Annotated in this window: 38 protein-coding genes (1 of these 38 running past the window's edge); 13 read left to right on the top strand and 25 right to left on the bottom strand. The window is 35.9% G+C overall.

The window, feature by feature from the left end:
- The 4 genes from rpoB to E0W73_RS09390 all read left to right on the top strand — a co-directional run.
- Nucleotides 1-1837, top strand: the final stretch of a protein-coding gene (rpoB, locus tag E0W73_RS09405) for a DNA-directed RNA polymerase subunit beta (RefSeq protein WP_135221831.1). 1976 nt of this gene lie to the left of the window's left edge; 1837 of the gene's 3813 nt are visible here — the last part of the coding sequence; its start codon lies off the left edge, out of view; the stop codon is at nucleotides 1835-1837.
- A 284-nt stretch (nucleotides 1838-2121) separates the two neighbouring features.
- Nucleotides 2122-6429, top strand: coding sequence for a DNA-directed RNA polymerase subunit beta' (gene rpoC, locus E0W73_RS09400; RefSeq protein ID WP_135221830.1), 4308 nt, complete (start codon nucleotides 2122-2124; stop codon nucleotides 6427-6429).
- 10 nt (nucleotides 6430-6439) lie between these two features.
- Nucleotides 6440-6751 (top strand): DUF3467 domain-containing protein, encoded by a 312-nt coding sequence (locus tag E0W73_RS09395; protein ID WP_008466913.1) that lies wholly within the window; start codon nucleotides 6440-6442, stop codon nucleotides 6749-6751.
- A 317-nt stretch (nucleotides 6752-7068) separates the two neighbouring features.
- Entirely contained in the window at nucleotides 7069-7803 is a 735-nt protein-coding gene (locus E0W73_RS09390) for a hypothetical protein (protein WP_135221829.1), read from the top strand.
- Between the two features lie 84 nt (nucleotides 7804-7887).
- Here E0W73_RS09390 and E0W73_RS09385 read toward each other — a convergent pair whose 3' ends face one another.
- On the bottom strand, nucleotides 7888-9480 hold the full coding sequence (locus tag E0W73_RS09385) for a peptide chain release factor 3 (protein WP_135221828.1): 1593 nt from the start codon (nucleotides 9478-9480) through the stop codon (nucleotides 7888-7890).
- Between the two features lie 353 nt (nucleotides 9481-9833).
- Between E0W73_RS09385 and E0W73_RS09380 the strand changes: the two genes are divergently transcribed.
- Together E0W73_RS09380 and E0W73_RS09375 are read left to right on the top strand one after the other, a co-directional pair.
- Complete coding sequence (locus E0W73_RS09380) at nucleotides 9834-11264, top strand: peptidylprolyl isomerase (RefSeq protein ID WP_135221827.1); 1431 nt, start codon at nucleotides 9834-9836, stop codon at nucleotides 11262-11264.
- Nucleotides 11265-11342: 78 nt separating this feature from the next.
- Nucleotides 11343-12296: an AAA family ATPase gene (locus E0W73_RS09375; RefSeq protein WP_135221826.1), complete on the top strand. Its 954-nt coding sequence runs from the start codon at nucleotides 11343-11345 to the stop codon at nucleotides 12294-12296.
- A gap of 124 nt (nucleotides 12297-12420) precedes the next feature.
- On the opposite strand, the gene xrtN is transcribed toward E0W73_RS09375, so the two are convergent.
- Together xrtN and E0W73_RS09365 are read right to left on the bottom strand one after the other, a co-directional pair.
- Nucleotides 12421-13659, bottom strand: coding sequence for an exosortase N (gene xrtN / locus E0W73_RS09370; RefSeq protein ID WP_162847688.1), 1239 nt, complete (start codon nucleotides 13657-13659; stop codon nucleotides 12421-12423).
- Entirely contained in the window at nucleotides 13659-16148 is a 2490-nt protein-coding gene (locus E0W73_RS09365; RefSeq protein WP_135221824.1) for an XrtN system VIT domain-containing protein, read from the bottom strand. The genes xrtN and E0W73_RS09365 overlap by 1 nt, the downstream gene beginning before the upstream one ends.
- Before the next feature lie 447 nt (nucleotides 16149-16595).
- Here E0W73_RS09365 and E0W73_RS09360 point away from each other — a divergent pair, with 447 nt between their 5' ends.
- Nucleotides 16596-19367, top strand: coding sequence for a bifunctional aconitate hydratase 2/2-methylisocitrate dehydratase (locus tag E0W73_RS09360; protein WP_135221823.1), 2772 nt, complete (start codon nucleotides 16596-16598; stop codon nucleotides 19365-19367).
- A 120-nt stretch (nucleotides 19368-19487) separates the two neighbouring features.
- Entirely contained in the window at nucleotides 19488-21752 is a 2265-nt protein-coding gene (locus tag E0W73_RS09355) for an aconitate hydratase (RefSeq protein WP_135221822.1), read from the top strand.
- Between the two features lie 79 nt (nucleotides 21753-21831).
- Here E0W73_RS09355 and E0W73_RS09350 read toward each other — a convergent pair whose 3' ends face one another.
- Nucleotides 21832-23211 (bottom strand): Kelch repeat-containing protein, encoded by a 1380-nt coding sequence (locus E0W73_RS09350; protein WP_135221821.1) that lies wholly within the window; start codon nucleotides 23209-23211, stop codon nucleotides 21832-21834.
- A 244-nt stretch (nucleotides 23212-23455) separates the two neighbouring features.
- Between E0W73_RS09350 and E0W73_RS09345 the strand changes: the two genes are divergently transcribed.
- On the top strand, nucleotides 23456-24604 hold the full coding sequence (locus E0W73_RS09345) for a C40 family peptidase (protein WP_135221820.1): 1149 nt from the start codon (nucleotides 23456-23458) through the stop codon (nucleotides 24602-24604).
- Here the strand turns inward: E0W73_RS09345 and E0W73_RS09340 are convergent, their stop codons facing one another.
- Nucleotides 24605-24994 (bottom strand): response regulator, encoded by a 390-nt coding sequence (locus tag E0W73_RS09340; RefSeq protein WP_135221819.1) that lies wholly within the window; start codon nucleotides 24992-24994, stop codon nucleotides 24605-24607.
- On the bottom strand, nucleotides 24984-26270 hold the full coding sequence (locus tag E0W73_RS09335) for a sensor histidine kinase (RefSeq protein WP_244248460.1): 1287 nt from the start codon (nucleotides 26268-26270) through the stop codon (nucleotides 24984-24986). The genes E0W73_RS09340 and E0W73_RS09335 overlap by 11 nt, the downstream gene beginning before the upstream one ends.
- A gap of 678 nt (nucleotides 26271-26948) precedes the next feature.
- On the opposite strand from E0W73_RS09335, the gene E0W73_RS09330 reads away from it, so the two are divergent.
- The gene (locus E0W73_RS09330) at nucleotides 26949-28355 is read left to right on the top strand and encodes an APC family permease (RefSeq protein WP_135221817.1); all 1407 of its coding nucleotides are present in this window, start codon (nucleotides 26949-26951) and stop codon (nucleotides 28353-28355) included.
- A gap of 132 nt (nucleotides 28356-28487) precedes the next feature.
- Here E0W73_RS09330 and E0W73_RS09325 read toward each other — a convergent pair whose 3' ends face one another.
- The 8 genes from E0W73_RS09325 to dinB all read right to left on the bottom strand — a co-directional run bounded on the left by E0W73_RS09325 (nucleotide 28488) and on the right by dinB (nucleotide 37514).
- Nucleotides 28488-29525: an alpha/beta hydrolase gene (locus E0W73_RS09325; RefSeq protein WP_162847687.1), complete on the bottom strand. Its 1038-nt coding sequence runs from the start codon at nucleotides 29523-29525 to the stop codon at nucleotides 28488-28490.
- 16 nt (nucleotides 29526-29541) lie between these two features.
- Complete coding sequence (locus E0W73_RS09320; protein ID WP_135221816.1) at nucleotides 29542-30285, bottom strand: hypothetical protein; 744 nt, start codon at nucleotides 30283-30285, stop codon at nucleotides 29542-29544.
- Between the two features lie 245 nt (nucleotides 30286-30530).
- On the bottom strand, nucleotides 30531-30938 hold the full coding sequence (locus E0W73_RS09315; protein WP_135221815.1) for an MFS transporter: 408 nt from the start codon (nucleotides 30936-30938) through the stop codon (nucleotides 30531-30533).
- A gap of 159 nt (nucleotides 30939-31097) precedes the next feature.
- A complete protein-coding gene (locus E0W73_RS09310) occupies nucleotides 31098-31559 on the bottom strand; it encodes a DUF1810 domain-containing protein (RefSeq protein ID WP_135221814.1) in 462 nt (153 codons plus the stop codon).
- Between the two features lie 159 nt (nucleotides 31560-31718).
- On the bottom strand, nucleotides 31719-32345 hold the full coding sequence (locus E0W73_RS09305; protein ID WP_135221813.1) for an alpha-ketoglutarate-dependent dioxygenase AlkB family protein: 627 nt from the start codon (nucleotides 32343-32345) through the stop codon (nucleotides 31719-31721).
- A 9-nt stretch (nucleotides 32346-32354) separates the two neighbouring features.
- Nucleotides 32355-33131, bottom strand: a complete 777-nt coding sequence (xth, locus tag E0W73_RS09300; RefSeq protein ID WP_135221812.1) for an exodeoxyribonuclease III — start codon at nucleotides 33129-33131, stop codon at nucleotides 32355-32357.
- Between the two features lie 141 nt (nucleotides 33132-33272).
- A complete protein-coding gene (locus E0W73_RS09295) occupies nucleotides 33273-36329 on the bottom strand; it encodes a DNA polymerase III subunit alpha (protein WP_135221811.1) in 3057 nt (1018 codons plus the stop codon).
- A gap of 3 nt (nucleotides 36330-36332) precedes the next feature.
- Nucleotides 36333-37514: a DNA polymerase IV gene (dinB, locus tag E0W73_RS09290; protein WP_208730531.1), complete on the bottom strand. Its 1182-nt coding sequence runs from the start codon at nucleotides 37512-37514 to the stop codon at nucleotides 36333-36335.
- Nucleotides 37515-37604: 90 nt separating this feature from the next.
- Between dinB and E0W73_RS09285 the strand changes: the two genes are divergently transcribed.
- On the top strand, nucleotides 37605-38378 hold the full coding sequence (locus E0W73_RS09285; protein WP_135221809.1) for an XRE family transcriptional regulator: 774 nt from the start codon (nucleotides 37605-37607) through the stop codon (nucleotides 38376-38378).
- Nucleotides 38379-38869: 491 nt separating this feature from the next.
- Here E0W73_RS09285 and E0W73_RS09280 read toward each other — a convergent pair whose 3' ends face one another.
- The 10 genes from E0W73_RS09280 to E0W73_RS09235 all read right to left on the bottom strand — a co-directional run bounded on the left by E0W73_RS09280 (nucleotide 38870) and on the right by E0W73_RS09235 (nucleotide 53251).
- A complete protein-coding gene (locus E0W73_RS09280) occupies nucleotides 38870-40585 on the bottom strand; it encodes a sensor histidine kinase (RefSeq protein ID WP_135221808.1) in 1716 nt (571 codons plus the stop codon).
- A 213-nt stretch (nucleotides 40586-40798) separates the two neighbouring features.
- Nucleotides 40799-41920, bottom strand: a complete 1122-nt coding sequence (locus E0W73_RS09275; protein ID WP_135221807.1) for a sensor protein KdpD — start codon at nucleotides 41918-41920, stop codon at nucleotides 40799-40801.
- Between the two features lie 249 nt (nucleotides 41921-42169).
- A complete protein-coding gene (locus E0W73_RS09270; protein ID WP_135221806.1) occupies nucleotides 42170-43246 on the bottom strand; it encodes a porin in 1077 nt (358 codons plus the stop codon).
- Between the two features lie 415 nt (nucleotides 43247-43661).
- Nucleotides 43662-44213, bottom strand: coding sequence for a K(+)-transporting ATPase subunit C (locus E0W73_RS09265; protein WP_135221805.1), 552 nt, complete (start codon nucleotides 44211-44213; stop codon nucleotides 43662-43664).
- Nucleotides 44214-44307: 94 nt separating this feature from the next.
- Nucleotides 44308-46365 carry a potassium-transporting ATPase subunit KdpB gene (gene kdpB / locus E0W73_RS09260; protein WP_135221804.1) on the bottom strand — a complete coding sequence of 686 codons (2058 nt, stop codon included), beginning with the start codon at nucleotides 46363-46365 and terminating at the stop codon, nucleotides 44308-44310.
- 303 nt (nucleotides 46366-46668) lie between these two features.
- The gene (gene kdpA / locus E0W73_RS09255; RefSeq protein ID WP_135221803.1) at nucleotides 46669-48390 is read right to left on the bottom strand and encodes a potassium-transporting ATPase subunit KdpA; all 1722 of its coding nucleotides are present in this window, start codon (nucleotides 48388-48390) and stop codon (nucleotides 46669-46671) included.
- A gap of 100 nt (nucleotides 48391-48490) precedes the next feature.
- On the bottom strand, nucleotides 48491-48568 hold the full coding sequence (gene kdpF, locus E0W73_RS09250) for a K(+)-transporting ATPase subunit F (protein WP_081909388.1): 78 nt from the start codon (nucleotides 48566-48568) through the stop codon (nucleotides 48491-48493).
- A gap of 129 nt (nucleotides 48569-48697) precedes the next feature.
- Nucleotides 48698-48979, bottom strand: coding sequence for a DUF7674 family protein (locus E0W73_RS09245; protein WP_135221802.1), 282 nt, complete (start codon nucleotides 48977-48979; stop codon nucleotides 48698-48700).
- A 427-nt stretch (nucleotides 48980-49406) separates the two neighbouring features.
- Nucleotides 49407-50762, bottom strand: coding sequence for a sigma-54-dependent transcriptional regulator (locus E0W73_RS09240; protein ID WP_135221801.1), 1356 nt, complete (start codon nucleotides 50760-50762; stop codon nucleotides 49407-49409).
- Nucleotides 50763-50812: 50 nt separating this feature from the next.
- The gene (locus E0W73_RS09235) at nucleotides 50813-53251 is read right to left on the bottom strand and encodes a tetratricopeptide repeat-containing sensor histidine kinase (RefSeq protein WP_135221800.1); all 2439 of its coding nucleotides are present in this window, start codon (nucleotides 53249-53251) and stop codon (nucleotides 50813-50815) included.
- 196 nt (nucleotides 53252-53447) lie between these two features.
- On the opposite strand from E0W73_RS09235, the gene E0W73_RS09230 reads away from it, so the two are divergent.
- Nucleotides 53448-55430: a sigma 54-interacting response regulator gene (locus tag E0W73_RS09230; protein WP_135221799.1), complete on the top strand. Its 1983-nt coding sequence runs from the start codon at nucleotides 53448-53450 to the stop codon at nucleotides 55428-55430.
- On the opposite strand, the gene E0W73_RS09225 is transcribed toward E0W73_RS09230, so the two are convergent.
- On the bottom strand, nucleotides 55427-56209 hold the full coding sequence (locus E0W73_RS09225; RefSeq protein WP_135221798.1) for an alpha/beta hydrolase: 783 nt from the start codon (nucleotides 56207-56209) through the stop codon (nucleotides 55427-55429). The genes E0W73_RS09230 and E0W73_RS09225 overlap by 4 nt on opposite strands.
- A 276-nt stretch (nucleotides 56210-56485) precedes the next feature.
- Between E0W73_RS09225 and E0W73_RS09220 the strand changes: the two genes are divergently transcribed.
- Nucleotides 56486-57502 (top strand): LLM class flavin-dependent oxidoreductase, encoded by a 1017-nt coding sequence (locus tag E0W73_RS09220; RefSeq protein ID WP_135221797.1) that lies wholly within the window; start codon nucleotides 56486-56488, stop codon nucleotides 57500-57502.
- Nucleotides 57503-57671 lie beyond the last annotated feature (169 nt).

Below are 57671 nucleotides of genomic sequence, written 5' to 3'. Positions count from 1 at the left end.
ACCAATTGTTGGTACAGGTTTAGAGCGTCAGGTAGCTTCAGATTCAAGAGTATTGATCAATGCTGAAGGGCATGGTACTGTTGAATATGTAGATGCTAACATCATTACTATTAAATACGACCGTACGGAAGAAGAAAGAATGGTAAGTTTTGATGCTGATGAGAAAACGTATAACTTAATTAAATTTAGAAAAACCAATCAAGGTACAAGTATCAACTTGAAACCAATCGTAAGAAGAGGTGACAGAGTTGTTCCTGGACAAGTATTGTCTGAAGGATACGCTACTCAAAATGGAGAATTAGCTTTAGGTAGAAACTTAAAAGTTGCGTTCATGCCATGGAAAGGTTACAACTTCGAGGATGCGATTGTAATTTCTGAAAAAGTAGTTCGCGATGATATTTTTACTTCTATCCACGTTGATGATTATTCATTAGAGGTTAGAGATACTAAGTTAGGAAACGAAGAGTTAACAAACGATATTCCTAACGTTTCTGAAGAAGCTACTAAAGACTTAGATGAAAACGGTATGATCAGAATTGGGGCAGAGGTTAAGCCTGGCGACATTTTGATCGGAAAAATTACACCAAAAGGAGAGTCAGATCCTACTCCAGAGGAGAAATTGCTTCGTGCTATCTTCGGGGATAAAGCGGGTGATGTAAAAGATGCTTCATTAAAAGCTTCTCCATCTTTACATGGTGTAGTTCTTGACAAAAAATTATTTGCAAGAGCCGTAAAAGATAAGCGTAAACGTACTCAGGATAAAGATGCTTTAGGCGCTTTAGAAATGGAGTTCGAAACTAAATTTGTTGAATTAAAAGACAGATTGGTTGAGAAATTATTCTTGATTGTTAACGGAAAAACATCTCAAGGTGTAATGAATGATTTGGGTGAAGAAGTTTTACCAAAAGGTAAAAAATATACTCAAAAAATGCTTTACGCAGTAGAAGATTTCGCTCACTTAAGCAAAGGTCAATGGGTTGCTGATGACGCTACTAATAAAATGGTTAATGATTTGATTCATAACTATAAAATTAAGCTGAACGACTTGCAAGGATCTTTAAGAAGAGAGAAATTCACTATTACAGTTGGAGACGAATTACCATCTGGAATATTGAAATTGGCTAAAATCTATATCGCTAAAAAGCGTAAGTTAAAAGTAGGTGATAAAATGGCGGGTCGTCACGGTAACAAAGGTATTGTTGCTAGAATCGTTCGTCATGAAGATATGCCTTTCCTTGAAGACGGAACACCGGTTGATATCGTATTGAACCCACTTGGGGTACCTTCACGTATGAACATTGGTCAGATTTATGAGACTGTATTAGGTTGGGCAGGTATGAACTTGGGTAGAAAATTTGCTACTCCGATCTTCGACGGTGCTTCTCTAGACGAAATCAATGCTTTGACTGATGAAGCTGGAGTGCCACGTTTCGGACATACTCACCTTTATGATGGTGGAACTGGAGAGCGTTTTGCACAAAAAGCGACTGTGGGTGTAATTTACATGCTTAAATTAGGACACATGGTTGATGATAAGATGCACGCACGTTCTATCGGACCATACTCGTTGATTACGCAGCAGCCACTTGGAGGTAAGGCTCAATTCGGAGGTCAGCGTTTTGGAGAGATGGAGGTTTGGGCACTTGAGGCTTATGGAGCTTCTAGTACGCTACGTGAAATCTTAACTGTTAAGTCTGATGACGTTATTGGTAGAGCTAAAACTTACGAGGCTATCGTTAAGGGTGAAACTATGCCAGAACCAGGTTTGCCAGAATCATTCAATGTATTAATGCACGAATTGAAAGGTCTAGGATTAGATCTTCGTTTGGAAGAATAATGTTTTAGTATTCAGTGTTCAGTATTTAGTAATCAGTGATAAACTGAACACTAAATTCTGAATACTGAACACTTTTTTTATAAAAGTTTTTAAAGATTTATACCCGTAACCCGTTCCGATTTTTTATAATAATGCAGGGCATTTTATAACTAGCACTTCAGATAAGAGTTTGAGGTTTAGAGAAGTAACCCGAGGTAAGCGCAATGATTAACTCTTTATTTTAAAGAGGAGGATTATGAAATCTAAAATCAATTTTTAACAGCAGTAAATCAATAGTAAAAACTATGATGAATAATAGAAACAATAAAGATAAGAATCCAGTAAAAAGATTTAACAAAATCTCTATTGGATTGGCTTCACCAGAATCTATCCTAAAAGAATCAAGAGGAGAGGTTTTAAAGCCAGAAACAATCAACTATAGAACTCACAAACCAGAGCGTGACGGACTTTTCTGCGAAAGAATCTTCGGACCAGTAAAAGATTTCGAATGTGCTTGTGGTAAGTATAAAAGAATTCGTTACAAAGGTATCATTTGCGACCGTTGTGGTGTTGAAGTTACTGAGAAAAAAGTACGTCGTGATAGAGTAGGACACATCAACCTTGTTGTGCCAATTGCTCATATCTGGTATTTCCGTTCTCTTCCAAACAAAATTGGTTATATCCTTGGTCTTCCATCTAAGAAATTAGATATGATCATTTACTATGAAAGATACGTAGTAATCCAAGCTGGTATTGCTAAAAATGCAGATGGAGAATCATTACAAAGATTAGATTTCTTAACTGAAGAAGAATATTTGAATATTTTAGATACTCTTCCGCAAGAAAACCAATATTTAGATGATTTAGATCCTAATAAATTTGTTGCCAAAATGGGAGCAGAGTGTATTATGGATTTATTAGCTCGTATTGACCTAGATGCTTTATCTTATGAATTAAGACACAGCGCTAACAATGAGACTTCTAAACAAAGAAAAACTGAGGCTTTAAAAAGATTACAAGTTGTGGAATCTTTCCGTGAGTCTAACGAAAACCGCGAAAACCGTCCAGAATGGATGATCATGAAAGTGGTTCCAGTTATCCCACCAGAGTTACGTCCGCTTGTGCCACTTGATGGAGGTCGTTTTGCAACTTCAGATTTGAACGACTTATACCGTCGTGTAATCATACGTAACAACCGTTTGAAGAGATTAATGGAGATTAAAGCTCCAGAAGTTATCTTAAGAAACGAGAAACGTATGTTGCAAGAATCTGTAGATTCATTGTTTGATAACACTCGTAAAGCTTCTGCTGTTAAAACAGAATCAAACAGACCATTAAAATCATTATCTGACTCATTAAAAGGTAAACAAGGACGTTTCCGTCAAAACTTACTTGGTAAACGTGTGGATTATTCTGCTCGTTCGGTAATTGTCGTTGGTCCTGAATTAAAATTATATGAGTGTGGATTGCCAAAAGATATGGCATCTGAGTTATACAAACCATTCGTTATTCGTAAGTTGATCGAAAGAGGTATTGTAAAAACAGTAAAATCTGCTAAGAAAATCATTGATAAGAAAGAGCCAGTAGTTTGGGATATCCTTGAAAATGTAATTAAAGGACACCCAGTATTACTGAACCGTGCTCCTACTTTGCACAGACTTGGTATTCAGGCATTCCAACCTAAATTAATTGAAGGAAAAGCGATCCAGTTACACCCATTAGTATGTACGGCATTCAACGCCGATTTCGATGGTGACCAGATGGCGGTTCACTTACCATTAGGGCCAGAGGCTATTTTAGAGGCACAATTATTAATGTTGGCTTCTCACAATATCTTGAACCCTGCAAATGGTGCTCCAATTACTGTACCTTCTCAGGACATGGTCTTGGGTCTATACTATATGACCAAAGAGCGTATTTCTACAGAAGATCACAAAATTATTGGTCAGGATTTGACTTTCTATTCTGCTGAAGAAGTAAATATTGCATTAAACGAAGGAAGATTAGAATTGAATGCTCGTGTGAAAATCAGAGCAAAAGATTTTAATGAGAACGGAGAATTAGTGTACAAAATCATCCAGACAACTGCTGGACGTGTATTATTTAACGAAGTAGTACCGGAAGCAGCTGGATATATCAACGATGTATTGACTAAGAAAAACCTTAGAGATATTATCGGACACATTTTAAGTGTGACTGATGTACCTACAACGGCAGCTTTCTTGGATAATATGAAAGATATGGGGTATAAATTCGCATTTAGAGGAGGTTTATCATTCTCTTTAGGTGATATTAGAATTCCAGAACAAAAAACGAAGTTAATTGCAGATGCCAGAGAGCAAGTTGAAGGTATCTCAACTAACTATAACATGGGTCTTATTACCAATAACGAGCGTTACAACCAAGTTATTGACGTATGGACTTCAGCAAATGCTCAGTTGACAGAGTTGGCAATGAAAAATATTAGAGAAGACCAGCAAGGTTTCAACTCTGTATATATGATGCTTGACTCTGGGGCGAGGGGTTCTAAGGAGCAGATTCGTCAGTTAACTGGTATGCGTGGTTTGATGGCTAAGCCTAAAAAATCTACTGCTGGTGGTGGTGAGATTATTGAAAACCCGATTCTTTCTAACTTTAAGGAAGGTCTTTCGATTCTTGAGTACTTCATTTCTACTCACGGTGCTCGTAAAGGTCTTGCGGATACGGCTCTTAAAACTGCCGATGCTGGTTACTTGACAAGAAGGCTTCATGACGTTTCTCAAGATGTAATTGTTAACATCGAGGATTGTGGAACTTTAAGAGGTGTTGAAGTTGCTGCCTTGAAGAAAAATGAGGAAATCGTAGAATCTTTAGGAGAGAGAATTTTAGGACGTGTTGCATTACAAGACGTAATTAATCCTCTTACCAACGAGATTATGGTTAGATCAGGTGAGCAAATTACTGAATCAATTGTGAAGACTATCGAGGCTTCTCCTGTTGAAAAAGTAGAAGTAAGATCTCCGTTGACTTGTGAAGCTTTAAAAGGTATTTGTGCTAAATGTTACGGTAGAAACTTAGCTACTGGTAAGATGACACAAAGAGGTGAAGCTGTCGGAGTTATTGCAGCTCAGTCTATTGGAGAGCCAGGTACACAGTTAACACTTCGTACGTTCCACGTTGGAGGGGTTGCTGGAGGTATTTCTGAAGAGTCAAGTATTGTTACAAGATTCGCAGGTAGACTTGAAATTGAAGATTTAAAAACAGTTAAAGGAGAAGACGGAGAAGGAAATTCTGTTGATATCGTAGTTTCACGTTCAACTGAGTTGAAATTAGTTGACGAAAAAACCGGAATTGTTTTAAATACACATAACATTCCTTACGGTTCTAGTATTTTTGTAAATGATGGTGACGTTGTTACTAAAGGAACTGTAATCTGTAAATGGGATCCATATAACGGTGTAATTGTTTCTGAGTTTACTGGTAAGATTGCTTACGAAGATTTAGAGCAAGGACAATCGTTCATGGTTGAAATCGATGAGCAGACTGGTTTCCAGGAAAAAGTAATTTCTGAGGCTAGAAACAAAAAATTAATCCCAACTTTATTAGTTTATGGTAAAGAAGGTGAATTGATTCGTTCTTACAACTTACCAGTAGGTGCACACTTAATGGTTGAAAACGGTGAGAAAATTAAAGCAGGTAAAGTATTAGTAAAAATCCCTCGTCGTTCTTCTAAAGCGGGCGATATCACGGGAGGTTTACCAAGAATTACTGAGCTGCTTGAGGCTCGTAACCCTTCAAACCCAGCAGTTGTATCTGAAATTGATGGTGTTGTATCTTTTGGTAAAATCAAAAGAGGTAACCGCGAGATCGTGATCGAATCTAAATTTGGCGAGGTTAAAAAGTATCTAGTAAAACTTTCAAGCCAAATCTTAGTACAAGAGAATGACTTCGTAAGAGCGGGAGTTCCATTGTCTGATGGTGCAATTACACCAGATGATATCTTAAGAATTCAAGGACCAGCTGCTGTTCAACAGTACTTGGTAAATGAAATTCAAGAGGTTTACCGTCTACAAGGGGTAAAAATCAATGACAAGCACTTTGAGGTTGTAATTCGTCAAATGATGCGTAAAGTTAAAGTTGAAGATCCAGGAGATACGCTATTCTTAGAAGATCAATTGATCCACACTAAAGACTTTATCCTTCAAAATGATAAGTTATACGGAATGAAAGTGGTTGAAGATGCTGGAGATTCTTCAGTATTAAAACCAGGTCAGATTATTTCTCCTCGTGAGCTACGTGACGAAAATTCATTATTGAAACGTACAGATAAAAATCTTGTTGTAGCAAGAGACGTAATTACTGCAACTGCAACGCCAGTTCTTCAAGGTATTACAAGAGCTTCGTTACAAACTAAATCATTCATTTCTGCGGCTTCATTCCAGGAGACAACGAAAGTACTTAACGAAGCTGCAGTAGCTGGTAAAGTAGATGACTTAGAAGGATTAAAAGAAAACGTAATTGTTGGACACAGAATTCCTGCGGGAACTGGTATGAGAGAATACGATAACACTATCGTAGGTTCTAAAGACGATTACAATGAAATGATGGCTAATAAAGAAGAATACATTTATTAATTAGGAAACTATGAGTAATCCGAAACAACAACAAGAGCAAATTAATATTGAGCTAGACGAAACTGTCGCAGAAGGAATTTATTCTAATCTTGCGATTATCAACCACTCATCATCTGAGTTTGTTTTAGATTTTGTGAGCATTATGCCAGGTATTCCTAAAGCCAAGGTAAAGTCAAGAATTGTTTTGACACCACAACATGCTAAAAGATTATTGAGAGCAATAGGTGAAAATATCCATCGATTTGAAGCCGCTCATGGCGAAATCAAAGAGACAGAGCAAGCGCCGATTCCGCTTAATTTTGGTCCTGCGGGACAAGCATAAATTTTTAAAGCCCCGTTTTTTTAAATGGGGCTTTTTTAATTTCAACAAACATGTATTTTAACGGATTAATCTTACTTTCATCGACTAAATTTAGCTGTATTTGTGAAATTGCTTAATTTGGAAAACTAAAAAAACAGGTTTGTTTTTTGTTGGATAAATTAATAGATTAGTAAGGTTGAATTAATTCAAATATTAGAAAGTGCCGATTCGTTTTGGCACTTTTTTTTATGTCAAAATTTAAAAAAGTTTCTTGGCTTCCCAACCTTTCGTATAAAAATGTTCTCTATACTAAATGTACGACTCAAATTATAGAAATTATGAAAAAGAAATTCACCCTAGAAATAGCAGATCCTTGTTCTGAAAATTTTGATAAAATGATTCCCAATGCTAAGGGGTCGTTTTGCAGTTCGTGTATGAAGAATGTAATTGATTTAAGCAAAAAAACGAATGCCGAAGTTGCCAAATTTATTGCAGAAAATAAGGATAAAAGCATATGTGCTCGATTAAAAACGACTCAACTGGAAGAAGAATTTGTGTACAATGAAACTTCAAAAATTAATAATCTAAGATATGCGGCTGTCGCAGCATCGGTTTTGCTGGCATCCAATCTTTCAGCTCAAGAAAAAGAAGTTGCCAAAACAGAAATAAACTGCCCAAAACCGAATCCTTACAAAGTAGGGAAAATAGCTTATCATCAAACTCGAAATCAAGAAGTTTCAGTAATCATAAAAGGAAAACTGTTAGAAGCAAAAACAAATAAACCATTTGATAAAGAAGCATATTCGAATTTAATGATTGCTTTTGATAACTCGCAAAATCCTGTGAAAGTAAATCCTAAAACAGGTGAATTTTCAACAGAAGCCAAACTTTTAAAGGATAGTAAAACGATAATGGTTACAATTACAGCCAATGATTATTATCTGACAAAAGAAATAGCTTTTGATGTAAAATCAGCTAAAAATAATGTTTTGGTAAAAAACATACTTATTGATGCAGAAGAGCTTAACAGAATTTATATCGCAGGAGGATTAGGAATTAATTATACCCGATAATAATAAAATTTACATTTTGGGGAATGTAAACAAAAAAGGCTGTCGCAATAAAATGGACAGCCTTTGTTTTTTTATTTAAAAGAATTAATCAAATTCGGAGGTAAAGAATAATTTCACAGTTGGATATTTACTTTGCGTCATTTGGATAGTAAAATCAGAATCAGCTAAGAATACTAACTGTCCGTATTTATCATGAGCTAAGAATTTTTGTTTGATACGCTTAAACTCTTTGAATTCCTCATTTTTAGCATCATCAGGTTTTACCCAGCAAGCTTTATGTACAGGGAAGTTTTCGTAAGTACATTTTGCTCCATATTCATGCTCTAAACGATATTGAATAACTTCATACTGAAGGGCTCCAACCGTTCCAATAACTTTACGATTGTTCATTTCTAGAGTAAACAACTGGGCAACACCTTCATCCATCAACTGATCAACACCTTTTTCTAATTGCTTCGCTTTCATCGGATCGGCATTGTTGATGTATCTAAAGTGTTCTGGAGAGAAACTCGGAATTCCTTTGAAACTCATGATTTCACCTTCTGTTAAAGTATCACCAATTTTAAAGTTTCCAGTATCATGAAGACCCACAATATCACCAGGATACGAAATATCTACAATTTCTTTTTTCTCAGCAAAGAATGCGTTAGGGCTAGAGAATTTTAGATTTTTCTTTTGACGAACATGATAATAAGGTTTGTTTCTTTCGAAAGTTCCAGAAACAATTTTGATGAATGCTAAACGGTCACGGTGTTTCGGATCCATGTTGGCGTGGATTTTGAAAACAAATCCAGACATTTTTTCTTCTGTCGGTTCAACTGTTCTAGTTTCAGAATCTTTTGCTCTTGGAGATGGCGCGATTGCAATAAAACAGTCTAATAATTCACGAACTCCAAAGTTATTCAAAGCAGAACCAAAGAACACTGGCTGAATTTTTCCATCCAAATAATCCTGCTGTTCGAATTTCGGGTAAACTTCATCAATCAGTTCTAATTCTTCACGAAGTTTGTTTGCCGCTTTTTCTCCCACAATTTTATCCAATTCTGGATTGTTCTGTACGTCAGAAAAAGCAATCGTTTCTTCAATATTTTTACGGCTGTCTCCACTAAAAAGGTTGATGTTTTCTTCCCAAAGATTATAAATTCCCTGAAAATCATAACCCATACCGATTGGGAAACTTAAAGGTGTGACTTTCAAACCAAGTTTTTGTTCAACTTCATCCATCAAATCGAAAGCATCTTTACCTTCACGATCCAATTTGTTGATGAAAACAATCATCGGAATGTTACGCATTCTACAAACAGCAACCAATTTTTCTGTTTGTTCCTCAACCCCTTTTGCAACGTCAATTACAACAATTACGCTATCAACGGCAGTTAAGGTTCTAAAAGTATCTTCAGCAAAATCCTTGTGTCCAGGAGTATCAAGAATATTGATTTTTTTGTCTTTATAATTAAAAGCAAGCACAGAAGTTGAAACCGAGATACCTCTCTGGCGTTCGATTTCCATAAAGTCGCTCGTTGCTCCTTTTTTTATTTTGTTGTTCTTTACAGCTCCAGCTTCCTGAATAGCCCCTCCAAAAAGTAATAGTTTTTCAGTTAAAGTAGTTTTACCGGCATCGGGATGCGATATAATTCCGAATGTTCTTCTGCGTTGTATTTCTTTTAAAAAACTCATATTTCGTATAAATAGGTTGCAAAAGTACTATTAATTACGGCGTAATAAAAATATTTCTTGGTTTGGTTTTCTTTCGGTTAGCTTGCAGAATTTACTTAAAAGCTGCTTTTTCTAGAGCAGCTATTTAAAATCTACTAACTGCTGGCGAATTTAATAGGCTCTCGCATAATTTTTTGTTAATACTATAGCTGATAGTTGTATTATGTAATTGAATTGTTATTTTTGTTCGTTATAAGTTAGAAAAGAACTAGACTTTAATTATTTATGTTTTAGATTTATCTGAAAAATAAAATTGAAGTAATTTTGACAAAAGTTTTAAAGCAGGCCTTTACATTCAAATTAAATTTAAAATAATGTTATTAAAAAAATTACAGCTAAAAACAATTGGATACAAATTGATGTTTGTATTTTGTTTTTCATTTTTTTTCACTTCAATTGTTTCTGCACAGGAAATAATTCCTGATGCGGTTGCCTTAAAGCCGGCTGAAGCGCCTACAGGAGGAAAGCTTAAAATTGATGGTATTATTGCTACAGTTGGAGAGTATATTGTTTTGGATTCTGATATTGATAAAGGATTTTTAGAAATCACGAGTCAAGGAGGTTCTGTAAAAGACATTACAAGATGTCAGATGCTTGGAAAACTGCTTGAAGATAAACTTTACGCTCACCAGGCAATTCAGGATAGTATTATCGTAAGTGATGCCGAAGTAAGAAGCATGATGGAAGAAAGGCTGAACTATATGGTGCAACAGGTTGGAAATATAGATAAGGTCGTACAGTATTATAGAAAAAATTCTGTTGAGGAGTTTAAGACTTACTTTGCCGACATTTTGAAAGAGCAGAAACTTGCCTCAGAAATGAGAGACAAGATTATTAAAGATGTCGAAATTACTCCAGAAGAGGTTCGTAATTTCTTTAAGAAAATTCCAAAGGATGAATTACCAACTTTTGGCGCCGAAATGGAAGTGGCGCAAATTGTTGTTGAGCCAAAAGTTTCTAAAGAAGATAAGCAAAAGGTAATTGACCGTTTAAATTCTATTAGACAAGATGTGCTTGACGGTTCTAGTTTTGCTACAAAAGCGGTTTTGTATTCTCAGGATCCAGGTTCTTCTACAAATGGAGGATACTACAAAATGACGAGAAAGACTCCTTTCGTAAAAGAGTTTAAAGATGTAGCATTCAGTCTTCAGGAGGGCGAAATTTCTGCTCCCTTTGAAACTAATTTTGGTTTCCATATTATTATGATAGATAAAATCAAAGGACAGGAAGTTGAGTTGCGTCATATTTTGATATCGCCAACTGTTTCTGAAGATGCTTTGAAAGAAGCCAAAGAAAGAATTACAAACATCAGAAATAAGATTGTAAATAAAGAAGTTTCTTTTGCCGATGCAGCAAGGTCAGATTCTGATGAAAAAGAAACAAGAGCAAACGGTGGAACATTGGTAAATCCAAATACTCAGGATACTCGTTTTGAGTTGACGAAAATGGATCCGACTTTGTACAGCCAGGTTTCAAATTTAAAAGATACTGAAATTTCGCAGCCCCTTTTAAATACTGATGATAAAGGAAAAAAGACCTATAAAATAATCACAGTTACCAACAGAATTGACGAGCACGTAGCGGATTATGCTAAAGACTATACAAAAATTAAGGAATTAGCATTAAAAGAAAAACAAATCAATGCGATCGCAAAATGGTTTGATACTAAAATTAAAGATACTCACATCAAAATTATTGGAGAATACAGAGACTGTAGTTTTGCTAATAACTGGTTGAAAAAATAATTTTTATTAAATAAAGAAAAAGAGTTAGTTTTATGAATTCATAAAGTTAACTCTTTTTAATTTTAAATACATTCATAAATGTCTGACGTAACAGCAATTCACAATTTAGTTCAGAAACGAAGCGAATTAAAAAACGAAATAGCAAAAATCATTGTAGGCCAAGATGCCGTTGTAGATCAAATCTTGCTTTGTATATTTTCCGGAGGACATGCATTGTTAATTGGGGTTCCGGGTTTAGCAAAAACCTTAATGATTAATACTCTGTCTCAAGCTTTAGGTCTTGATTTTAAAAGAATTCAGTTTACTCCAGATTTAATGCCTTCTGATATTTTAGGAAGTGAAATTTTGGATGAAAACCGAAATTTTAAATTCATTAAAGGCCCAATTTTCTCAAACATTATTTTAGCCGATGAGATCAACAGAACGCCTCCTAAAACTCAAGCCGCTTTATTGGAAGCGATGCAGGAACGTTCGGTTACTATCGCCGGTCAGCATCATAAATTAGATTTGCCATATTTTGTACTGGCAACACAAAACCCAATTGAGCAGGAGGGGACTTATCCGCTTCCAGAAGCACAGTTAGACCGATTTATGTTTGCCATAAAATTAGAATATCCAACTTTTGAAGAAGAAGTTCAAGTGGTAAAACGAACGACTTCGGATGTTAAGACTAATATCACGCCATTATTTACGGCACAAGAAATTATAGATTTTCAGCATTTAATCCGCAGAATTCCTGTAGCAGATAATGTGATAGAATATGCGGTAACTCTAGTTAGCAAAACCCGTCCGGATAATAAATTGACAAATGATTTTGTGAAAAACTATCTGGATTGGGGAGCAGGGCCTAGAGCTTCGCAGAATTTGATTTTGGCCGCAAAAGCGCACGCCGCTTTCAACGGAAAATTTTCTCCAGATATTGAGGATGTAAAAGCAGTTGCGACTGGAATTCTTCGTCATAGAATTATTAAGAACTATAAAGCTGACGCAGAAGGGATAACTGAAGAAAAGATAATTCAGAAATTACTATAAAATTAGAAGGGCTGTCTCAAAATGACAGCCCTTTTTGATTACAAGTAAATCTTGATGGTAAAACAGAATGAATACTATTTGTAAAGTTAGGCAGACAAACTAAAAACTCCAGCGGTGCAACATATTATTGTGATTTCGAAGTTTGATTAATCAATATTACTGGCTCGTTGTAAAGCAACTTCATAAACATAACTTCTGCAAATGAAGTATATTTTTTTGAACCGCATTTGTACCACCAATAGGAGTAGTAAATCTGGTTGTTTTTTTCCATTTTGTTAAGCCAGATATCATCGTTGTTTATGCTCACTTTCTTTGTTTCAAGTATTTTGTAGCCGTTGCCTGTCCAGCATATCAGCGGGTTATGACCGGGAGTTTTAATGTAAATAAGATAATCTTTAGGATTAATTTTATAAACTTCGTTGTTAACCCAGCTCCCTTTTTCGTTTTTGTATTCTTGCGGAATTTTAATTAAGGGTTCGGTTGTTTTTTGGTGGCTAATTTTTAAACTGACTATCAAAACAAGAAGAAATGATAATCCTGCGAAATATATCTTAGGATGAGTTTCGTTTCGATTGCTGTTTGTTATTTTTGGTTTAAAATGTCTTACAATTAACAGCAAAGGCACTATCTGATAAATTACGAAACACGCTAAACCAACTGAATGGTGCAGTAGGTTTTCTTGTGTGCAATTCAATAAAACAAGCGTGATGATTCTGAAATAATTAGACAAGATGTTGAGAACAACTGTCAGTACGCACAGTAAGATAATCTGCAAAATACTGTAATAATGTTTCTGTTTTTGCTCTTCCAAAGTCATCAAAACCGCACAAGATAACAAGCCAGTTTTAAACATCGATAATCCCATACAAGCCGTGTCAATCGTAATTTTGGAGTGATTGATGTAAAAACTGACCCCTTCGATTTTATCAATGTTTATAAAGTTTTTCAATGTCAGATAAACTGCGTAACAAAGATTCTGCTTGATTTCTGAGGTCAGATGAATAAAAAAAGTATTAAAAATTGTTGAAAATAAAATGATGCAGATAAAAGCAATAAATGAAAATCTTTGAGTGAAATAATGAAAAATCAAACACAATAACAAAACCAAAGCAAGAAAATGAACCGACTTGGTATTGAGACGATAACTTACGAATTCTAAAACCAGAATTAAAGCAAACAAAATGTAATTGATTCTAAAATTTGTTTTTCTGCCTCCAACAAAAAATAAGAATAGTGAAACAATAATTCCAATAAAGTCATTATTTACAGCAATAGCCAATATTTCGCTGTTAAGGATTAAAAGCGGTAGTATTAGAAGAATTACAGCGAGAATTGGTTTGTTTTTCAAGATTAGATTTTTCATTAACTGGCAAGCTTTTGTTTTCTGTAATAAAATAAAACCAATAATCCAGCCGCAATAATCATTGCCCATTCGTGTGGTTCAGGAACAGCTCCATCATTTGTTATAGAAGCATTTCCGAGTGTATCGATGTTTTTCTCAATTCCATTTTCTTCATAGTCGCGATCAGTTTCCAGAACGATTAAGGATGAAATAGGAGTCACTATATTGGCATCTTTTGCCAGTTCGACATATTGATTCTGTGCCAATGTATCGTTTTGAATTTCAACTTGATCATTCAAGACCTTTCCAAAACAAAACATTCTGTACAAATGGTTAGAACCTTTTTGGTTTGTGTTTTTTATTTCAGGGCTTTCCTCGATAGAAATTCCAGCGGTTTCTAAGTTGATTCTGTTGACGGAAGTTTTAAATTGTATAAAACGATTAGTTTCAACAAGGTTTGCAGACTGGTTGATATCGGTTTGAAAATAACTTACATATCGCTGTTCTTTTGCAGTCTGCCAAAACGGATTTGTGTTTTCTGCGATGTTAATAACCTTAATATTTTTTGACTTAACTTCTGTTTTTATCTTTTTCAAATAATTTGATGATTCCAGCTCTTCAAAATTTGGAGAGAAAGCGCCACATTTAGTAATAATCAATGTATTTTCCTTAAAATCGAATAATGGCAAAAGCGAGTAATTCAGCTCTTTAAAGTTTTGAAATACTGTCCTGTAATTTGTGTCATTGATTTCTTGTTTTTCGCCATTTAAAACAACCATGTATTTTTTGTTTTTGATGTTTAAGAATGTTTCAATCTCCGACAGTTTCCAGTTGCAGCTAAGGTCTAAGACAATTTCGTTTGGCACAAAAACGATTTTTTCTTTGATTAACGGTTTTGTTTGGTAGCTTTTGTTCTTCCAGGTAAAGAAGCTATTTGTATTTTTTGTATTTGCTTCTAATGACGCTTGCCATTTTTCTAGTCCCGTAGCTTTATTTGTATAATAATTATTCGCAAAATCAAAATCTTTTGAAGCTGTAAAGTTTTGTCCGCCACTGACTTGAATTCTCGAAATAGTTTCGGCATTGTTTATGTTTGGGCCTTTTATATTAAGGCTTTCGTAAACCAGTTTGCTGTTTTTTGTTTTTAGAGGAGTCGTAAATCCGCATTTAAAAGTACGCGGCAAATCGCTCGTGATCGGAAAAATCCGTACAGTAACTCTGTTTCCTTCTTTCCACTGCATCAGCGAAGGGTCGCGCATTTCAACGCCCACTACTTGATTGTAGGCTTTTTTAGCTTTTTCCTTGGTTGTTAAAACTCCTTTTCGTTCTATGCCGTTTACCCACAGTGAAAGCGAAGTTGCAACAGCACCTTCGGGAAGCTGAAAAGAATAGATTGCTTCTTTTTGTCTCCAGCTTTTATCTTCAGAAGCAACATCAATAGTCAACTCAGTGTAAGCCAATCTATCGTTAGGATAAATTTTCACATCTTCCTTAATGTTTCTGGTAATTAAATCTTTACCGCTCCATAAATATTCCTCGGCTTCAAGCCTCTTGTCAAAGTTTGATTTTAAAATATTTATTTTGTCGTCATTACTTAAATTGATGTCATCAGTAAATTTATACGCCACATTGTATATCGGATTGTGTGTTTTTCGTTCGTTATACTGCACATTTCTTCCAAATGCGCCAAAACCATCCAAGTTGAAAAAATCTTCGGTTGCAACATAAACGATGTCTTTTTTAAGTAGAATTTCGTTGAAAAAATTAGGACTTAAATGCTGTGAAATTCGGATGTAAGCTGGAAGATCTTCGTCGTTTTCAAATGTTTTGGTAACACTGTTTTGGCTGATTTTTTTGCTTTCGATATTTAAGAATACAATAAAAACAGCAATTCCGATCAGTACCGTGGCTATTCCAGAACAGAAAGCCTTGAGATTGCTTTTGTAATAGAAAAGCTTTTTGGAGAGTATTATAGAGTGAATAGTAAGGACAACCGCTGGAACTAAACCATAAAAGCCGAGTCCTAAAACAATGATTCCGAAAAATGAAATAATGCTAATCTGAATAAGAAAAACAGCATAATAGAGAATCAGCAAAATAGAACATCCGTTTACAAAATAGGAAATCGTGTTTAAGTGTTTGTTGTCGAATTCGTTATAGATAGCAAAATTAGACAAACAGAATAGAAAAGTGGTGCAATAAACCCAGATTGGGAGATTTTCAAAAACATTCATTCCCATGTTCAAAGAAAAACAGCCGATAAACCAGTTAAGAAATAAGAAAGCCAGTAAATACTGGTACTTTTTTCTATTTCGTAAAACTAAATAAGCGGTTATAAGGCCATAAGGAATTTGGATCAGAATATTTAGAAAAGAAAGTTTTTCAAAATTTTCATTATCGAAATTGCTTCCTATTAAGGACGAAATCAATATCACGATAGTAAAAAGAGATATAGCCAGGCTTACTCCAATCTTGCTATTCCAAAAAGCATAAATAGGTTTTGTTTTCATATAAAGTTGTTTTTAAATAAAAGTACTTTGAATTGCAAAGTTATAAGAATTATTGAAACAGCAATCATTTCAGATTTTATTTTTGAGAGTAAAGTTTTGAAAAATTCAAAAGATTGAAATACGGCAACTGCGGTAGAAAAATCGACAACTATAACGTTGTAAATTATTATTTAGAATGGTTCTTGTCTAAAATAGAAGTAAAATCTCACTTCTGTCATAACAATAAATTTCGACTTTGTTAAAGAAAAGAATCTAAAATATCAATAATTCATTTTTTTAATATAAAATTATTTTTTTGACAAAAACTCGCATCGAAAATCGTTTTTTAGCAATAATAATTTTTGAAAAGGCGCCTTCTATTATATTTCTTTTAGTTTTCGGCATTAATTCATAAATTTGCGTACAAAAAAATAAAAAAATACCTTTTACAAGAAAAGACCTCTAATTATGAACACTTATAAGGACTACATTCAAGAAATTGAAGAAAGAAAAAGCCAAGGCCTTCACCCGAAGCCAATCGATGACGCATTATTAGCAAGCGAAATCATCGCACAAATTAAAGATTTAGATAATGAGTATCGCGAAGATTCTCTTAAGTTTTTTATTTACAATACGTTGCCAGGAACAACAAGTGCTGCTGGTGAAAAAGCTAAGTTTTTAAAAGAAATCATTCTTGGAGAATCTGTTGTAAAAGAAATTACACCTGCTTTTGCTTTTGAGTTATTGTCTCATATGAAAGGTGGGCCTTCAATCGAAGTATTGTTAGATTTGGCTTTAGGAAATGATGCCGCTATAGCAAAACAAGCAGGAGAAGTGCTTAAAACACAAGTTTTCCTATATGATGCTGATACAGATCGCTTAAAAGAAGCTTTCAAAAATGGTAATACAGTTGCCAAAGAGATTATTGAAAGCTATGCAAAAGCTGAATTCTTCACTAAATTACCTGAAATTGCTGAGGAAATTAAGGTGGTTACTTATATCGCTGGTGAAGGAGATATCTCTACAGATTTACTTTCTCCAGGAAACCAAGCTCACTCACGTTCAGATCGTGAGCTTCACGGTAAATGTATGATTACACCTCAGGCGCAAGCAGAAATTCAAGCGCTTCAAGCGAAACACCCTGATGCAAGTGTGATGTTAATTGCCGAAAAAGGAACAATGGGAGTGGGTTCTTCTAGGATGTCAGGTGTAAACAACGTGGCGCTTTGGACAGGAAAACAAGCTAGTCCATACGTTCCATTCGTAAATATTGCTCCAATTGTTGGAGGAACAAATGGTATTTCTCCAATTTTCCTTACTACAGTTGACGTAACTGGAGGCATCGGAATTGACCTTAAAAACTGGGTTAAAAAATTAGACGCAGACGGAAAACCGGTATTGAACGAAAATAATGAACCAATTCTTGAGCAAGCGTATTCTGTTGCTACAGGAACTGTTCTTACTATTAATACACAGACTAAAAAATTATATAACGGTGATCAGGAATTAATCGATATTTCTAGATCATTTACTCCTCAGAAAAAAGAGTTCATTAGAGCTGGAGGTTCTTATGCAATTGTATTCGGTAAAAAACTTCAGACTTTTGCGGCTAAAGTTTTAGATATTGAAGCTCCTGCTGTCTTTGCTCCATCTAAAGAAATTTCTAATGAAGGACAAGGTTTGACGGCCGTTGAGAAAATCTTCAATAGAAATGCTGTCGGAATTGCTCCAGGAAAAGTATTGCACGCTGGATCTGACGTTCGTGTAGAAGTAAACATCGTAGGTTCTCAGGATACTACAGGGCTTATGACTGCTCAGGAATTAGAATCTATGGCGGCTACGGTTATTTCTCCAATTGTTGATGGTGCGTACCAATCGGGTTGTCACACTGCTTCTGTTTGGGATAAAAAAGCGCAAGCAAACATTCCTAAATTGATGAAATTCATGAACAACTTCGGTTTGATTACGGCTCGCGATCCTAAAGGGGTTTACCATTCAATGACAGACGTTATCCACAAAGTGCTTAATGATATCACTATCGATGAGTGGGCAATCATTATTGGTGGTGATTCTCATACAAGAATGTCAAAAGGTGTTGCTTTTGGTGCTGACTCAGGAACTGTTGCGCTTGCACTGGCTACTGGAGAGGCTTCTATGCCAATTCCGGAATCAGTAAAAGTAACTTTCAAAGGAGATATGAAAGGATATATGGATTTCCGTGATGTGGTTCATGCTACACAAGCGCAAATGCTAAAAAAATTCAACGGCGAGAACGTATTCCAAGGTAGAATTATCGAGGTTCATATCGGAACACTTACTGCTGACCAAGCGTTTACATTTACAGACTGGACTGCAGAGATGAAAGCAAAAGCTTCAATCTGTATCTCAGAAGATGATACCTTAATCGAATCATTGGAAATTGCAAAGGGCAGAATCCAGATCATGATCGACAAAGGAATGGATAACGAAAGACAAGTTCTTCAAGGGTTAATCAATAAAGCAGATAAGAGAATTACAGAAATTAAATCTGGCGAAAAACCAGCGTTGACTCCAGATGCAAATGCTAAATATTATGCAGAAGTTGTAGTTGATCTTGATGAAATTGCTGAGCCAATGATTGCCGATCCAGACGTAAACAATGCTGATGTTTCTAAGCGTTATACTCACGATACTATTAGACCTTTGTCTTACTATGGTGGCGTGAAAAAAGTAGATCTTGGATTTATCGGATCATGTATGGTTCATAAAGGAGATATGAAAATCCTAGCTCAAATGTTGAAAAATGTAGAGGCGCAAAATGGAAAAGTTGAATTTAACGCTCCTCTTGTAGTTGCACCTCCAACTTACAACATTGTAGATGAGCTTAAGGCTGAAGGAGACTGGGAAGTTTTACAAAGATATTCTGGATTCGAATTTGATGATAATGCTCCAAAATCTGCGGCACGTACTGAATATGAAAACATGTTGTATTTAGAGCGCCCAGGTTGTAACCTTTGTATGGGTAACCAAGAAAAAGCGGCTAAAGGAGATACCGTAATGGCAACTTCGACTCGTTTGTTCCAAGGAAGAGTTGTAGAAGATAAGGAAGGCAAAAAAGGAGAATCACTGCTTTCTTCTACGCCAGTCGTTGTGCTATCTACGATTTTAGGAAGAACACCAACTATAGATGAATATACAGCTGCTGTAGACGGTATAAACTTAACTAAGTTTGCGCCTTCAAACAAACAGTTAGTGATGTAATCCAACGATTACTAATAAATCAGAAGCCCGAGTCGTAAAACTCGGGCTTTTTCTTTAATTACTGCCGTATTTTTTGTATCTTGTGAGGAAAATAAAATAATAAAAAACAATTATAAACTTATGGCTTTTGATATTGAAATGATAAAAAAAGTGTACGAAAACATGCCTGCCCGTGTTGATAAAGCGCGCGAAATTGTTGGTCGTCCACTTACTTTAACGGAAAAGATTTTATACAACCACCTTTGGGACGGAAATCCGACAAAGGCATTTGGAAGAGGAATAGATTATGTTGACTTTGCACCAGATCGTGTGGCTTGTCAGGATGCAACAGCGCAAATGGCATTATTGCAATTTATGCACGCCGGTAAATCAAAGGTAGCAGTGCCTACAACAGTTCACTGTGACCACCTGATTCAGGCAAAAGTAGATGCGGCAACCGATTTGGCGAGAGCAAAAACACAAAGTAATGAGGTTTTCGACTTCTTGTCTTCGGTTTCTAATAAATACGGAATAGGTTTCTGGAAACCAGGAGCTGGAATTATTCACCAAGTGGTACTTGAAAATTATGCATTTCCTGGCGGAATGATGATTGGTACCGATTCTCACACAGTAAACGCTGGTGGTTTAGGAATGGTAGCCATTGGTGTCGGCGGAGCAGATGCTGTAGACGTAATGTCGGGTATGGCTTGGGAACTTAAATTTCCTAAATTGATTGGGGTTAAATTGACTGGGAAACTTTCGGGATGGACGGCTCCAAAAGATGTTATCCTTAAAGTTGCTGGTATTCTTACGGTAAAAGGAGGTACTGGAGCTATTGTTGAGTATTTTGGAGAAGGAGCAATTGCGATGTCTTGTACTGGTAAAGGAACTATCTGTAATATGGGAGCTGAAATTGGAGCGACAACTTCAACTTTCGGTTATGACGATTCTATGAGCCGCTACCTTCGTTCTACAAACAGGGCAGATGTTGCCGATGCAGCAGATAAAATCGCTTCTTACTTAACAGGAGACCCAGAAGTTTATGCTGATCCTCATACTTACTTTGATCAGGTTATCGAAATTAATTTATCTGAATTAGAGCCGCATTTAAACGGTCCTTTTACACCAGATTTGGCAACTCCTATTTCTAAAATGAAGGAGGAAGCGATTAAAAATAACTGGCCTTTGCAAGTGCAAGTGGGATTGATTGGTTCTTGTACCAACTCTTCGTACGAGGATATTTCTCGTGCAGCTTCGTTGGCAAAACAGGTTGCGGCGAAAAACTTAAAAACAAAAGCAGAATTTACCATTACTCCAGGTTCAGAGGTTGTACGTTCGACAATTGAGAGAGACGGATTTATTGAAACTTTTAATAAAATCAACGCTACCGTATTTGCTAACGCCTGCGGGCCATGCATCGGTATGTGGGATAGAGAAGGAGCGGAAAAAGAAGAAAGAAACACTATTGTGCACTCTTTTAATCGTAACTTCTCAAAACGTGCAGACGGTAATCCAAATACTTTGGCTTTCGTTGGTTCTCCAGAATTGGTAACAGCATTGGCAATTGCAGGTGATTTAGGATTTAATCCCTTAACCGATAAATTGATCAACGAAGACGGAGAAGAAGTAATGCTTGACGAGCCGACAGGAGACGAATTGCCAGCTAGAGGCTTCTATGCTGAAGATCCAGGATTCCAAGCTCCTGCAGAAGACGGTTCGTCAGTTCAGGTTGTGGTAAACCCGACTTCTGATCGTTTGCAATTGCTGGCTCCTTTTGATGCTTGGGACGGTAAAAATATTACGGGTGCCAAATTATTGATCAAAGCATTCGGAAAATGTACAACCGACCATATATCTATGGCTGGACCGTGGCTGCGTTTCCGCGGACATTTAGATAACATCTCAAACAATATGCTAATTGGAGCTGTAAATGCTTACAACCAAAAAACGAATTCTGTTAAAAACCAATTGACAGGGCAATATGATGCTGTTCCTGCAGTTGCACGTGCATACAAAGCGGCAGGAGTTCCTTCTATTGTTGTTGGAGATCACAACTATGGTGAAGGTTCATCTCGCGAACATGCCGCAATGGAGCCGCGTTTCTTGGGGGTTAAAGCCGTATTGGTAAAATCTTTTGCTCGTATCCATGAAACTAACCTTAAAAAACAAGGTCTGTTGGGATTGACTTTTGCTAATGAGGCTGATTATGATAAAATTCAGGAAGATGATACCATCAATTTCTTAGATTTGACAGAATTCGCCCCAGGCAAACCATTGACATTAGAATTTGTCCATGCAAACGGTACAAAAGATATCATCCTAGCAAATCATACTTATAATGAAGGTCAGATTGGCTGGTTTGTCGCTGGTTCTGCCTTAAACTTGATTGCTGCTGGAAAAGCTTAATTTTTTAAAAATTTATATTGAAAGAAAATGCCCTGTCTCTGCGGGGCATTTTTTATTGCAAAAAAGCAAATCTGAAATATTAATTATCCTTTACGTTCTGGGGCTTTTGGATTAAAGTTTTGATTCTGCTTGGTTGGGTGTTCTCAAATTCGTCCACAGCAATACTGTAGAGGTCGCCGGTTGGTTTGCTGCCCAGTTCGTTTTGTGATATTCCTCCAACTATGTATAACTTATTTTGAAATAAGTGCATTGCTGCGTATGTAGTGTCTATATCGACAAGAAATTCTTTTAGTACTTTAGTAGTAATGTTGTATAAGTACAATTTTCGGCTGTCAAAAATATAGATAAGATTATTTTGTGAGGCGATTGCGGGTCTCTCCAATCCAGAAAATAATTCCCCTTCGTTGAGCCATTTGGCGTTTGTCAAATCAAAGTTTTGAATTTCAGACATTGCTTTTCCGTTGTTTCCTCCAATTAGATAAATTTTGTCTTGTATTAAAATTCCGCTTGCTTCCTGAGCAATAGGCATTTCTGATAATTCATACCATAAGCCTGAAGTTATATTGTAAAAATGGATTTTATTTGTAAAAGTCTTTTTGCCTTTAGTGTTTGTTTTAATGGCTCCTCCCATTATAATTATATTGTCCTTGTATAAAAATGATAGGGAATTTATTGCTTGATGTGGATTGGTCTTATCTGTTACAACTTCATTTTTAACGATATCAAGAATTTCAATTTGATTTTCTAAGTATTCAAATTTTTCATTTGCAGAAATTCTTTTGCCTCCCAATATATACAGTGAGTTGTCGTAAAAATGTAGGTTATGATAGGCTCTTTTGATGAATTTTGTTTTCGAGGTTTCCCAAGTATTGGTTTTGATGTCATAAATCGAAAGATTGCCACTATAACTCGTACTGCCTTCTTGACGGCGCAATTCTTGAAAGTAAACAGACATAAAAACTTCTGAATCGTTAGAAATCGTTTTTGTCTTTGCTATTTCAAAAGCATCAGATTTAAAGGATGTCTCGCCTCCTGCAATATAAATTTTCCCGTCATGCAACAACGAAGCAAAAGAAAAAACAGCATCTTTTAGTGGGGCAAGTTTCTCAAAATGAATTTTTGGTTTTAATTTTCGATGGAATTTAATTTCTACCTCGTTAAGATTTTCAATTTCCTCATGAAGAAAAATTATGTAATTTGATTTTTTTAAATCCTTAACGGCAATTTTTGTCGTGATGTAGCCGATATGAGAAACTTGGAGACTGTCGTTTGTTTTTTCATCTAGGTTTAAAACAAACGCTCCGTTAGCATTAGTTAAAGTTCTGATTTGATTTTGAATTGCAAGCAGATTTGCATTTTCAATTGAAGAATTGTTGGCTTTGGATCTGACAATTCCGTTTATTGTTTGCGATTCTGAGAGAAATGGAATTAAAAATATTATTAATAGAAATCTTTTCACACAGAATAGGGTTTGGTTTGTTTAAGATGGTATTGATTTCTAAAAACAGGTATTTAAGGTAATAAACTGCTTTTCAAAATATTTGCACAAATTTTATGCCGTAAATTCTTAAATTGTAAAAAATAGTTGTTAAAAAGTGTGTTTTTTTTACTTTAAAAAGTTAAATTCGCCATGCAGGTAATAAAATTAATTTTTTTGAGTTTAAAATATAATTTTTTGAACTCTTAAAGTAAAATAAAGATGTATGGTTTATAGGATAATAATAGTATTGTTTTTTTTTAGTGTTGGCGCTTTTTCTCAGGAAAACTATATCAAGCACAAAATTTCAAAAGGAGAAAACCTTACTGTTATTGCAAAAAAGTACGGAGTAAAAGCAAAAGATATTGCAGATGCGAATCCAAATGCTCCAAAAGTTTTAAAACTTAATTCTGTTCTTCTAATTCCGAATAAAAATAAAAAAAGCAGTTCTCCTCAAATTACCGAAAAACCATTAAAGGCAACTCCTGGCTCACATGAAGTTGCGGCAAAAGAAACACTTTGGGGAATTTCGAAAAAATACAATATCTCTGTAGATGATTTAAAAAAAGCTAATCCGATACTCGAAACGGAGGGATTGAAAATTGACCAAAGTCTAGCTATTCCATCAAATAATGAAATGCAGCTGGTCGATTCGTCGAAAGATACCACAGAAAAGGATAAAAATGCAATAGCAAATGAAGTTGAGGTCGATGTGCAAGTACAGCCAAAAGAAACAAAATATGCTATAGCCAAAAGATACGGTATTACTGTTGCAGAGCTGGAGCGTCAGAATCCGTCGGCCAAAGCAAAACTTCCAATAGGCCACATTCTCAAAATAAAAACAACAAAAGAAAAAGCAGATGCGGTTGCGACGTTAAATACTTCCCCTCAAGCTAGCGAGGCAAAGCCTGAAATTGAAGAAAACGTACAAGTGGCTACTAGTTCTTCAGCGCAGATAGACACTTCCACAGTTCGTTTCAGTAATCAAACAGAATTGATAGATCAGCTGATTTTAAACGCTACAGGAAATATCGGAACACGTTACCGATCGGGCGGAACCACAAAAGCTGGTTTTGACTGTTCGGGACTAATGTACTGCACTTTTGGTAATTTTGACATAAAACTTCCAAGAAGCTCAATTGAGCAGTCAAGAATAGGAACAAAAGTGGCCACCGAAGAAGCTCAGAAGGGAGATCTAATTTTCTTTAAAACCAACGGAAGACGTCATATAAACCATGTAGGTATGATTGTGGAGGTTTCAGATGGCGAAATCAAATTTGTGCATTCTTCCACGCACGGCGGGGTTATTATTTCTTCTACAAAAGAGCCTTATTATACAAGAGCTTTTTCGCAAGTCAATAGAGTATTGAATTAATCAGCTTTGTAAAAACTCATTTTTGAGTAACGCTGCAGGAAAAGGTTTATGCAGAAACTTAGTGACGTTTTTGTCTTCTGCAAGTTTTTTTATTTCGTCACAATCAAGGGTTGACGACAGAATATAAATTTTGATTTTCTTTTTTATCTCTTCTGTTATTTTGTCAAACTCGGTCAGAAAATCAAATCCGTTCATTATTGGCATCTGAATGTCTAAAAGGACAATCAATGAGTCGGAAGTTAAATGATTCAAAAGCCAATCCAGTGCTTCTCTTCCATTGTTTGCGATAAAAAGAGGATTCTTGTCAAACACTTTTTTTAAAAGCTTTTGAGCCACAATTTGATCGATAAGATTGTCTTCTACTAATAAAAAATCAGGGTTAGATTCCATTTGGATTAGGTATAGTTACGATAAACCGGCTTCCGATTTTGCTTTCAGAAATTACAGAAATGTTTCCTTTAATATTTTCAACAGCTTCTTTTACGATATAAAGTCCAAGTCCGGAACCTTTGTTTTTGTTGGTGCCGAAATACATCTCAAAAATATTATCTTTATATTCATCGTTAATTCCGATTCCGTTATCTGATATTTCAATTTGATTGGCATCTTCGTTTTTGTAGCTTTTAATAGAAATAATCATTTCCTGTTTGCTGTTGTCGGCATATTTTATTGCGTTTGAAAGCAGATTATTGATGATTATTTGAAGGCGAAATCCGTCGCTTTCGATCTTGTCAATTAAAAGCTCTTGCGTAAATTTAATTTTACTGGCATTTTCAATATGCATCAATTGTAAAATTGCTTCGTTGAAAAGCTCTTTTAAGCTAACAGGTTCTATAACAATTTGTTTGCGTTTGTTTTTAGAATAGTCAATAATATCGCTTATAAACTGGTCTTGTCTGGCAAGGCTTTGATGCATTAATTTTAAATAACTGCGTACTTGGTCAACATCGTCTTCGAGCGCAGTTAATTCAATGAGTCCCTGAAGCGAGGTAATCGGTGATCGTAAATCATGAGATGCGCTGTAAACAAAGCGGTCGAGTTCGCGATTTGCCAAAGCTAGATTTTCATTTTTGACTTCGGTTTCTTTTTTAGAAATCAAAAGTCTTTTTACCATAATTGAATAATAGAGGCAGACACTGCAAATGATGATTAAAATGAAAACAACATTTGTGATGATCAGCAAATCTTTTATTTTTCTGGTTCCTTCTCCTAATGTATTCGAAAAATTCCGTTCTTTTATTGTCAGCAAATCGCTTATAGAGCTGATTTCTTTTAGGTATTTATGCTGATCGGAAGTTGTCAAGAGATTGTGCTTTATCTTGGCGTCAATTTGTTGGCCTATTATGAACAATTTAAAAATAAGAACGTCTCCTTGTCCCCATTCATCAATTGCTTTAGATAAAAAAGAGACATTTTTAAAATTTTCAAATACCCAAATAACATCATCGAGATCTTCTTCATGATTTCGTCCAGTCAGAAAACCTTTTCGTGCAATTTGATTGTCTCCGGCTTTTAAAAGCGTGATTCTTGCAATTCCGTCTCCTTGCGGAACTTTGATTTCCTCAAGATACAATTTCCACTGCTTAGGATCTTTAGTGTACAAATAGCTTATCAGATGGCGTGAAGCGTCTTTTTGTCCTTTTGAATAATGTGATTCACCGTTCACATAAGCCCGCGTAGCAGATAGAATTTTGATTGTGAAAAAATTGATGCAGATTAGTAACGCGCACGAAATAAAAACGATTAAGATAAGAACGAAAACATTTGGAAAGCGAAATTTTTTTAAAGCTTGCAATACACGCATAGTTCAAATTTGTAGGTTAATGATCGGTTTCTGTCTTATGCTTGATAGTTCGAAATGAATTTTTATAATCTTTGGGGAAGATTTTTTTTAAGTTTTTGATGAACAATTGTTAATGAAAAAAATAGAAATTTTAAGATTAATTGACATTTGAATCAAATTTAAATAAAAAAATAATACCTTAAACATGGTTGTCTTAAAATTATTTTTTGTTTGTGTATTTTATTTATTATTCTGATTTTCAATATTTTATTTTTGTATTTGAGTCTTGAGGTTATATTTCTTTTGCTTTAATATTACTTACTTGTAGCCTGTTGCTTTTGATTCAAATTTGTTGTTTTTGTTTAATTTTTTAATGGCTAAGAATAAAAAACAGTGGTATTTGATAGTAGGATTTGTGATTTGTAATCAAGAACTGCAAAATTTTTTGTAGTATTAATTTAAACTGTTGTTACCAAGTTAAATTATGATCTAAAATGTAAAAGTCTAAAATCTCCAAAAAAACTATATCTTTAACCAACCCTAAAAACCAAAACCAGAAAAATGCACGAAAACCAGGAAAATTTTAAAAGAGAGCTCGGATTATTAGACGGAACGATGCTTGTGGTCGGTTCTATGATTGGATCCGGAATATTTATTGTAAGTGCCGATATCGCCAGGCAGGTAGGCTCTGCTGGCTGGCTCACACTAATCTGGCTTATTTCAGGATTAATTACAATTATTGCCGCTGTAAGTTACGGAGAATTAAGTGCAATGTTTCCAAAAGCAGGAGGTCAGTATGTTTATTTAAAAGAATCGTATAATAAACTGATTGCCTTTTTGTATGGCTGGAGTTTTTTTGCTGTTATCCAGACCGGAACAATTGCGGCTGTCGGGGTCGCCTTCTCAAAATTTGCGGCTTATCTCTACGAACCTTTCAGCGACGAAAACATATTATTCGAGATTGGATTCTTTCAGTTAAACGCTGCTCAAATTGTTTCTATTTTCACCATCATATTGCTGACCTTCATAAATAGTCGAGGAGTGAAAAACGGAAAAATCCTCCAAACAGTCCTTACTATTATTAAAATATTGTCTTTATTAGGTCTTATTGTTTTTGGATTGACATTGGCGGCAAAAGCTTCAGTTTGGAATGATAACTGGGCAAATGCATGGGAAACCTCTGCTTATGTTAAAGAAACTGGTTGGGCTCCCATCGGTGGATCGGCTTTAATTGCCGGAATAGCAGCTGCAATGGTAGGGTCTTTGTTTTCGAGCGATGCTTGGAACGGAGTTACTTTTATTGCAGGAGAAATAAAAAATCCAAAAAGAAATGTAGGCCTTAGTTTGTTTCTTGGAACTTCTATTGTGACCTTTATTTATGTATTGACCAATTTAATGTATTTGGCTGTTATTCCGTTAAACGAAATTGCAACAGCAAAATCTGATCGTGTGGCTGTGGTGGCTTCGCAGTACATTTTTGGAGATTATGGTGCCATAATTATTGCGATTATGATCATGATTTCGACTTTTGCCTGCAATAACGGATTGATTATGGCGGGTGCCAGAGTCTATTATACCATGGCAAATGACGGTTTGTTTTTTAAGAAAGCAACGGCTTTAAATAAATTCAGCGTTCCGGCTTGGGCATTGTGGGCGCAGTGCATTTGGGCTTCTGCTTTATGTCTTACAGGAAAGTATAATGCCTTGCTTGACTTTGTAATGATCATAGTCTTGATTTTTTATATCCTGACGATTTGCGGAATTTTTATTTTAAGAAAAAAAATGCCAAATGCAGATCGACCTTATAAAGCATTTGGATACCCGTTTCTGCCTTTGTTGTATATCATTATTGCATCAGCGATTTGTATTTCCTTATTAATTACAAAGTTATCAACTTGCGGCTGGGGAGTTTTAATAATGCTAAGTGGTATTCCGGTTTATTACCTGACAAAACCAAAAGAAAGCTAGAATCGATATTGTTTTGATGTATTGATCAAGTTTCTGAGAAAGAATAAGAAGCAAAGACGCCGATTCACAAAGAGTGCCACTTTGTGTCTTAGCGTCTTTACCAACAAAATAACCTGCTAAAATTAACTTTTATTATTTCAGATATTTTTTCAGTTCGGCGGCTGCCTGAAGAAACAATGCCTTTGTCTGCGGAATCTCGGCCAACCCGTTCAACAAACCAAAATCGTGAATAACATCATTGTAACGAACAGTGGTTACTACAACTCCGGCATCACTTAATTTTCTGCCGTAGGCTTCTCCTTCATCTCTCAGAATATCGTTTTCTGCCACCTGAATCAAAGTTGGCGGTAGGCCTTTTAGCTGTGACAAACTTGCTTGAAGCGGAGATGCATACATCTCTTTTCGCTTAGAAGGTTCAACATATTGATCCCACATCCACTGCATTAAGGACGAGGTCAAAAACCTTTGTTTGCCATATAATTTATAAGATTCGGTTTCAAAGTCGGCATTGGTAACCGGCCAGAACAAGATTTGTACTTTATACAATGGAGTTCCTTTTTCTTTAGCCATCAGTGCACTCGCAGTGGCGAGATTTCCGCCTGCGCTGTTGCCTACAATTCCGAGTTTGCTTCCGTCAACATTAATTTCGTTTCCGTGCGCGGCTATCCATTTCGCGGCGGCGTAAACTTCATTTACAGGTTGCGGATATTTGTGTTCAGGAGAAAGCGAGTAATTCACAAACACACCAGCAAAACCAGTCAGTACGCTTAAATCGCGAACCATTCGTTTATGGGTAGGATAATCTCCTAAAACCCAGCCTCCGCCATGAATGAACATAAACACAGGCAAATTGCCTTTAGCGCCTTTTGGACGCACGATATTCAATTTAATTTTATAGCCATCAGCAGTAATTTCTTTTTCAGATTCTTCAATTCCAGATAAATCAACTTTAAAAGCATTTTGTGCGCCAACCAATACATTTCGAGCATCATTAACAGGCAACGATTCAAGAGGTGCTCCTCCCGAATTTAAAGGTTTCAAAAATTCTTTTACCGCTGGGGTCAAGTGAGGATCAGCAGCATAATCTATTTGTGCGTAACTTTTCATAACAACAATTTGTAATAAGATGAATAAAAAAGCGGTCTTTTTAAGATAATGTAATTTTTTCATTAGGATCATTTTAAAATTATTTTACAGAATAAGGTAGAGACAGGTTTCCGCTGGCAACGTCATACACTTTGTAAACCCCCAGCATAGGTTTGGTTCCTTCGCCGTCATGAGAGCCGCCTGCTCCAGTGCTCACCTCCATGTAGCAGCTCACAGCATCAAATTTGAAATTGGTTTTATTGTTGATCCTGAAATCTGGAACAATCACTTTTATCAAATTTCCTTTGGTCACGATATTAAAACCAGGACTGTCCATATACATCGCCATACCGGGATTGGTAGGAGGCAGGACAACATTAGGATCCCCTTTTTTAAATTCTCTAACCGAAAGTCCGCCGCCAACACGTTTGTCTTCAACCAAAAGGACCCAGTGGGCATGCCAGATCAAACCATCGTTAAGATAATTGCCATCCAGATTTTCATCCCATAGTGGAGTATCTTCAAAATCAGGATGCGAGGTAAGCGCAAGAGCCACAATTCCTTCGGCTTGACCGAAACCAATATCGGCAGCTTTTAAAGTAGTCGGAAAAACATAACCTAAAACTGGGGCGCCATTGAGTTGTCCCACAGGTTTAGGCATCGTTTTTCCTGCAGTTCCTTCAACTTTTATAGACCAGACTGTAATGCCTAAATCATCATTGTGTGTGATTGATGCCGATTTTATTTTGAAATCACTGTTATTATAATTCCCGCATTTATCGCAGGCAATAGAAACAGCATGGTTGAAGAAAATGATCAGCAGAAAAATTATTGATTTTTTCATAATAAATGGTTTTTTAAGGGTTAATCCTCCCTTAGAAACCAATATATATGCCACAGCCTAAAATACTTGATTTAGGTCTGTTTGCTCCAATTTTCAATATTATATATCGCTAATTGAATTTTGTTTAGTGAAATTTCGCTAAGATTTAAAAAACAATTTGCCCTATCTTCGGGTCGGTTTTTCTCCTTAGATACGGCAAATCAAAATAAAAGAATATGTTTTTTAATATATATTGATACTAAAGATTATAAATCCTGAAGATCGCTTTTGACTCGTTCTTCGGTAGGTCTCAGGACAATAATGTAAATAATGATAAGAAGACCGAATAATACAAAATCTGGTTTTAAAAACAAAATCAGAAAAGCAGCGCCTTCTAAAACTGCCCATCGCATAATCGAAGCGCTTTGGTAAATGGGAAGTTGAGCTTCGAGGCTCTTTTTTTTGTCAATCTGCCTCAGTTGTGACTTAAATAAAAAATTGCCAAGAACTACGGCTAAAATTGGAATCAGCACATAGACAACTGATGAAGAATTAATGGCCGGAATTTTTTTCAAATGTTCTATTGAAATATTTCCCACCATAAAATAAACTAGCAATACACCAGCACAGACAGCAAGATGAATAATTTTAAGGGTTTTGATTTTTTCGGTCATTTTGTTTAGTTTTAGTTTGAGGTTTTTTTTGTGGATACTAATATAGGACTATTATCCTTACAAAAAATTAATTTGTGAGCAGCAGAATTTCTAATCTCAATAAAAACAATAAAAAAAGACACCCGAAAGTGTCTTATGTTTTTCTATTGAAAATGAAGCTTAAATCACCTCTGGTTCAACAGAAGATTTTATTGTTGAATTAATAATAGACAAAGTAAGCGGATCTGTTTCTCCAGAGAAAAATGCATTTAATACTTCTTGGAATACCGGATTCGCATTTTCGACCATAGAAAATAAAGTCATGCTCGAACGAAGTTTTCGGGCATCTAAATCACCAAAAATTCCGTCGGCAGATTTCATTCTGAAGGTTAATAAAAGCTCCGAAATTTCAACAAGATGTTTTCCGAGGATTGGATGTTCTAGAAAATCGGCTGCTTCTCTTAAATCGTTAATGGCATACAAATTTGCTGTATCGCTTTTTCCTAATCCTTTTATCTGCGGAAAAATGAACCACATCCAGTGTGTTTCTTTCTTCCCTTTTCCAATTTCAGAAAGAGCCGTAAGATAAAGTTTGTTCTGTGCATCTAAAAAACGCATTAAATCATTGTTTGAATAAGCCATTGGTATTATATATAAAAAAAGGGTTGCAAAATTAGTAAAAAAAACGGTTTTACCTAGTAAAAGGTTCATACCGTGCAGGTTTTAACTTTTTAAAGAAGGAATATCTTATGTTTTTTTTAAAGAAAAAAAGCATTTTTTAGCTCTTTAATTCGATAAAAATCAAAGATTTCGATTGGTTCTTCTAAAGGTAAGATTGATTCTCGGCAAAACATCTCGCGCCGTTTTCGGAACCTGATGTTGCCAAAAACTATTGGTTGTTCCAGCCATCAACAGAAACGATCCATGGTGCAGCGGAATCTCGACTTGCGGAATTTCCTTGCTGTATTTATGACGAAGCCTGAACATTCTGGTTTCTCCAAAAGTAACCGAAGCAATAATCGGATTCGGCCCCGTGTTATGCTCTTTGTCGCTATGCCAGCCTACGCCATCATTTCCGTCTCGGTACAAATTAAGCAGTACGGTATTAAAGTCTAGCTGCGTTTCTTTTTCAACACGCCCTCTGATTTTTAGTAATTCATATGTCCAGTCTGGTCCTTTCGGATCTGCTCCTGCATTATCTTTATCTTCATACCAAGCAATCATTCTCGGAACGGTATAGGTTTTATCGTAAATTTCCATTTGATGCTCTCTCCATTTGGTTTTACGGAGTAGCCTTTCATAAAAACAATCAGATTCTTCTTTAGTGAAGAAATTGTCGATCAAAACCAATTCAGAATCAGGAATGTCAAATACTTTTTTTCCTCCCAAACCTGCAGTAAATAATTCGGTGTCGTTAAATAGTGTCATTTTTTCCAGTTATATTGTGTCAATTTCAATCCATACAGGAGCGTGGTCGCTTGTTTTTTCCCAGCCTCGTACATGACGGTCAACACCGCCAGAGCGTAAAACTTTAGCAATTTGCGGACTCAGTAAAAAATGGTCAATTCGCAGTCCTGCATTTCGCTGATAAGCATTTCGGAAATAATCCCAAAAAGTGTAGATTTTTTCGCCGGGATGTAATTTACGAATCGCATCTGTCCATCCTTGAGCGACAAGATTCTTGAAGGCTTCTCGAACTTCGGGTCTAAAAAGCGCGTCGTTTACCCATTTTTCAGGTTTGTAAACATCTAATTCAGTTGGCATAACATTAAAATCGCCAATGAGTATTACAGGAACTTTTAAGTCTAATAATGTTTCTGCACGATCTGCCAACCGCTCAAACCATTTTAGTTTATACTCAAATTTTGGCCCCGGAGCAGGATTCCCATTTGGGAGATAAAGACAGGCAATTACAATTCCGTTAATCAAAGCTTCTACATAGCGGCTCTGCACATCATCTTCGTCTCCTGGAAGCGAGCGAGTTATTTCTTCAATCTGCATGTTTTTAGCCAGTATTGCAACGCCATTCCATTGTTTTTGGCCGTGCCAGATAACATTGTATCCAGCATCGTTAATTGCTTTGACAGGAAATTTTTCCTGAGGGGCTTTTAATTCCTGAAGGCAGACAACGTCTGGTGCGGCTTCTTCAAGCCATTGTAATAAAACATTCAATCGTCCGTTGACTCCGTTTACGTTATAGGTAGCTATTTTCATAGTAGATTTAATTAGTTCTAATATTAAATTTACAGCTTTTTAAAAATTTTATCTCCAAACAAAATCACAATTGTTGGTTGTAAGGTATTGTTATATAGTGTTTTTGATGTGTTTCTATTCTGTCTTGCAAAATAATTCCTGTCAATTAAACTTCATGCGATGTCTCGGCATATTAATCTCATGTTCCTGCGGATATGGTTTTCTGTTGGTCATACTCACATCTTCTTTAATCTGGCTTTGTGTTTTGTACTGGTCTTTGGCATCCATATATCTTGGATCCGGAATAAAAGGCATTTTTGCCATTCTGAGAATCGTAATGGTCGGGAAATGATAATCGACTTCGACATTTCCTAGCAATAAATAACAGCCTCCGCCCTGAAAAGGATTTTGTGCTAGGCTATCAGGAAAGTGCGCTGTATCAAAATAAGCCCCTTCATGATCTATCCAAGTTCCAAAATACATTGCGCCTTTTTTGGTCGGAACGTGTTTTCTGGAAATCAGATACGCCAGCATTTTTACTTGTTTTTTATGATGTTTTACTAAATCTTTTGCCATTACATTACCACGATATTTAGTCTGTAAAATATCGAAAACGGTACAGGAAACAGGAAAGCTCAGTAATTCGATTTCATCAAAAGCATCTTCAAAAACAGAACGCTCCAAAACGGGCAGTTTAAATTCTTTTGCAGGTTCTTGTAATAATTTCAAATTCCTATTTTCTGGTTTATAATTGTTTAAAAGCAAGCTAGCGACAACCAAGAGCTGATTTTTTGTTTTTCCTGTAAAACGAAAAGCTCCAATGAAAATCAGAATTTTGATGCCTTCAATTCCGATTGGAATCCGATTGATGAAATCTTCTAAAGAAAGATATTCGCCATTTTGCTCTCTTTCAGATACAATTAAATTAGCAATTTTAGATTCCAGACTCTGCAAATGCATAAAGCCTAAGTAAATATCAGTTCCGTATAAAGTTGTTTGATATTCGCTTTTATTCACACACGGATTATGAACGGTTCCGCCCGACATTCTGGCTTCGTGCACATAAACCTCAGTTCTGTAAAAACCACCTTGATTGTTGATTACGGCCGTCATGAATTCGACAGGATAATTGACTTTCAGATACAAGCTCTGATAACTTTCAACCGCATACGAAGCCGAATGCGCTTTACAGAAAGAATAGCCCGCAAACGACTCAATCTGGCGGTAAATTTCCTGACTCAATGCCAACGGATGTCCTTTTTGAGCGCAGCTTGCAAAAAAGTTGTCTTTTACTTTCTGCAAAGCTTCGAGCGAACGTCCTTTTCCCGACATGGCACGACGCAGAATATCTCCGTCTGGCGCGGGAAGTCCGCCGTAATGTTGGGCGATTTTAATCACATCTTCCTGATATACCATGATGCCGTAAGTTTCTCCAAGATGTTCCTTGAAAACCTCATGAAAATATTCGAACTGGTTTGGATTGTTATGACGAAAAATATACTCTTTCATCATTCCCGATTGGGCAACGCCTGGACGAATAATAGACGAAGCGGCGACAAGAATTTTGTAATTGTCACATTTCAGTCGGCGTAATAAGCCGCGCATGGCTGGACTTTCGATATAAAAACAGCCAATCGTGTCTCCTTTTGCTAAATAAGAATTGCAAACTGCTTCGTCTTTAGAAATAGAAGTATCGCGAATGTTGACTTTTATGCCTCGATTTTTGGCAATCAGTTTTACGCTGTCGTCAATATGACCGATACCGCGCTGGCTTAGGATATCAAATTTGTCAAAACCAATTTCTTCGGCAATGTGCATATCAAAAAGCACGATAGGAAAACCTTTTGGAGGCATTTCGAGCGGTGTGTAATTGGTAATAGGTTCTTCAGAAATCAAAATTCCACAGGCATGCATACTACGCTGATTGGGATATTTTTCCATCATTTGTCCGTATTCCTGAACCAATCTCACAATTTTGTTTGTCGGATGAAGTTCTTCTGGATTCTTTGCTAAAACATCCAATTCTTCTTTAGGTAGACCAAAAACTTTTCCGACTTCCCTGAAAATAGAACGGTATTTGAATTCGACATTCGTACCACAGAAAGCAACATGGTCGCTTCCATATTTTTCGAAAATATATTCTAAAATTACATTCCGTTCCTGCCAGCTCCAATCGATATCAAAATCAGGAGGGCTTTTGCGGTTAAGATTTAAAAAACGTTCAAAATACAAATCAAGTTCGATTGGACAGATATCCGTAATTCCGAGACAATAAGCGATAATACTATTGGCACCGCTTCCGCGTCCGATGTGCATAAATCCTTGACTGTTGCTGTATTGAACAATATCCCAAGTAATTAAAAAATAGGCACTAAATTTTAATTCATGAACAACTTTTAGTTCCTTTTCAACACGTTTTTTCGCTATTATATTATCTTTTTCATAACGACGTTCAAAACCTTCCATCGCTAAGACAGTAAGCATCTTTATATCTTCTTCACGACTTCCAGTAAAGAATTTTTTATTTTTTTTAGATGAAAAATCATATTGAAAATTGCATTCGTCAATGATTCGTTCTGTATTCAACAAAATTTCAGGATATTTTTCATAAAAAGGCAAAAGTGCTTCTAATGGTTTTATGAAATCAGAAGTTTTGCAATAATCTGCTTCGGTAAGTTTTGATAAAATGACATTGGTGTCAATTGCACGAAGCACTTTATGCAGATTGTATTCTTTTTTACAGCTAAAAGTCACCGGCTGTAAAACCACCATTTTAGCCATTTTATTTTTATGTTTGGATGTCAGAAGACTCGAAACTTCTTCTGGACGAACTCCGATAAATTCATTTTCATAAAGCGTTTCTGGAGCATTTTTTAAAGTATAAATCACAAAAGCCGATTTAAATTCGGGTGCTTGCAAAGGCAAAGCTTCTCCGCTGAAATTATATTTCGTTAAAAAACGATTCATTTCTGCCAAACCTTCTGCATTCTTTGCCAGGCCAATATATCGGAATTTGTGCTTGCAGCGAAATTCCATTCCCACCAAAGGTTTTATTTCTTTTTCCTGACACGCTTTTATAAAATCATAAATTCCAGTAACGGTATTAATATCTGTTAATGCCATTGCTTTAATATTATGCAAAACAGCTTGACCTATCAATCCCTTAAGCGGAATTGTGCCGTAACGTAACGAATGATAAGAATGACAATTGAGATACATGATTTATTTATTTCGTTTTAAAATCTCATCTTTAGTATTGGGTTTGAATTTAGCTCCAGCACAACGCATTACGGCATCAAAACCATAACGGCTTTTCATTTTATCCATAGCGGCATAAAGCGCCAGCATTTCCTGAGTATCTTCAAAAAGGTCAATTTGATAGGTTCCGCGTACCAATCCGCTGAAGCGAACACCAATCAAACGTAGGCGCATGCGACGCTGATACAATTTTTCAAAAAGTTCTATTACGTTTTTGGTCAAAACATGATCGGCAGAGGTGTAGGCTACACGACATTGTTTGGTTTCGGTATCAAAATTGGCGTAACGAATTTTAACCGTAACGGTAGAAGTCAGCCATTGTTCTGAACGTAATTGAAAAGCCAGTTTTTCGACCATTCCCAAAAGAACTCTTTTGAGTTTCGCAATATCAATAGTATCTTGGGAAAAAGTATGTTCGGTCGAAATTGATTTTCTTTCGCTATAAGGTTCTACGGGCGTATGATCGATTCCGTTGGCTTTTTTCCAGAGTTCTAGGCCGTTTTTGCCGATCATCTGTTGCAAAACCTCGGCAGGCATTTCGGCCAAAGTCTGAATTTTACGAACGCCGATTCGAGACAAAAGCTGAAAAGTCACCGTTCCGACCATTGGAATTTTCTGAATCGAAAGCGGATTTAAAAAGGCTTGTACGCCTTGTTCTGGAATTTCAAGATTTCCTACAGGCTTGCCTTCTCCTGTAGCGATTTTAGAAACCGTTTTATTGATGGATAACGAAAAACTGATTGGTAGTCCGGTTTCCTTAATTACTTTTTGCGCCAGTTCGTTTGTCCATTTATAACTTCCGTGAAATTTATCCATTCCGGTAATATCAAGATAAAATTCGTCGACACTGGCTTTTTCTAAAACCGGTGCTTTTTCCTGAAGAATTTCGGTCACGTCATGCGATAATCGTGAATACAATTCCATGTCGCCTTTCATGATTTTCGCTTGCGGGCAAAGTTTCATCGCCATTGCGATTGGCATGGCAGAACGGACTCCATATTTACGGGCTTCATACGAACAAGATGCCACCACGCCTCGTTCTCCTCCGCCTATAATAAGCGGAATATCATTGAGTTCAGAATTGGTGAGTCGCTCGCAGGATACAAAAAAAGTATCCAAATCCATATGTACAATTGCCCTTGCCATTTGCCTTTTTTTGTTTTTTGTACGGACAAAATTAGTACAGATAATAACATTTTTTATATATTTGCTGTTCCAAATTATAACAAATTAATTATGTCCTTATTTTCAGACAACATCAGAGCATTAAGGGTGAAGCATAAAATATCACAGGAGAAATTAGCTGAAAACCTTAGCATTACCAGAGGAAGATACGTGAAATACGAAGACGGAACTTCGGAAGCACCGTATGACATTTTAAAGAAGATTGCATTATATTTTCATATGAGTATTGACTTGATATTATCTGTCGATATACGCAAAATTGATGTGCAAAATTTGATAAAATTAGAAGGCAACCGACTTATTTTACCCATTCAAGTAGATAGTTTTGGAGAAAATTTTATTGAAATTGTTTCTCAAAAAGCAAAAGCAGGGTATTTAAACGGATATGCGGATCCAGAATATATTGAAAGTTTGCAACAGATTACGCTTCCGTTTTTAGGACCTGGAAAACATCGCGGATTTCCCGTTGAAGGCGATTCAATGCCTCCACATGAAGACGGTTCTATTATTATTGGCCGTTATGTGGAAAAGCTGGGAGAGGTGATGGACGGAAAAACTTATATTTTGATTACTAAGAATGAAGGAATAGTATATAAGCGACTCAACAAAAACAAAAAGAACGCTTTGGTTTTGGAATCTGATAACAGTTTTTATCCTAATTATGAAGTGAAGGCTTCTGAAATTTTAGAGATTTGGGAATACGAATGTAACATCGGCCGATCTGATAAAAAGCAAGAAACTACAGAAACCGGAGCAATGAAAGATTTACTTTTAGAATTAAAGCGTGAAGTTCGAGAGATTAAGAATAATACTTCGAATACGTAGTTTATAGCCACAGATTTCACGGATTAAAAAGATTTTGAATGGCTTTGTTTTGATTTATTTACCACAACCCGAGCGATAGGGAATAGACGAAGCAATTACACAAATTTCCACAAATTATATTTAATAAAAATTCGTAGGAATGGATATTTGTAGCAACGGATTTCAATCCATTGAAAAATTAGATGTAGATAGCTAAAAGTCCCATAGGGACGATTCATATTCGCGCTAAATGTGCCGAACCTACGGCTCTTTTGTATTGCGGAATTTCTTTGTCAATCGGATTGAAATCCGGCCCTACAAATGTACCGAGCCTACGGCTCTTTTGATAAATTTTATTAAAATATAATTTGTGTAATTGCTTCACCTGTTCGCTTTAGCTCGGGTTGTGGCGAAAAAAACACAAAGTCATTCAAAATCTGTTTAATCCTTTTAATCTGTGGCTAAAAAAATAAAACTTAGCGTCTTAGTGCCTTCGTGGCAAAGCAAAAAATCTAAGCTTTCAACGAAAACCAAAATGTACTTCCCAATCCTAAATTACTCTCTACACCAACAGTTCCGTTCTGCGCTTCAATAAACTCTTTACTAATGGCTAAACCCAGTCCCGTGCCAGATTTCTGACTTCCTGGAACTTGGAAATATTTATCAAAAACCCGGTCTTTGTATCTGGTATCAATTCCTTTTCCAGTATCGATAACCTGAAAAACCATCTGATTGTTTTCCTCTTTTAATTTAATGAGAATCGTACTTTTTTCAGACGAATATCTGATGGCATTCGATAAATAATTAATCAAAACCCAACCTGTTTTTTCGGCATCGGCTTTTACACTTTTGAGATTTTCATCGGCATCAATAACCAACTGAATCTGTTTTTGGTCAGCTTGAACTTTTACGGCTTCTACAGCATATTGTACAATTTCGTGCGGATTGCTTTTTCCGATATTCAGCTGAATGTTTCCGGTTTCCAATTGCGATAAATTGAGTAATTCTCCGGTAATTTTCAGTAACCGCTGACTATCATCTTTTATGCTTTCAACCAATTGTTTCTGGTCGTCATTCATATCGCCCGTTTTTTCATTTTCAAGTAATTGGAGACTTAATTTTATAGAAGCAATAGGCGTTTTTAATTCGTGTGAAACGGTGGCAATAAAATTCGTTTTAGCAAAATCAAGCTCTTTAAAAAGCGTAATATTTCGCAGAATAATCACATCGCCAATATTGATTTCTTTTTCTTCGCCGGTTGGCGTTATGGTTATGCTGTGAATTTCTTTTTCGAAATAACTTTCTTTTCCGTGAGCGAAAATTTTGAGTGGCTGTTTTTTGGGAGTTTCACTTTCTTTTAAAATCAAAGAACGAATTAAATCATTTGAAACTGCTAATTCAGATGCGGTTTTTCCAATAATATCTTCCGATTTCAGACCGATAATTTTCAGCGCTTCATCATTGACAAACAGAACAATTCCTTCATTATCCAAACCAATAATCGGGTCGTTCATATTATTGATGAGTGTTTCCAGTCTTTTTTTCTCAAAGAGAAGTTTATAAACATTGCTGTCATGATATTCTTCGAGTTTTTGCGCCATTGTATTGAAAGATTTTGCCAAATCTCCAAATTCGCTATGACTCGTAAAATGAACACGTTCGGAATAATTTTTATTCGCAATTTCCTTAATGCTCAGGGTTAGTTCTCTAATTGGATTCGCAATATTGTTCGGAAGATTAACCAATAAATTAAAAGCAATCAGAAAACACAAAGTCCCAACAATGGCAATTGACAGATTAGCCGTTTCAGCTGAATGTTTGGCAATGTCGCTTTTCTGTTTTATGGCATCGAGATTCAGTTTCATAATCGCAAAAATGTCCTGACGGATTTGTGCTTTTACACTTTCATCATTATTATTTTTGGCTAAAAGAGCGAAACTTTCTTTCAGTTTTTCAGTAGCTTGTTTTTCGCCTGGTTCTGTAATATTGCGAGTTTGCTTTTCGAGATTTTCCTCAAAATTCTGAATCGTTTCCTTCGAACCCGATTTCATTCCATCCAAAGCAAAAATCATATTTCGCGAATATTCCAGCGTATTGTAATTGGATTTCAGAATATTCTCGGTGTCCTGCTTAATCAGAAAAACAGAATAAGCACTCACTAACGAGAGAATGATAATCATTAAAAATAACAATCCAACACCCAGATTCAATTTGGTTTTAATTCTCATTTTATAAAACATTTAATTTTTTTTTAAACCATATAAGTGATATAAGGAAATATTAGAAGTTTTTTTAACCGCAATGAGCGCAAAGCTTAGATTAAAAACTTTGCGAGCAAAAACTCTAGCGACCTTTGCGTAAAACTTTGCGCTCTCTGCGGTTAAATTTCAACGTCCCGAATTAAAATGAGCTTATATAACTTACATGGTTTAAAAAATTTTTCACGACAGAATAACAAGGTCGACATTTGATAAAGACAATTTGTTTAGCAAACGTCTGAAAATTGTTGTAGACAAAATTACTTTAAATAAATTCAAATGCGGTTTTCCGATGCATACCGTTGTAATTTGTTTTTCTTCTACTGTTTTCAAAATAGCATCCGTAATATTTGAATTTTCCAGTTTAATAACTTCTGCACCCAATTGCACAGCGAGTTTAAAGTTATTAATTAAATGTCGTTGTTTGTCGAGTGCAATTCTTGTGCTACTTTCTTTTGGTGTTTCGACATATAAAACATACCACGATCCGTTGTAATAGCTTGCTAATCGAGCGGCTTTTCTAATTATAATTTTAGCCGTTTTTTCATTACTGCTAATACACGCCAGTAATTTTTCATGTCGTAAAGCATGAAGATTCGGAACTTCATTTTCAACTTTTCGAACCACCTGACTTGCCACTTCTTTCAAAGCCAATTCACGCAATTGCAGAATTTGTTCCGATTTAAAAAAGTTCGCTAAAGCAGTCTGAATTTTATCTGGCGTATAAATTTTTCCTTCTTTCAATCGCGCAATCAAATCTTCCGAAGTCAAATCGATATTCACGACTTCGTCTGCCAATCGTAAAACATTGTCGGGAATCCGTTCCTGAACATCGATATTCGTAATTCGTTTTACGTCTTCATTTAAGCTTTCAATATGCTGAATATTTACGGCTGAAATCACATTAATTCCCGCATCCAAAATCTCCAAAACATCCTGCCAGCGTTTCTCGTTTTTGCTTCCTTCAACGTTTGTATGCGCCAATTCATCTACAATAACAACTTCTGGTCTAAGGTTGATGATTGCTTGAACATCGAGTTCTTCAAGCTGTTTTCCTTTATAAAAAATGGTCCGTCTAGGAATAATAGGAAGACCAGCCAAAAGTTCATGCGTTTCCTTCCGCATATGCGTTTCGATGTAGCCGATTTTTACATCAATTCCGTTTTTCAATAACGAATGCGCTTCCTGAAGCATACGAAAAGTTTTCCCCACACCGGCGCTCATCCCAATGTAGATTTTAAACTTTCCTTTCCGTGATTTCTGAATCAAATCCAGAAAATGCTGTGCGTTATTTTCGTTTTCCATGTTTTTTGTTTTGCCACGAAGGCTCTAAGACGCTAAGGTTTTGTTTTTTTTCGCCACAGATTAAAAGGATTAAAAGAATTATTAAATTGTTTTGTGCTGATTTATTTGCCACGAATTACACAAATCTCCACGAATTCTATTGAATAAAAATTAGTGAAAATTAGTGCAATTTGTGGCGAAAAAAAATCATTTTAATCTGTGACCCGAGCGATAGCGAATAGGCGAAGCAAATCTGTGGCGAAAACTGTTCTAGAAACTAATCGCCAACGAAGTTGTTACAAACGTATTTGTATCCGTTGGCTGATTGTTTTTGGTAAAAATTTCGTCTTTGCTCGAAAGATTTCTCGCTTCAATTCTAAACATAACATTATCAGTAATTAAGTAATCAAAGTTAGCTGAAAATCCGTACGTTTTAAAACCGTTTGGAGTTTCAGTTGCGATAATTACGCCTTTTTCGTCGCTGTAATATTCTCCTCTTGCCGATAACTGAATTTTATCCGCAGGTTTGTATTGCAGAATTACAACAGGCGAAAACCAAACATCATATTTGTCGCTTCCTTTAGCCGATTGCTGTGAACCAATATCAAAACCAGTCGTTAAGTTTACTTTTTCAGCCACTTTAAATTGTCCGTAAAAGTTATTGAAATAACGCCATTTTTTATCAATATCCGGCTGTTCGTTTCCAACATAAGTACTCCAGTTCAAAGTCACATTATTTGATGGTTTAAAAGTAACCTGCGTTCCAAAAGCAGGCGTTTGGTTGCCCTCTATTTTCTGAATTCTCTGCCAGCCGTTTAAATACATTCCGGCCAAATACCATTTTCCAGATTCAGAAGTGTAACCAATTTTCACTCCTGCTTCATAATAAGGAGAATTTTCCGCCAGAATGCTTCGGGTTAAATTGGCACAGTCTTTTCCAATCGCACTTTCAAAACCAATGTGCGAAGGCATAATTCCCGCATCAATCCATAAATTATGGTTTTTGGAGATTTTAACTCCAACATTCGCTTCATAAACATTCTGCAGTAAATCCTGCTCAGCCGACATATTATATTGTGCATAAGTTCCTGCCATCAAGGCAAAATTTCCACGGACATTTTCTGTCGAATAATTTACTTTTGCTATTCCCAAATTCAGGTTCACTTCATTGCTTTTATTATAACTGTAAAAAAAGTTTGGCCGAGTATGATTCTCCGGTTTCCCAAAATCATAACTGTAATAAACGTCTACATATCCAGAAAAGGTAAACGGACTTTTAGATGCTGACTGTGCATGTAAATTGCCATAACCAAAAGCGATTAAAGCGGTAAGTATTAATTTTTTCATTTTGTGGTATTCAATTATTTATTTAGTAGATTTTTTAGGAGCTAATCCAGCTATCCGTTTCACACGAGCGACAGCGAACTGACGAAGTAATCTTTTGTGCCGAACCCCGGCACAAAAGGATTTTCACTACTATCGGGGCTAGGGCATTTGGGGTAAAAAGGCGTTTTTGTATTTTAATAGGTTCATATCCTAACAGGTTTTAAAAACCTGTTAGGTATTTATTTTAAGTTTAAGTTTTTCGATTCCAATTCTCGACCAAGTTTGTCATTTCGACTGAAAGGAGAAATCACACTAGTATTTCCGTCCAGTAAGTCAGTAATCTTTGTCGAGTTTCTTGTGTGATTTCTCCTCCGTCGAAATGACAAGAATACGCGAGTAAAACCTCTGAACCTTTGTTACTTTGAATCTTTGAACCTTATTTCAAAGCATCAAGCGCCACATTCAACTCCAAAACATTCACCGTTTCAGGGCCAACGACAGCCGTATTAATTTTAGATTCCACCAAAGCTTTTACTTTAGCTTCAGCTAAATGTCGCTCTTTAGCCACACGTTTCACCTGAATCAAAGCGCCTTGTGGAGAAATATTCGGGTCTAAACCGCTTCCCGAAGCCGTAACCATATCTGACGGAATATCAGATTTTTTCAAGTACGGATGAACCAGTAAAAGTGTATCAATTCTTTTTTGAACTAGAGTTAAATAATCAGCATTACTTGGACCTTTATTGCTTCCGGCACTTCCCGAAGCGTTGTAATCAACAGCCGAAGGTCTTCCCCAGAAATAATTTGATTTGTCGAACTTTTGCCCGATTTTTTGATAACCAACTACTTTTCCGTTAACCGAAATAGTTTCTCCTTTTCCTTGATTGGGAGCCATTTGTGCGATTCCGTAAATCGCTAAAGGATAAATAACTATGAATAGTACGATAAGAACTACTGTAAGTTTTAAGAGTGAGAATATGTTTTTCATTTTTTTTTATTTTAGAGGTTCTAAGGGACTAAGGTTCTGAGGGACTAAGAAAAACTTAGCGCCTTAGCATCTCAGAATCTTAGCACCTTTTTTTTTACATAAATAGTGCAACAATCACGTCAATGATTTTTATCCCAATAAAAGGAACAATAATTCCACCCAAACCATAAATCATAAGATTTCGTTTTAAAATGGCACTAGCACCAATCGGACGGTATTCAACACCTTTCAGCGCAAGCGGAATCAATATCGGAATGATAATCGCATTGAAAATTACTGCTGATAAAATAGCGCTTTCAGGACTGTGCAAATGCATAATATTTAAACCTTGAAGCGCCGGAATTGCTGTAATAAACAAAGCGGGAACAATAGCGAAATATTTGGCAACGTCATTCGCAATGGAGAAAGTAGTCAGCGTTCCTCGAGTCATTAAAAGCTGTTTTCCAATTTCAACAATCTCGATTAATTTGGTTGGGTCATTGTCTAAATCGACCATATTTCCGGCTTCTTTAGCAGCCTGAGTTCCGCTGTTCATCGCAACACCAACGTTGGCTTGGGCAAGGGCAGGGGCATCGTTTGTTCCGTCACCCATCATGGCAACCAGGCGACCTTCAGCTTGTTCTTTTCGGATATAGTTCATTTTATCCTCAGGTTTTGCCTCAGCGATAAAATCATCAACACCCGCTTTTTCGGCAATAAACTTAGCCGTAAGCGGATTATCTCCTGTAACCATAACCGTTTTGATTCCCATTCGGCGTAAGCGTTCAAAACGTTCTTTCATTCCGGTTTTAATAATATCCTGAAGTTCGATTACACCTTGAATTTCGTTGTTTTTAATTACTACCAAAGGCGTTCCTCCGTTAGAAGAAATAGAAATTACTTGTTGCGCAGTATCATCAGGAAAAGCATTTCCGGCTTGTTCTGCGATTTTCTTAGCTGCGTCCTGCGCACCTTTTCTAATGTTCGTTCCATCTTTCAAAATCACTCCTGATGTTCTGGTTTCAGCAGTAAATTTGATGGTATGTGAAATTTCAGAGGTGTTTTTTAAAGCACTGGCTTTCGTCTCATTTTTTACATCAATTGCTTCACTTAATTCGAGAATACTCTTCCCTTCAGGCGTATCATCTGCAAGCGAACTCAAAAGAGCCGATTTCACAAAATCATCAAAAGAAATTCCTTTTGTTGGATAAAAATTTGTTGCTTTTCGGTTTCCGATTGTGATTGTTCCCGTTTTATCCAAAAGCAATACGTCAATATCTCCAGCAGTTTCAACCGCTTTACCCGATTTTGTAATTACGTTGGCACGCAAAGCCCTGTCCATTCCCGCAATTCCGATAGCTGATAATAAACCTCCAATTGTAGTTGGAATTAAACAAACAAAAAGCGAAATAAAAGCAGCAATAGTAATAGGAGCATTGGCATAATCTGCAAAAGGTTTTAAGGTTACGCAGACAATGATAAATATTAAGGTAAAAGCGGCCAATAAAATAGTCAAAGCAATTTCGTTTGGTGTTTTCTGACGGCTCGCACCTTCAACCAAAGCAATCATTTTATCTAAGAAACTTTCACCAGGTTCAGAAGTTACCTTTACTTTAATTTTGTCAGACAAAACTTTTGTACCTCCCGTAACCGAAGATTTATCTCCTCCAGCTTCACGAATCACGGGAGCACTTTCTCCAGTAATGGCACTTTCGTCGATTGTTGCCAGTCCTTCGATAATTTCACCATCGGCAGCAATTAAATCGCCTGTTTCGCAAATGAAAATATCGTCTTTTTTTAATGTTGAAGAACTTACGTTTTTAATTTCTCCGTTTGGCAGAATCTGTCTTGCAGGAGTTTCCTCGCGGGTTTTTCTTAAACTGTCGGCTTGTGCTTTTCCTCGGGCTTCGGCAATAGCTTCGGCGAAATTGGCAAATAAAAGTGTTGCCAGTAATATTAGGAAAACAATCAAATTGTAAGCAAAACTTCCTTGGTCATTTGCGCCCATTAATATCGAAATGCAAACGACAAACATAATTGCAGTTCCGATTTCTACGGTAAACATTACCGGATTTTTAACCATCATTTTTGGATTCAGCTTCACAAAAGACTGCACTAAGGCTTCTTTTACCTGCTGGCTCTCAAATAATGATGTGGATTTATTAGTTGTCATTTTCTTGTAAAAAGTTAAATGTTATTTGTTATAGGTTATGTGGAATAATTCATCAAATTGTAAACATAGCCAGTGGTTTCAACCACTGGAACGCAACGTATATCACAATCTGTGTCTCGTAATCGGCGTCCTCACAATCCGTTCCCCGTGGTTGAAACCACGGGCTATATTGAAATACGAATGTTAAAATCTTTATTCCAGCTATGTGTTAGAAACTAGTTTCTTTCATTCATCTTTTTTAGAGAAAGAAAAAATCTATGTTTCTATGTGTTTAAAATATTTTAAGCATTGGAAAATGAGTTATTATTTTAGTGTAAAGTATTCAGCCAAAGGCCCAAGTGCCAATGCAGGAAAGAACGATAAGGCAGCAATAATCGCAATGACAGCAAAAATCATAATTCCAAAAATTGAAGTATCGGTTTTTAAAGTTCCGGCACTTTCAGGAATGTATTTTTTATTAGCTAACAAACCTGCAATTGCAAGAGGCCCGATAATAGGAATGAAACGACTCAACAATAAAACAATTCCAGTTGTGATATTCCAAAACGGATTATTATCTCCCAAACCTTCAAAACCAGAACCATTGTTGGCAGCACTCGAAGTATATTCATATAACATTTCAGAGAATCCGTGATTTCCTGGATTATTCAACCATCCTGTGGCATTTCCGCTAAACCAATAACCCATTTCGGTATCATGAGCAGCAAAATAAGAAGCTAAAGCAGTTCCTGCTAAAATCAATAATGGGTGAATGATGGCAATAAAAGCAGCAATCTTAACTTCCCGAGCTTCGATTTTCTTTCCTAAAAATTCAGGAGTTCGGCCCACCATTAAACCAGAAATAAACACGGCCAGAATAATAAAGATGTAAAAGTTGAGGTAACCCACACCGCATCCGCCATAAAAGGCATTGACCATCATGGCTAATAACTGCATCGCTCCAGAAACTGGCATTGAACTATCGTGCATACTATTTACAGACCCTGTAGAAATTACCGTTGTAGCAATACTCCAGAAACCTGAAATAGCTGGACCAAACCGAACTTCTTTTCCTTCCATCGCTCCAGTCGTCTGAGCGATTCCCATTTTTGCAATAGCAGGATTTCCGTTGATTTCGCTTGAGATTGTCGGAATTACCAACAGTAAGAATCCAACAGTCATCACACCAAAAATGATATAAGATAACTTTCTTTTGTTTAAGAAAAAACCAAGTGCAAAAATCATCGCAAACGGAACAATCATTTGCGCCCAAAGCTCAACTGCATTGGTAAAATAAGTTGGATTTTCTAACGGATGCGCTGAGTTCGCTCCAAAGAATCCGCCTCCGTTTGTACCAATATGTTTAATCGCAATAAAGGCAGCAGCAGGCCCGCGAGAAACTTCAACATTATCGCCTTGTAAAGTTGTGATGGCATCTTTTCCTTCAAAAGTCATAGGAGTTCCACTGAAAACTAAGGCAATAGCTACGATTACTGAAAGTGGTAATAAAATACGTGTACAGCTTTTCACGAAATAGTTATAGAAATTCCCCAATTTGTCTGTGGTTCTTTCGCGCATAGCGGTAAAAACCATTAAAGCTGCAGCGATTCCAACACCAGCCGAAACGAATTGCAGGAACATTAAAACGAGCTGTGACAAATAAGAAACACCGCTTTCGCCTGAATAATGCTGTAAATCGCAATTGACTAAAAATGAAATGGCAGTATTAAAAGCCAAATCGGGAGTCATGGATGGGTTGTTATCTGGATTTAGCGGTAAAGAACCCTGAAACAGTAAAACAAAAAAGCAGAGAAAGAACCAAACCATATTGATGCTCAAAAGCGCTTTTAGATGTTGTTTCCAGTTCATTTCTTCAGCTGGATTGATTCCGCTGATTTTAAAAATAAGTTTTTCAATTGGATTGAAAATCGGGTCAAGAAGCGTTTTATTTCCTAAAAATACTTTAGCAATATATTTTCCTATCGGAATGGCTAAAATAATAATGAGGATAAAAATACCTACGACGCCTATTAGTTCTGTATTCATAATTTTGAGATTATTTTTTTTAAGATTTGAATGAGATTGAAAATTGATATGGTTAAAGAAGAAACGTTTAACCTCTAACTTATAACCCTTAACCTCTCATTTAGAATTTTTCAGGTTTGATTAATACGTAAACCAAATACACGAAAACGGCGATTGAAATAATAAATAGTGCAGTCATGATTTAGATTTTTTCAAAAAATTCAACTGACAAATAACAAATCGCAAACAGTAAAACTGCCAAAGCGAGAAGAAGAATGGTAATCATAATTTTAGATTTTAGTCCCGAAGCCTCGGGATAGATTTTAGATTAAACACCCGAAGCATTAACCTGTTTGATATATTCTGCTTTAAGTGTCTGTGGAAAAAGATGTGAAATATTGCAGTGACGCATTTCCATGAAAGACGAAACTGAGAAAACGTATACATTTGAAATAGCATTTTTAGTTTCGATGCTTCCAGTAATAAATAACCGTTCAGCAAGAGCTAAACATTTTTTTGCCCGAACGATATTGCCACAGATAATTGATTTTTTAGTAATCTCAGCAAAACGTTCTGCTTGTTTATAGATTGAGGTAACTTGATTTTTCATTTGGAATGAATTTTTAATGTTCATCCTCTTTATGCCAAAAGATGTTCCGAAAAAGTCGAGTTGAATGTAAAGTGTTGTAAATAAAAGAAATATGTTTTTGTGCCAAAAATTAGGCATAAAAAAAGCCTATCAAAATGATAAGCTTTTCTCGTTTTGATATGTTATTTCAAAGCTTCAGAGAAGCGATATATTTATAGAAAATAGTGCATGCACATTTATCAGAACCCCAGCGGGGTGACATATTTTTTTAGATTGTGTAGGTGTCGCTCCTCTGGAGCTTTTTATCAATAGGATTAAATTATTCTATAGATATATCGCTTCTCCGAAGCTTTTTATGTCAATGAATAAATGTAACGCTTCTGTGAAATTTTATAATTGAATTTGAAATTTGAAATTTGTCATTGATATTGCCATTGGAATTTGGAATTTAATTTTTGGAATTTTCTATTCCATATTCTTCAATTTTTCGATACAAAGTCGCAATCCCAATTTCCAACAATCTAGCCGTTTCCGCTTTATTACCTTTCGTATAATTTAAAACCTTTTGAATATGCAGTTTCTCAACACTCTGCATGGAGAAAGCCGACATTGGTTTCGAATTATTTTCAGTTTGATGCTGTAATTCATAAGGAAGAACATCCGCAGTTAAAATATCCCCACTATTTAAAATAACCGACCTTTCGATAACATTTTTAAGTTCACGGATATTTCCTGGCCAAGAATAATTTTCTAATTTCTGAAGAAAATCATCACCAATCTGCAAGGCTTTTTTATTTGTTTTTTCTGAAAATTGTTTCACGTAATAATTCGCCAAAAGCGGAATATCTTTCACTCTTTCTCGTAAAGAAGGCAATTTGATTTCGAAGATATTCAAACGGAAATACAAATCAGAGCGGAAACGATGTTCGTCGCTTTCTGTTTTTAAATCTCGGTTTGTCGCGGCAATTAATCTGAAATTTGATTTTTTGGGAGTCGTGTCACCAACGGGAATATATTCGGAAGTTTCCAAAACACGTAATAATTTGGCTTGCAGGTCAATTGGCATTTCACCAATTTCATCCAGAAATAATGTTCCGCCATTTGCTTCTTCAATAAAACCTTTTTTATCTTTTACAGCTCCTGTAAAAGCTCCTTGTTTATGTCCGAAAAGTTCGCTTTCTAAAATTTCTTTAGTGAAAGTACTGCAGTTCAAAGCGACAAAAGATTTTCCTGCACGGTTGCTGTTTTCATGAATGGCCTGTGCAAAAACTTCTTTTCCGGTTCCAGTTTCGCCAGTTAATAAAACAGTCGAATCGGTTTTCGCTACTTTTTGGGCAAGGTCAATTACTTGTTCGATTCCTTTTGATTTACCTATAATAGTATTGAACGAATATTTATCGTTAATGCGTTTTTCTAACTGTTGGACTTTTTTCTGCAAATGCACTTTTTCGACCGCCTTATACAGAAGCGGAATAATTTTATCGTTGTCGTCGCCTTTTACAATATAATCGAAAGCACCGTTTTTCATTGCTTGAACACCATCGGGAATATTCCCGAAAGCCGTCAGCAAAATCACTTCTGTTAAAGGAAAACTGTTTTTTATGTTTTGAAGAAAATCAACGCCATTTCCGTCAGGCAGTTTTACATCACACAAAACAACATCAATTTCGTTTTGTTCCAGTTTTTTGAATCCCGATTTTAAATCTTTGGCTTCGATAACTTCAAATCCCTCCGATTTTATAATTCGCGCCAGCAGACTTCTCAGTTTTTCTTCGTCGTCTATAATTAAAATTTTGTGTGTCATTTTGCAGATAAGATAAAACCGAATTGGTGTTTTGATGCACAAATTTAGGTTTAAATCGATTTCCTTTTTGGATTCAGCGGAAATTCTTGAGCAAATTCAATTTTCAGAACCGTTCCGTTATTGTTTTCTATAGTTAGTTTTCCTTCAATATCATCGCTTAAACCTCTTATTAAACTCATTCCGAAGGAGTTTGCTTTTTTATCGCTCCCATTTAGATTAAAGCCAGTTCCGTTATCAGAAATCGTCAATTCATATTGTTTTTCGCCTTTCGCTTCAAGCGTAATATAAATCATACCCGTTCGGTCGTCTGGAAAAGCATATTTGATAGAATTGGTAATCGCTTCATTTAAAATCAATCCAAGCGGAACGGCCTGCGCCACATCCAATTCTATTGGGTCGACTTTTATTTCAAAACGAATTCGTTGCCCAAGCGAAAAAGATTCTCGTAAATATTCAGCCAATTCTCTAATATAATTCGGCATATTAATGGTCGAAATATTTTCAGAATTATACAATTTTTGATGAATCAGCGACATCGAATGAATCCTGTGCTGGCTGTTTTTGATGGCGGACAAAGCCATATCGTTGTCCAAATAAGCCGATTGCGAGTTCAAAAGACTGATTACGGTCTGCAAATTGTTTTTTACACGATGATGAATTTCTTTCAACAGCCATTCTTTTTCGTCTAAAAGATGTTTAAGATTGATGTTTTTCTGATTGATTTCCTTTTCCTTGATTTCAAGTTTGGCATGATTACGCTGTTTTAAACGATATCGGTTGTACAACAAGCCAATGGTAATTAAAAGCAGAACCAAACTCCAAATAGAAACGCTGTTCAGCATTTTAGATTTCCTTAAAGCCACTTCCTTTAAATTAGATTCCTGATTTAAAAGTTTGATTTTCTGTTCTTTATTTTTGGTTTCGTAATCAATTTTAAGTTCTTCAATTTCTTTTCTTTTGGTGTTTTTAATCGTAGAATCACTTATTATTTTATAGTTTTGAAAATGTCTCAACGCACCTTTATAATTTCCTTTTATGGAATCCATTCTAAAAAGTAAAATCTGAAGAACCTCGGAATTGTATTTTTTTCCGTATTTTTTACAGAGCGCCGTAACCTTGTCAGTGTAAAACTGTGCTTTTTCAGGTTGTTTTTGATTCGCATAAAACAAGGCCATCAATGTATATTCGTGAACAATTTCCCTAAAAGTTTCTGGACTCGTTATTTTTTGCGCATAAAAGTCCATTTCTTTAAAATACTTTTCGGCCAAAGTATAATTTTTCAAGGCTTCATAACAATTGGCCCTGATGTAGGCTACAGACATTTTATCGAAATCATTTTTAGGCGGATATTTTGTAGTTACAGAATTAATATAATCAATAGCTTGCTGATTTTTTCCTTTTAAAGATAATGAGGCAACGGCGCTAAAAAAGCTTTTATACCAAGTGCCAGAATCGATAGTGCTTCGTCCAATTTCAATACTCCTTTGATACATTTCAAGCGCCTCTTGATAATGACCAATATTATTGTAAACATCGCCCAAACGCATATAAAAAATATCACCAAACGTAAAGTCTTTTTCGGCTTCCATTCTTTTTACGCTTTTTAGCGCATAATATAAAGCTGTCTCTAAGTTGTGCTGCGCAATTTCTATAAATGTAATCGTGGTTTCAGCAAACTGCTGATGCTTAAAATTGATTTTTCGTAAGTCGGCCAGATTTTGATACAGTCTTTTTTTGGCATCATTTATTTTTCCGCCCCAAAAATAAATGGTCGTAATTTTCATGTAGTTCTCTATTCTTTTTTCTTCCATTCCCAAAGAAGCAAATAGCGAAACTGCCTCCTGAAGAATCTTTTCTTTTTCGGGGTCTAAATTGAATAGGAGTGTTCCATAAGCATCCAAAGCTTCAGCAAGAGCTTTTTTGTCATTTTGTTTTCGGCATTCGGCTATTAGCTTTAAAAATATTTTTTTCGCTTCAGGCTGATTATTGGCCTGAAAATTATATTTGCCCAAAAGCAGTAAGCTTTGTTGATGCCATTTTTTATTTTTAAACTGATTGCTAGTACGCACAGCATCGTCAATATAGGTTTTGGCGTTTTGAAGGTCTTCTGGTTTTGTTCCAGGTTTAAAAAGATAAAAATTTCCTAACTGAAGCAATAGCTTGATTCTTTCTTCTGCTTTGGTTTTTGTCAGCAGTTTTTTGACCGAGTTTATATCTCCTTTTTCTATCAAATCTTTTCCAATAAGATAAGAGCCGTCATTAAAACCTTCGTCGTAAGCGAGGGCAACAGGAAGTTTGTAAGCTTTGCAGGCCACAACAACCGAACTGTCTGCATCGATAGCGCCTTGGTTGGCGTTAAATAAATACATGGAGCAAGCTTGAATAAGCAATCTTTTTTTGGTAAGATTATACTTGGCAACGCTTGGGGCTAACTGGCCAAATGAAGCATAACTTACAAGCAAAATCAAATAGAAAATGATTCGTTTCATATTAGGTAAAGATTAGTTTTTGGACAAACAAATATAAAAATAAACGCAACTGATTGCTTGAAAAAATATCAAGAAAATTCACATTAAATCTGTTTTTTATGATTTATATTTGGGGAAAAAGTTAATTTCGTACGTTTTATTAAGTAATTTTATATCAATATTTTACAGTTGCTCTAACAATAAAAATACCACAAACATGAGAACGGCTTCTGCTTACGGTGATAACTCACCTGAATCTAAATCTAAAAAACGAATTTTGATTGTCGAAGATCAATTTATAGAAGCGCATGATTTGCAGCTTATTCTCGAAAAGGCAAATTATGAAGTAACCGGAATTGCGCGGTCCTTAGATCAGGCTTTAGAACAGTTAGAAACAGAAAAACCCGATTTGGTCTTTTTAGACATTATGCTTCGTGGTGCAGGAAACGGAATTGATTTGGCGCATATTTTGCGCGAAAAACATATAGCTTTTATTTTCGTGTCGGCTAATTCGAGTAAAAAAATCCTAGACCAGGCCAAAACTACAGAACCATACGGGTTTATTGTGAAACCTTTTCGCGAGCAAGACGTGCTGACTACGCTCGAAATTGCATTTTATCGCCAACAGTATAGTTTAGAATCTCAGTTACGACAACAGCAACTACTGCAAAATGAGATTGCAGAAATAATAAGTTTGGGGATAAAATGGGAGGAAGCTCTTTTGTTGTTTGCCAAAAAAATACAGACTTTTATACCTTTTGATTATTTAGAAGTTGGTTTCGCAAATACAACTCATTATGATAATCTCGGTATTATGCGTAGAAACAGAGATGATTATCAAATTATCAGCACAGACAAGCTTTCAAAAATTGCCGATGTTCCACAAAAAGAACTTGATGAGGTTTATAAGAAATCAGAAATAGATCTTATACCTATTATATACAGTGAAGAAAATCTCATTAACAATTTCCAAAAGGCACCAATTAAAAGCATTATTGCCCATAACTTCGGAATCAAATCGTATCTCGTTTTTCCGATTACTATTGCTTCAATCCAAAGATTTTATTTTACGTTTTATAGTCGGAATTTTAATATGTATTCTGATGAGAGCCTAAAACTTTTATCAGGTCTCGAAAATAGTCTAACGCAGTTTGTTGCCAAATTATATTCAGGCGAGCTATTAAAATCAGATGAAAAAAATACAGCGCCAGCCATTACTAAAAGTGTAAAATCTGAGAAGACAGTTTTAAATTGTGAAGGAATTATTGGAAACAGCACACATATGATGACGGTTTTTAATTACATTCGAAAAGTTGCTCCTTCAGATACTTCAGTTTTGGTTTTAGGCGAAAGCGGAACAGGAAAAGAAAAGATAGCACAAAATATTCATGCATTATCGCCTAGAAAAGAACAGCCGTTGGTCATTATAAATTGTGGAGCGATTCCCGAAAATCTTGCAGAATCTTTACTGTTTGGCCACGAAAAAGGTGCTTTTACAGGAGCATTAGACAAACGTATTGGTAAATTTGAATTGGCTGATGGCGGAACTATTTTTTTGGATGAAATAGGAGAAATGCCAATGGAGCTTCAGGTAAAATTGCTTAGGGTGCTTCAAGAAAGAGAAATTGAGCGAATCGGCGGTCGTTCTCCCATAAAAATCGACGTGAGGATTATTGCAGCCACCAACAAAAATCTTGAAGAAGAGGTTGCGGCAGGCAGATTCAGAATGGATTTGTACTATCGTCTCCATGTTTTTCCGATCATGGTACCGCCATTAAGAAAGAGAAAAGAGGATATTCCGCTTTTGGCAGAGCATTTTGTAAATTTGTATAGCGAAAAAATGAGCAGAAAAGCTCCTGTACTTTCAGAAAACGCGCTTCAAACTATTTTAGATTACCATTGGCCTGGAAATATTAGAGAATTAGAACATGTAATACAGCGTGCTCTTTTGTTGACTGATGGAAATACAATAAAAAATATTGAGCTTTCAATGTCTGCCAAAATGCATCCTGAACAAACAAGTGAATCATTTTCAATCAAAACAATACTCGAAAACGAACGGGATTATATTTTGTATATCCTAAAAAAATGCAACGGAAAAATATCTGGAGCAGGCGGTGCAGCCGAAATTTTAGATATTCATCCTTCGACTTTGAATTCAAAAATCAAAAAACTCGAAATAAAACGAGAAATCAACTAAACAATTTTACTGATCCAGTTGGCAGCACAATCAGCAATTTCTTTCCAGTTGGACTGGATCAGAACAAAATGATTGGTGTTTTTGCATTCTTTATAACAAGTAATGGAGTAAAGATTTCTATATTTTTTAAAATTGGAATACGCCAGTTTTTGAGGAATCAATCGGTCATCAGAACCAGCCAAAAACAAAAGAGGCACATGTTGTTTCCTAAAATTAATTATGGCCTGAGCCGAATGTAAATCACTTATTAATGCTTTTGATTCAGGAACCACAAATTTTTTATACGAACTTTTTTGATTCTCCATTAGTAGGCAGTTGGTAAAAAGTTCTTGCCACTCCTTAAAAGTAATAAGATAGTTTTTTTGAGATGATTTAAATATGCTAAAAACGTTCCACATTTTTTTGTAAAAATCAAACTTTCCGTCCCAAATGTTTTTAGGCGCAAAAGAATGAATACACACGCCACACACAGCCAAATCTTTTTGAACAAGCAGTTGCACTAGAAGGCCGCCATAAGAATGACCAATTAAAATAGGTTTTTCAGATAATTTCTCAATTATTCCGGTATAATAATCCAACAAATCTTTTAAACGAATTGCTGCCGTTTTTGTTTGCTTTTCATTTTGGAGGATAGCCGCAGTTTCATTTCTGTACGGCCAAGGCGGAGCAGTGGTTTTGTAACCTCTGTTTTCAAAAAAAACAATCCATTCTTCCCAACAGGAATGACTCACAAATGCTCCCGTTATAAATAAAATTGTTTTGGCATTTGATGAATACATAGTTAATGATTTTGCTTGTTACTGATTTTAGTAAACAAATGACATGCCTGTATGTTTAATTCTTTAAAAATGGGCTTTGTGAGATTTAGGATTTGCTAGAATTATTATATTTCGTTAAACAAGAAAAATATTTAGTGAAATATCATTTCCAAATAGCTTTTAAAAGAATAAATCCTCTACAATATTTGTAGCTACAAATATTATAATTCAATTAACATTCGAAAAGAAAAGGCATTCATATAAATGAGTTAATTTTGCACTTTAGCTTAATTTTATATGAAAAAAACAATTTCAGTATCCATATTAGAGCTGGCGATTATCACTCAGGATAGTAATGCGGCCGAAACATTTCAGAAAACAAAAGACATTGCCCAAACAGCAGATCAATTAGGATACAAACGTATTTGGCTAGCAGAGCATCATAATATGGCTCACGTTGCCAGTACTGCTACTGTAGTTTTAATTGGCTATATTGCAGAAAACACAAAAGATATAAGAGTAGGGTCGGGTGGCATCATGCTGCCAAACCATTCTCCGTTGGTAGTAGCCGAGCAATTCGGAACATTAGAAACACTTTACCCAAACCGAATCGATCTTGGTTTAGGGCGCGCTCCGGGAACCGATCAGCCGACAGCCGAGGCAATCCGAAAAGACTTTTTCGAACAGGCACAGCGATTTCCTCAAAACGTGTCAAAACTTCAAGAGTATTTTTCGTCACAAAACGAAAATGGAAAAGTTAGGGCATTTCCAGCTGAAGGATTAAATGTGCCAATTTGGATTCTAGGTTCGAGCATGGAAAGTGCAGCTTTAGCCGCAGCTTATGGATTGCCTTATGCATTCGCAGGACACTTTGCTCCAAAGATGATGATTCAGGCATTTGAATTTTACAGAGAAAATTTCCAACCTTCCGAATATTTAGACAAACCCAAAACAATGGCTTGTCTGAATATTATAGCCGCAGATACCAATGAAGAAGCCGAATTGCTATCAACAAGTTTGTATCAAATGTTCTTAAATCTAATTAGAAACGATCGAAAAGGGTTGCAACCACCCGTTCCTTCATTAGATGATATTATGAATGAAGCAGAGCGTTTCCATGTAAATCAAATGACAGCAGGAACTTTTACGGGAAATAAAGAACAATTAGTAACCGATTTAAAAAAGTTTATTGACTACGCCAGAATTGACGAACTAATGGTAACAAGTCCAATCTATGATCATCAGGCAAAAGTAAAAAGCATTCAAATAACAAAAGAAGTTATTGATATTTTAAATGAAAGTATACATATATAAGTATACTATATAATATTAAGAGTAGATCTCATCTGAATAACCCGACAGTTTTCCAAAACTGTCGGGTTTGTTTTTTTTATACATATATAATGGTGTAATTCCAATTTTTCGGCAGATACGCACCGCAGTGCGTCTAATGCGTATAAAAGACGTGAAAGAAAGATGGGAT

This window comes from Flavobacterium foetidum (assembly GCF_004634245.1).
In the GTDB taxonomy this organism is placed as follows: Bacteria; Bacteroidota; Bacteroidia; order Flavobacteriales; family Flavobacteriaceae; genus Flavobacterium; species Flavobacterium foetidum.
This window is presented reverse-complemented; position numbering and strand designations above follow the sequence as displayed.

Coding starts and splice junctions, on each gene's coding strand:
- E0W73_RS09220 (WP_135221797.1), top strand. CDS start 56,486: ATGAAAAAAACAATTTCAGTATCCATATTAGAGCTGGCGATTATCACT.
- E0W73_RS09315 (WP_135221815.1), bottom strand. CDS start 30,938: ATGACCGAAAAAATCAAAACCCTTAAAATTATTCATCTTGCTGTCTGT.
- E0W73_RS09245 (WP_135221802.1), bottom strand. CDS start 48,979: ATGAAAAATCAAGTTACCTCAATCTATAAACAAGCAGAACGTTTTGCT.
- xrtN (WP_162847688.1), bottom strand. CDS start 13,659: ATGAAAAATCTAATCTTGAAAAACAAACCAATTCTCGCTGTAATTCTT.
- kdpA (WP_135221803.1), bottom strand. CDS start 48,390: ATGAATACAGAACTAATAGGCGTCGTAGGTATTTTTATCCTCATTATT.
- E0W73_RS09275 (WP_135221807.1), bottom strand. CDS start 41,920: ATGGAAAACGAAAATAACGCACAGCATTTTCTGGATTTGATTCAGAAA.
- E0W73_RS09330 (WP_135221817.1), top strand. CDS start 26,949: ATGCACGAAAACCAGGAAAATTTTAAAAGAGAGCTCGGATTATTAGAC.
- E0W73_RS09225 (WP_135221798.1), bottom strand. CDS start 56,209: ATGTATTCATCAAATGCCAAAACAATTTTATTTATAACGGGAGCATTT.
- E0W73_RS09270 (WP_135221806.1), bottom strand. CDS start 43,246: ATGAAAAAATTAATACTTACCGCTTTAATCGCTTTTGGTTATGGCAAT.
- E0W73_RS09345 (WP_135221820.1), top strand. CDS start 23,456: ATGGTTTATAGGATAATAATAGTATTGTTTTTTTTTAGTGTTGGCGCT.
- E0W73_RS09240 (WP_135221801.1), bottom strand. CDS start 50,762: ATGACACACAAAATTTTAATTATAGACGACGAAGAAAAACTGAGAAGT.
- rpoC (WP_135221830.1), top strand. CDS start 2,122: ATGATGAATAATAGAAACAATAAAGATAAGAATCCAGTAAAAAGATTT.
- dinB (WP_208730531.1), bottom strand. CDS start 37,514: ATGGCAAGGGCAATTGTACATATGGATTTGGATACTTTTTTTGTATCC.
- E0W73_RS09390 (WP_135221829.1), top strand. CDS start 7,069: ATGAAAAAGAAATTCACCCTAGAAATAGCAGATCCTTGTTCTGAAAAT.
- E0W73_RS09365 (WP_135221824.1), bottom strand. CDS start 16,148: ATGAAAACAAAACCTATTTATGCTTTTTGGAATAGCAAGATTGGAGTA.
- E0W73_RS09295 (WP_135221811.1), bottom strand. CDS start 36,329: ATGTATCTCAATTGTCATTCTTATCATTCGTTACGTTACGGCACAATT.
- E0W73_RS09285 (WP_135221809.1), top strand. CDS start 37,605: ATGTCCTTATTTTCAGACAACATCAGAGCATTAAGGGTGAAGCATAAA.
- E0W73_RS09395 (WP_008466913.1), top strand. CDS start 6,440: ATGAGTAATCCGAAACAACAACAAGAGCAAATTAATATTGAGCTAGAC.
- E0W73_RS09325 (WP_162847687.1), bottom strand. CDS start 29,525: ATGAAAAAATTACATTATCTTAAAAAGACCGCTTTTTTATTCATCTTA.
- E0W73_RS09310 (WP_135221814.1), bottom strand. CDS start 31,559: ATGGCTTATTCAAACAATGATTTAATGCGTTTTTTAGATGCACAGAAC.
- kdpF (WP_081909388.1), bottom strand. CDS start 48,568: ATGACTGCACTATTTATTATTTCAATCGCCGTTTTCGTGTATTTGGTT.
- E0W73_RS09360 (WP_135221823.1), top strand. CDS start 16,596: ATGAACACTTATAAGGACTACATTCAAGAAATTGAAGAAAGAAAAAGC.
- E0W73_RS09320 (WP_135221816.1), bottom strand. CDS start 30,285: ATGAAAAAATCAATAATTTTTCTGCTGATCATTTTCTTCAACCATGCT.
- E0W73_RS09340 (WP_135221819.1), bottom strand. CDS start 24,994: ATGGAATCTAACCCTGATTTTTTATTAGTAGAAGACAATCTTATCGAT.
- E0W73_RS09265 (WP_135221805.1), bottom strand. CDS start 44,213: ATGAAAAACATATTCTCACTCTTAAAACTTACAGTAGTTCTTATCGTA.
- E0W73_RS09280 (WP_135221808.1), bottom strand. CDS start 40,585: ATGAGAATTAAAACCAAATTGAATCTGGGTGTTGGATTGTTATTTTTA.
- E0W73_RS09355 (WP_135221822.1), top strand. CDS start 19,488: ATGGCTTTTGATATTGAAATGATAAAAAAAGTGTACGAAAACATGCCT.
- E0W73_RS09230 (WP_135221799.1), top strand. CDS start 53,448: ATGAGAACGGCTTCTGCTTACGGTGATAACTCACCTGAATCTAAATCT.
- E0W73_RS09375 (WP_135221826.1), top strand. CDS start 11,343: ATGTCTGACGTAACAGCAATTCACAATTTAGTTCAGAAACGAAGCGAA.
- E0W73_RS09385 (WP_135221828.1), bottom strand. CDS start 9,480: ATGAGTTTTTTAAAAGAAATACAACGCAGAAGAACATTCGGAATTATA.
- E0W73_RS09235 (WP_135221800.1), bottom strand. CDS start 53,251: ATGAAACGAATCATTTTCTATTTGATTTTGCTTGTAAGTTATGCTTCA.
- kdpB (WP_135221804.1), bottom strand. CDS start 46,365: ATGACAACTAATAAATCCACATCATTATTTGAGAGCCAGCAGGTAAAA.
- E0W73_RS09305 (WP_135221813.1), bottom strand. CDS start 32,345: ATGACACTATTTAACGACACCGAATTATTTACTGCAGGTTTGGGAGGA.
- xth (WP_135221812.1), bottom strand. CDS start 33,131: ATGAAAATAGCTACCTATAACGTAAACGGAGTCAACGGACGATTGAAT.
- E0W73_RS09380 (WP_135221827.1), top strand. CDS start 9,834: ATGTTATTAAAAAAATTACAGCTAAAAACAATTGGATACAAATTGATG.